This is a genomic window from Actinomadura verrucosospora, assembly GCF_039540335.1.
GTDB lineage: Bacteria > Actinomycetota > Actinomycetes > Streptosporangiales > Streptosporangiaceae > Spirillospora > Spirillospora verrucosospora.
Genome location: NZ_BAABEV010000059.1, coordinates 1 through 43,194, shown reverse-complemented (window position 1 = coordinate 43,194; position 43,194 = coordinate 1). Strand labels below are relative to the sequence as shown.

Sequence of the window (43,194 nt, the reverse complement as noted above, 5' to 3'; positions counted from 1 at the left end):
GTGCTCGCGGCGTCCGGGCCCGCCGAGGCGCGGGCGGCGGCGGGGCGCTGCGGCGATCCGGCCCTGCGCCCCTGGTGCGACGCCGCGCTCGCGCCCGACCGGCGCGCCGCGCTGCTGCTGCCGCGCAAGACGCTCGACGAGAAGATCTCGATGCTGGCGTCGGACGATCCGTTCGGCGGGCCGCTCGGCGGCTTCTCCGAGAACGCGCACGCCGACACCGCCGACGGGATCGAGCGGCTCGGCATCCCCCCGGTCCGCATGGCCGACGGCCCGGCCGGCGTCCGGCAGGGCAGGGCGACGGCGCTGCCCGCGCCGATCGCGCTCGCGGCCGCCTTCGACCCGCGGGCGGCCCGGCTGTACGGCGGGACGGTCGCGTGGGAGGCCAGGCACCGCGGGAACGACCTGGTCTTCGGCCCGACCGTGGACGTCCTGCGCACGCCCCGCAACGGCCGGACGTTCGAGGGCTTCGGCGAAGACCCCTACCTGTCGGCGACCCTCGGCGTGCCGTGGATCCAGGGTGCCCAGGCGCAGGGCGTGATGACCTCGGTCAAGCACATGGCCGTCTACACGCAGGAGACCGACCGGCTGTCGCTCGGCATGAACGTCGACCCGCGCACGCTCCGCGAGATCTACCTGCCGCCGTTCGAGGCCGCGGTGAAGGACGCGGGCGCCGCGACGGTGATGTGCGGGTTCGGCAGGCTGAACGGCCGGTGGGCCTGCCAGGACGGCGCCGTCCTCAACGGGATCCTGCGGTCGGAGTGGGGGTTCACGGGGTTCGTCCCGTCCGACCACACCGCCGCGCAGGACGCCGCCGGCGCCGCCGAAGGCGGGCTGGACATGGAACTGCCCTTCGGCATGAAGTACAACGCCTTCCTGCTGAAGGCCGCCCTCGCCCAGAAGAAGGTCTCGCCGGCCGCCGTCGACGCGCACGTGCGCAACATCCTGCGGACGATGTTCAGGTTCGGGGTGTTCGACCGGCAGGCCTACCCCAACGACCTCAGCCGCGCCGACCGGACGGCGAGCCGCGACGCCGCCCGGGTCATCGAGGAGGGCGGGATCACGCTGCTGAAGAACGACGGCGTCCTCCCGCTCCGGGCCCCGAGGTCGATCGCGCTGATCGGGCGGGCCGCCCGGCAGAGCCCGAGCGGCTTCGGCTCGGCGAAGGTCGTCCCGTTCGCGACCGTGCGCGCGCAGGACGGCCTCTCCCGCCGCGCGGGCTCCGGAACCCAGGTGACGTACCACGACGGCGACGACCACGCGGGCGCCGCCGCCACGGCCCGCGCCGCCGACCTCGCCATCGTGTTCGCGACCGACAGCCAGGGCGAGTTCTTCGACAAGTCGTGCCTGACGCTGCGCTGCGGCGAGCCGCTCAGAGGCGATCAGGACGGGCTGATCTCCGAGGTCGCCAAGGCCAACCCCAACACGGTCGTCGTGCTGAACACGGGCGGACCCGTGCTGACGCCCTGGGCCGGGCAGGTGAGGGGCATCCTCGAAGCCTGGTACCCCGGCCAGGAGGGAGGGGACGCCCTGGCGCGCGTCCTGTACGGGGACGTGGATCCCGGCGGACGGCTTCCGGTGACGTTCCCCGTCGACGAGAACGACGCGCCCGCGTCCGGGAACCCGGTGCAGTACCCCGGCCTCAACGGGAGCACCACGTTCTCCGAAGGGGTCATGGTCGGCTACCGGCATTACGACGCGAAGGGCATCGCGCCCCGTTTCCCGTTCGGGCACGGCCTGTCCTACACCACGTTCGCCTACAGCGGACTGGTCGCGACCAGCAAGTCCGTGCGGGTGACGGTCACCAACACCGGGCGCCGCGCCGGCGTGGCCGTGCCGCAGCTGTACATCGGCATGCCGTCGCCGGGCGCGGAGGTCCCGCAACCGCCCAGGCAGCTCAAGGGATACGCCAAGGTCGCCCTCGCTCCCGGGCGGAGCGCGAAGGTGACGTTCCCGCTGTCGTCGCGCTCCTTCGCCTACTGGAACCAGAAGGCGAAGGCCTGGAAGGTCGCCGACGGCTGCTACAAGATCATGGTGGGCGAGTCGTCCCGGCGGATCGCCGGCTCCACCGCGCTCGGGACGTGCCGCTGACGGCGAAGATCGCAGTTCCCCTGCCCCTCGTCCCGATTACACGGTACAAAGGGGGAGATCTTCGTCCGCCCCCGCCGAGTCGGAGTCCTCAGTGCCGCACGACACCTCCCGCGGGAGGACGGATCCCCATCCCCCGCGTTCCTCCTCGAACCGCCCCGCCCGCGCCACCCGCGCCGGGCAGCCCCACGGCGCCCACGCCGGCCGCCCGGCCAAGCCGCACCCCGGGCCGGGCCGCGTCCCGGCCCGTCCCGCGCACGGCCGCGACCACCGGTCCGGCGCCCCGCTCGGCCCCGACGACCCGCGCGGCCTCGGCGGCTACACGCTGGTGGGGCGGCTCGGCGAGGGCGGCCAGGGCGTCGTCTACCTCGGCCGCGACGGCGACGGCGAACTCGTCACCGTCAAGCTGCTGCGCGGCGGCGTGGCGGCCGGGCAGCGGGCGCGCAGCCGCTTCGCCAAGGAGGCGGACGCGGCCCTGCGGGTGTCCGGGCGGCACACCGCGCGCGTCCTGGACGCCGACATGACCGGCGACCGCCCCTACATCGTCAGCGAGTTCGTCGAGGGGCCCTCGCTCCAGCACGTCGTCGCCGACCGCGGCCCGCTCTCCGCGCCGCGGCTCCGCAAGCTCGCGCTGCGCACCGCCGCCGCGCTGGCGGCGATCCACCGCGCCGGGATCGTGCACCGCGACTTCAAGCCCGGCAACGTGCTGCTCGGCCCGGACGGCGCCAAGGTCATCGACTTCGGCATCGCCCGCACCGCCGACGCGACCCCGCTGACCACCGGCCCGGTCGGGACGCCCGCCTACATGGCGCCCGAGCAGATCGAGGACGAGCCGGTCGGGCCGCCCGCCGACGTGTTCGCGTGGGGCGCCTCGATGGTGTTCGCCGCGACGGGGCGCCCGCCGTTCGGCACGGGGCCGAGCGCGGCCGTCATGCGGCGCGTGACGTCGCGCAAGCCCGACCTCGGCGACATGGAGGGCCCGCTGCGCGACCTCGCGGCCCGCTGCCTGGACAAGAACCCCGCCGCGCGCCCGACCGCGTCGCAGATCGTCCGGGCGCTGCGCGAGGGCCAGGCCCCGGCGCCGAAGCCGCGCCCGACGCGGATCCCGCGCTACCGGTGGCGGATGATGGTCGCGCTCGGCGGCGTCGTGGCCGCCGGGTTCCTCCTCGGCGTCCTCACCTGACCCGCACCGCCGCTCACCAGTGCGGCGGGCGGTCCTCCAGCAGGCGCGCGTCGTCGTCGCCGGCGCGCCACTCGCCCCACCCGGTGTCGGTGTCGTCGGACGTCTGGTCCGGCAGGACGTCGAGGTCGTCGTCGAGGTCGACCACGCGGTCGTCGTCGGGTCCCACGTTCATGGTCTCCATTGTCGGCGACGGGACGGCGGACCGCACCGTGATCCGCGTCAAACCGCGCCGAGCGGCCGGGCCGCCAGGCGCCGCGCGAACCGCGCGGCGGCGGCGCCCGGGTCGTCGGCCTCGGTGATCGCCCGGACCACCACGACGCGTTCCGCGCCCGCCGCGAGGACCTCGTCCAGGTTGCCGAGGTCGATGCCGCCGATCGCGAACCACGGCCGCGCGACGCGCTGCGCCGCGACGTACTCCAGCAGCTTCGGGCCGGGGGCGGCCCGGCCGGGCTTGGTCGGCGTGGGCCACACCGGGCCCGCGCAGAAGTAGTCGGCGCCGGGCTCGGCGGCCGCCGCCGACGCCTGCTCGCCCGAGTGCGTCGACCGGCCGATCAGCATGTCGCCGCCCACGATCGCGCGGGCGGCGGGCACCGGCAGGTCGTCCTGGCCGAGGTGCAGCACGTCGGCGCCGACCGCGTGCGCGATGTCGGCCCGGTCGTTGACGGCCAGCAGCGCCCCGTGCCGCTCGCACGCCGCCCGGAACACCTCCAGGTAGGCGGTCTCCTGGCGGGCCTCCAGGCCCTTCTGGCGGAGCTGGACGATGTCGACTCCGCCCGCGAGCACGGCGTCGAGGAAGGCCGGCAGGTCTCCCTGGCGCTCCCGCGCGTCCGTGCAGAGGTAGAGGCGGGCGCGGCTCAGCCGGGCGCGCAGCGCGACGGCGCGCTCGGTGGGGAGGTGCCTGGACACGGCCGGGGAACGTCCTTTCCACAGATGATCACGAAATCGCGCGCGCGGTCACCCGCCGCGCGCGACCCCGCGATCGTGTCACGTGCGTCTCACGCCGCCGGCGGCGGCCTAGAAGGCGAGCGCCTGGGCGCGGCGGCGGACCTCGGTCCCCCGGTTCTCGGTGAGCGCGTCCACGGGCGTTCCCGGCAGCGTGTCGTCCGCCGTGAACAGCCACCGGATGGTCTCGGCGTCGTCGAAGCCGGCGTCCGACAGGAGCGTCAGCGTGCCGGGCAGTCCCTTGATGACCTGGCCGTCCTTGATGAAGGCCGCGGGCACCATCGGCTCCCCGCCCCGGCGCACCGCGAGGATGCGGTGCTCGTGGATGAGCTGCTTGATCCGGTTGGGCTTGATCCCGAGCCTGTCGGCGGTCTCCCGGAGGGTGAGCCACTCGCCGGCCAGGGCGTCGGTGCGGGGGTCCAGTGCGCTGTCAACGGTTGCGTGCATCTGCGTCACGCCCCCTTGCTACCACGCCTTCGGAAGACTCAAACCCGCTGCGCAGCCGTTACGTCCCCTCTGATCGCTCTGCGCGAACAGCCTGCCGCACGGGGACGTCCGGGTCGGCGATCGCCTCCGGATCCACCGGCGTCCCCGCGGCGATCACGCGCCTCGCCTGTACCAGGTCGCGGGGCCGGCCGACGGTGAGGATCGCGTCGAGGCGGTCTCCGGTCAGCCACGCCACCGCCCACCTGGGATCGGACGGGTCGCCCCTGCGCACGAGCCGCTCGGACGCGGAGTGGTCGCCCGCGTACTGGACCATGCGCCCGAACTGCTCCGACCAGAAGTACGGGGCGGCGTCGTACACGGCGTCCTGCCCGAGGAGGGCCGCGGCGGCGACCTCGGGGGCGTTCAGCGCGGCGTCCCAGTGCTCGACGAGCAGCCTGCGCCCGTAGCGGTGCGACCACCAGGCGGCGCAGTCGCCGACCGCCACGACGTCGGGCCGCAGCGCGCCCGGGGTCTCCTCTCCCATGTAGGTCCGGAAGGAGCCGTCGGTGACGACCCCGCGCTCCAGCAGCAGCCCGGAGCCCTCCAGCCACGACAGGACGGGCCGGACCCCGACGCCGACGACCACCTCGTCCGCGTCGACGCGGCCGCCCCCGGCGAGGACGAGGCCGCCGTCGCGCACCTCCGCGACCTTCACCCCGGTCCGCAGCTCGACGCCGGCCTCGGCGTACCAGGGGGCGGTGAGCGCGCCGACCTCGGGCCCGATCGCGCCCGCCAGCGGGGTGTCGGCCGCCTCCACGACGGTGACCGCGCAGCCCCGGCGGGCCGCGGCGGTGGCGACCTCGGCGCCGATCCAGCCCGCGCCGACGATCACGATCCGGGCGCCGGCGGTGAGCCGGGCGCGCAGGTCGCGGGCCTCCTCGATGGTGCGCAGCACGTGCTGCCGCCCCTCCCCGGGCAGCGTGATCGGAGCGGCGCCGGTCGCGATCACCAGCCCGTCGAAGGGCAGGTCGCCCGCCGTGGACGCCACCGTTCCGCCGCGTCCGGGCCCGTCCAGCCGCAGGCCGGTGGCGCGCTCGCCGAGCAGCAGCTCGCAGCGCAGCGCGTCCCAGTCGGCGTCGACGGTCGTGTCGTCGGACTCGCCCGCGAGGACGGCCTTCGACAGCGGCGGCCGGTCGTAGGGCCGGTGCCGCTCCGCCGACACGAGGGTCAGCGCGCCCTCGTACCCCTTGCTCCGCAGGGCCTCCACGGCGCGCACGCCGGCCAGCCCGCCACCCACGACGATGACCCTCTCCATGAAGGTCACCCTAACGGGCGGCGATCCGCGAATGGACAGGTGTCCAGGCAGTTGCCCGGTTCGCCGAGGTCGTAAGGTGGGGGCAGCGGAACGGCACAGCAGAACAGCACAGAGCGCGGGAGTCCGGTGCGACCGGGCTGAGAGGGCGGCTGAACGGGCCGCCGACCGCCACGACCTGATCCGGATCATGCCGGCGAAGGGAGCGCGCATGCAGATCGTCATCATCGGCGCCGGGGTGATCGGCCTCGCCACCGCCTGGCGCACCGCCGCCGGCGGCGCCGCCGTCACCCTCGTCGACCCCGCGCCCGCCTCCGGGGCCTCCTCCGTGGCGGCGGGCATGCTCACCCCGGTCAGCGAGCTGAGCTACGGCGAGGAGCCGCTGCTGCGGCTCGGCCTCGCCTCCCGCGACCGGTACGGCGCGTTCGTCGCCGAGCTGGAGGAGCTGACCGGCCTGGAGACCGGCTACCGCACCGAAGGGATCATCGAGGTCGCGTTCGACTCCGACGACCTGCGGCACCTGGACGACCTGCGCCGGTTCCAGGAGAGCCTGGGCATCCCCGCCGAGGCGCTCACCGGCCGCGAGTGCCGGCGGCTGGAGCCGATGCTCGCGCCCGGCGTGCGCGGCGGCCTGCTCGCCCCCGAGGACGGCTCGGTCGACCCCCGCAGGCTCGCCCCGGCGCTGCTGGCGGCGTGCGAGCGGCTGGGCGTCCGGCTCGTCCGGCGGCGGGCCGAACGGGTCGTCGTCGAGAACGACGCCGCCGCCGGCGTGGGGCTGGACGACGGCACCGTGATCCCCGCGGACCGGGTGCTGCTGGCCGCCGGGCCGTGGTCGGGCGACCTCGGCGGCCTGCCTCCCGGGACCGTTCCACCCGTCCGCCCCGTCAAGGGCCAGGTGCTCCGGCTGCGCACCCGCGCGCCGTTCCTGCGGCGGCCGACCCGCGGCCTCGTCCGGGGATCGTCGGTCTACCTGGTGCCGCGCGCCGACGGAGAGATCGTCGTCGGCGCCACGCAGGAGGAGCTGGGCTTCGACACGCGGGTCACCGCCGGCGGGCTGTGGGAGCTGCTGCGCGACGCCCGCGAGCTGCTCCCCGGCATCACCGAGCTGGAGTTCGCGGAGGTCACCGCCGGGCTGCGGCCCGGCTCGCCCGACAACGCGCCCGTGATGGGGCCGACCGCGCTGGGCGGCCTGCTGGTGGGCACCGGGCACTTCCGCAACGGCATCCTGCTCACGCCCGTGAGCGCCGACATCCTGTCCGCGATGCTGCTGGACGGGCCCGTCCCCGAGGTCGCCGGGCCGTTCGCCCCCGACCGCTTCTCCCCCGAGGTGAGCGCATGAAGGTGATCGTCAACGGTGAGCCGCGCGAGCTGCCCGACGGCGCGAGCGTGGCCGAGGTCGTCGCGTCCGTCACCGCGGCCGCGACGGGCGTGGCCGCGGCGCTGAACGACGAGGTCGTCCGGCGCGCGGAGTGGGCGGCCACGCCCCTGCGGGACGCCGACCGCGTCGAAGTGCTGACCGCCGTCCAGGGAGGATGAGGATGAACGACACCGACGGGCTGGTCATCGCGGGCGAGGAGCTGGGCTCGCGGCTGATCATGGGGACGGGCGGGGCGCCGAGCATGGCGGTGCTGCGCGAGGCGCTGACCGCGTCCGGGACGGAGCTCACCACGGTCGCGATGCGCAGGGTGGACCCGTCCGCGCGCGGCTCGGTGCTGGACGTGCTGACCGAGTGCGGCATCCGGGTGCTGCCGAACACCGCGGGCTGCTTCACCGCGGGCGAGGCCGTCCTGACGGCCAAGCTCGCCCGGGAGGCGCTCGGGACGAACTGGGTCAAGCTGGAGGTGATCGCCGACGAGCGCACGCTGCTGCCCGACCCGATCGAACTGGTCGAGGCCGCCGAGCAGCTCGTCGACGACGGCTTCGTCGTCCTGCCCTACACCAGCGACGACCCGGTCCTCGCGCACCGTCTGGAGCAGATCGGCTGCGCGGCCGTGATGCCGCTCGGCTCGCCGATCGGGTCGGGGCTCGGCATCCGCAACCCGCACAACATCGAGCTGATCGTGGAGCGCGCGACCGTCCCGGTGATCCTGGACGCGGGGCTCGGCACGGCGTCGGACGCGGCCCTGGCCATGGAGCTCGGCTGCGACGCCGTGCTCCTCGCGACGGCCGTCACCCGTGCGCAGTCCCCGGCGCGGATGGCCGCCGCGATGCGGCACGCGGTCGAGGGCGGGCGGCTCGCGCGGCTCGCCGGGCGCATCCCCAAGCGCCGCTACGCCCAGGCGTCCTCCCCGTTCGACGGGCTCGCGACTTCGTAGCGGAGCTAAAGCCACACATGTAGAAATATTCGCTGGACCTGCACATTCGCGCGCCACCAGACTGGACACACCGGGGCGCAACCGCACACATCGCTTCGGTGTCGATGGAAGCGTCCCCTCCCTAAGGTGCGTGACATGCAGCAAGACAGCGGTGCACGCGCGAACAAGCTCGCGGTGGCGGCGGCGACGGTCACGGTGGTCTTCTGGGCCTCGGCCTTCGTCGCCATCCGCAGCGCGGGCGACGAGTACAGCCCCGGCGCCCTCGCCCTCGGCCGCCTCCTGTCCGGGACGGTCGTGCTGGGAGTGATCTGGCTCGTCCGGCGCGAGGGCCTGCCGCCCAAGGCCGCCTGGCCCGGCATCGTCACCGCCGGCCTCCTGTGGTTCGGCGCCTACATGGTCGTCCTGAACTGGGGCGAGCAGCTGGTGGACGCCGGCACCGCCGCCCTCGTCGTCAACATCGGGCCGATCCTCATCGCGCTCCTCGGCGGCTGGCTGCTGAAGGAGGGCCTGTCGTCCCGGCTGCTGCTCGGCATGGCCGTGTCGTTCACCGGCGCCGCCGTCGTCGGGCTGTCGATGTCCGGCGACGGCCGCGCGTCCGTCGGCGGGGTGCTGCTCTGCCTGGCCGCCGCCGTCACCTACGCGGCGGGCGTCGTCGCCCAGAAGCCCGCGCTGAGGCACGCGTCGGCGCTGCAGTTCACCACGTTCGCCTGCGCGATCGGCGCGCTCGCCTGCCTGCCGTTCTCCGGGCAGCTCGTCTCGCAGGCCGCGCACGCCCCCGCGGGCGCCACCCTCAACATGGTCTACCTGGGCGTCTTCCCGACCGCGGTCGCCTTCACGACCTGGGGATACGCCCTCGCCCGCACGACCGCCGGGAAGATGGGCGCCACCACCTACGCCGCGCCCGCCCTGGTGGTGCTGATGTCGTGGCTGTTCCTCGACGAGGTCCCCGGCCCGGTCACCCTCGGCGGCGGCCTGCTGTGCCTCGCCGGCGTGGCCGTCTCCCGCAGCACGCGGTCGCTGCGCCGCCGCGTCCCGCCCGTCACACCGGAACCGGGCGCCCCGGGGGCGTCACCCTCCGGGCTCATCGATGCTCATACTCGCGACGGATGAGATCCACGCGGATTCGCCCGTAAACTCGCACCGATGGACGCGACGGTTGCTGATCCACTCGTCGGGCGGGTGCTCGACGGGCGGTACCGCATTGAGTCCCGTATCGCGCGCGGCGGCATGGCCACGGTCTACCTCGCGCGCGACCTCAGGCTCGACCGGGTCATCGCGATCAAGGTGATGCACGCCGGACTCGCCTCGGACGAGGACTTCGTCGCCCGCTTCATCGGCGAGGCCAAGGCCGCCGCGGCGCTGTCCCACCCGAACGTCGTCGCCGTCTACGACCAGCGCACCGACGGCGAGCACGTCTTCCTGGTGATGGAGTACGTCGCCGGCCGCACCCTGCGCGACGCGCTGAACTCCCTCGGGAGGCTCGGCCCCCGCGCCGCCCTGGAGATCATGCAGCCGGTGCTGGCCGCGCTCGGCGCCGCGCACCGGGCCGGGCTCGTGCACCGCGACGTCAAGCCCGAGAACGTGCTGATCACCGAGGACGGCCAGGTCAAGGTCGCCGACTTCGGCCTCGCGCGGGCCGAGACCGCCAGCAAGATGACCAAGACCGGCATGATCATCGGAACGGTCGGCTACCTGGCGCCCGAGCAGGTGCTGTCCGGCAACGCCGACTTCCGCTCCGACGTCTACGCCGCCGGGATCATGCTGTTCGAGCTGATGACCGGGCGGCTGCCGCACCAGGGCGACACCCCCCTCGCCGTGGCCTACAAGCACGTGAACGAGACGGTGCCGCCGCCCTCCAGCGTCGTCCCCGGCATCCCCCCGCGGGTGGACGCCCTGGTCACCGACGCCACGAGCCACGACCCGGCGCGCCGCCCGCAGGACGCGAACCAGTACCTGGCCGAGGTCGCCGAGGTGTTCGGCGGCCTCCCCCGCGACTTCGACCGCCGCGTCGAGGAGGCGTCCCGCAACGCGACGAGCGTCCTGGAGGCCCCGCCCGCCCACGGCCGCACCGCCGTCATGGACGCCGAGACCCTGGCCCCCCGGCACGACGTCCGCCCCACGAGGACCGACCGCGCCCTCGGCGCGCTGACCGGCCGCTACGTCCTGATCGCCATCGGCCTGGTCGCGGCGGTCATCCTCGGCTGGGCCGTGTGGTACCAGACGTCCGGCCAGTACGAGCACGTCCCCTCCTCGATCATCGGGATGAAGGTCGCCGAGGCCCGCGACCAGCTGGAGTCCGACGGCATGGACGTGCGCACCGCCAAGGCGGTCTACAGCGACCGCGTCCACAAGGGCGGCGTCGCCAAGTCCGACCCGCCCGCCGGGGCCCGCGTCGCCAAGGGCCAGACGGTCACCCTCACCCCGTCCCGGGGCATCACGCCCCGCGAGGTCCCCGACGTCGGAGGCAAGTCCCTCGCCGACGCCAAGAAGACCCTGGAGGACAAGGGCTTCACCGTCGGCCGGACGAGCAGCACCCCCTCGCAGACCGTCTCCAAGGGCGACGTCATCAGCACCGACCCGGACGCCGGCGAGAAGCAGTCCCCCGACGTGCCCGTCTCCATCGTCGTCTCCACGGGCATGTCGATGCCCGGCCTCCTCGGCCAGAACGGCGACTCCGCCGCCAACCAGCTGCGCTCCATGGGCCTGGACGTCACCGTCCAGAAGAAGCAGGTGAACGGCAAGGACCCCGACACGGTGGTCAGCCAGGACCCGTCCGAGGGCACCGGCGTCTCCCGCGGCGACAAGGTCACCATCGTCGTCAACAAGCGCGACTGCATCGTCGACGCGGGCCCGTTCCAGTTCGGCTGCGACGACGGCGACGGCAACCAGAACGTCCCCGTCCCCGACCTGACCGGCCGCCGGGTCAACGAGGCCAAGAAGGCGCTGGAGGACTCCGGCTTCCAGGTCAACGTGACGGGCTTCGGCGGCAACGTCGTCCGCTTCCAGTCGCCCAGCAGCGGCGAGGCCCCGCGCGGCTCCACCGTCACGATCGTCCGGGGCCCCTGACCGGCTAGTCTGAACGGGCCATGACCTCACCCATCAGCCCCGTCGGGGCCCACGTTCCCGTGTCCGGCGGCCTCGCCACCGGCGGCCTGAAGTACGCCGCCGAGATCGGCGCCGAGGCGGTCCAGGTCTTCGTCTCCAACCCTCGCGGCTGGGCCCTCCCCGAGGGCAAGCCCGCCGAGGACGCCAGGCTCCGGGACGAGGGCATCCCCGTCTACGTCCACACCCCGTACCTGGTCAACCTCGGCTCCCCCACCCCGGAGACGCTCGAGAAGTCGCTCGCGGCCGTCCGCCACTCCCTGACCCGGGGCCGCGCCATCGGCGCCCGCGGCGTCGTGGTCCACACCGGCTCCGCCGTCACCCGGACCTACGACGAAGCCATGGCCCAGGTCCGAGAGCACGTCCTCCCGCTCCTCGACGAGATCCCCGAGGACGGCCCCGACCTCCTTCTGGAGCCCATGGCGGGCCAGAACAACATGCTCTGCGCCAAGGTCCAGGAACTGGCCCCGTTCTTCGAGCGCCTCGACCACCACCCGAAGCTCGGCGTCTGCTTCGACACCTGCCACGCCTTCGCCGCCGGCCACGACCTGGCGGCCCCGGGCGGCGCCAAGGACACCCTCGACGCCCTGGTCGCCGCAGTGGGCGAGGGCCGCCTGAAGCTGGTCCACGCCAACGACTCCAAGGACGCCTGCGCCTCGGCCAAGGACCGCCACGAGAACATCGGCGCCGGCCGGATAGGCGAGTCCCCCTTCGCCGACCTCTTCCGCCACCCCGCCACGGCCGGCGTCCCCTTCATCATCGAGACCCCAGGCCGAGCCCCCGCCCCCCACGCAGAAGACATCAAAACCCTGAAGCGCCTAAGAGACGCCCCCTGACGTCACGCCCTCCGTCGCCATAAGGGCCCACGGACGCTGGCGCTGGGGCGCGATCGGGTCCGAAGGACGTTTCGAGCCTGCGAGAAACTGACACGTAGCGAGCCGCCAGGCGAGCCCTTCAAGCCGACCCGCACCCGCTACTGCGACAACCTCAGCCACCACAGCAACCCCGCGACAACCTGACGGTCGCGATCGCGTCCGAAGGCAGATTCAAGCGAAGCAAGAATCTGATCGCGCAGCGAGCCGCCAGGCGAGCCGGAGCGATGCCAGCGATCGCAAGCTTTTATCGACGATGGAGGGCCGCCAGGCCCGAAGGAGGAGAAAAAAGCAATAAAAAACGACTCGGGCGTCGCTGAACAACCCCCCGACTGTTCAGCGACGCCCGAGCCACAGGTCGCGGGATCCCACCCCCCCGGTACGGGATCCTGCGACTCACGATCCGGCGTGTGTCGCCGGATCTCCGGATTTGCTCTAGTGGGAGGGTTCGCGGCCGGGGGCCGCCCGCCCCTCCTCGGGCGGTGTGACGTGTGGTGCCACTGAGAACATTAGAGGGGGTTCGCCACCTGTGGACAGCGGGACGACGCGCCTCTCGATGAACGGTGTGTAGTCATAGTTGTACGGAGCGTAGTCGTCGGATGAGCGGTCCGTGGAGCGGGACGAGCGGTCCGGGGCGGGGGCGCGGCGGGCCGCGCGGCGCCGTAAGCGGTTCATAACGGGGCTCAACGGGCGAACACGTCCTCGGGGAGGTGCAGTTTCGTCAGGGCGCGGTCGGCGCGGCGGGGGACGCGGCGGCGGGTCAGGAGCGAGACCGCGACCATGACGGCGAACGCGGCGGGGGCGATGAGGGCCGCGGGTTCGGCCACGGCGGCGGCGGGCCAGCCCGTCAGGGGGAGCTCGTACAGGTGCAGGACGCCGGAGGCGACGGCGAGGCCGGTGCCGACGATGAGGCCGGCGGCGGCGCCGGCCGCGGTCAGGCCGCGCCACCAGATGGCGAGCAGCAGGAGCGGACACAGGGAGCACGCCGAGACGCAGAGGGCCAGGGCGACGAGGCCGGCGGCGCTCTGCGTCCCGATCCTCGGGAGCAGGGCGAGCGGGACGAGGAGCGCGAACACGGTGGCGATGCGGAAGGACGCGACGCCGCTGCGGCGGGCGCACTGCGTGACCGTGCCGGCGATGGTGACGACGAGGCCGCAGGAGGTGGAGATGAACGCGGCGAAGGCGCCGAGGGTGATGAGACCGGTGAGGAGCGCGCCGGCCGGTCCGGGGATGCGCTGGGGCAGCAGCAGGACGGTGGCGTCGGTGTCGCCGGTCATCAGCAGTTCGGGCGCGTAGAGGCGCCCCATGGACGCGTAGACGGTCGGGAAGACGTAGAAGAGCGCGAGGAGCACGGGGACCAGGGCGGCGGTTCGGCGGGCGGTGCTTCCGCTCGGGTTGGTGTAGAAGCGGATGAGGACGTGGGGCAGCCCCATGGTGCCGAGCAGGATGCCCAGGAGCGCCGAGTACGTGCGGTAGAAGCCGTGCTCCTCTCCGCGGCCGAAGGGCGTGGCCCAGGTCTCGCCGCTCTGGACGGGCAGGCGTTCGGCATGGGGCACCGGCGCCCCGGCCGGGAAGACCACCTCGGCGGCGGGGCCCATGGTGTGCCGGCCCGCGGCGAGGGTCATCGCCCCGCCGCCGTGGCGGACGCCGTCCACAGGTCCCCGGGCGGTGACGAGGACGGCGGCGGGCGCGGTGACCGCGACCTCGGTGCTCACGTGGACCCGGGTGGTGTGCGCGAACCGCGCGGGCCCGCCGCCGACGGGGTCGGGGCGGCCGTCCATCTGCCACATGACCAGCAGCGCCGCGGCGGGCACGGCGAAGGCGACCAGTTTCACCCAGAACTGGAGGCTCTGGACGGCGGTGATGCTGCACATCCCCCCGGAGGCGACGAGCAGCAGGGTGACCGCGACCACGACGGCCCAGCCCGCCCACACCGGGGCGCCGGTCATCACGCGCAGGGTCACGCCGGCGCCCTGGAACTGCGGCAGCAGGTAGAACCAGCCGATGAAGCAGACGCAGCAGGTGACGATGCGCCGCACGGCCGGGGAGCCGAGCCGCCACTCGGCGAAGTCGGAGACGGTATAGGCGCCGGAGCGGCGCAGCGGGGCGGTGACGAACGCCAGGAGCAGGACGTGCCCGGCGGTCGCCGCGACCGGCAGCCACAGCATGTCGGCGCCGTAGGCGAGCACCAGCCCGGCGGTGCCGAGGAACGCGGCGGCGGAGAGGTACTCGCCGCTGATCGCCGAGGCGTTCCGCCAGGGGGTGACGCCCCGGGAGGCGACCAGGAGGTCGGAGGCGGTGCAGGCGGAGCGGCGGTCGCAGGCGCCGAACGCGGCGGTCGCCACCAGCAGCGCCAGGAGCGCCGCCGCCACCGCCACGGCGGTCATCGTCTCTCCGCCGGTCTCGTGAGGTCGCGTTCGGCGCGCTCGGCGCGGCCGAGCTGGCGGAACGACGCGGCGACCCAGATCGGCTGGATGCCGAAGGCCAGGACGAGCCAGGGCAGCGGGACGCCGTGCACGCGGGCCCGCGCCACCGCCGGAACGATCGCCATCAGCGCCGGGAGCGCCGTCACCACGGTCATGACGAACGCGCCGGTGCCGAGGGCGGTGCGCAGCTGGGCGCGGATGAGCCGGCGGGCCTCGGCGGGTCCGATCGGGGGACCGCAGACGAGCGGGGACGGGTCGGTATCGGGCGGGTCGGGATCGGCCGGGCCCGGCGCGGGCGCCGCGGCCTCGGCGGTCTGGGCGGCGCCCGGCGTCGCACCGCCCGGCAGTGCACCGCTCGGCAGCGCACGGGAGCGGACGGCCGCCGCGCCCGCCGTCGTGTCGCGGCGTTCATCGGTCATCGCGGGCCTCCCCCGGGTCTCCGGCGCCCTCGTCCGGCTGGTGGAACTTGCGGACGAGCAGGTCCCGGACCTCGCGGGTGTGGCGGCGGCTGACCTGCAGCAGCTCGTCCCCGATCTGGACGGCGGCACGGCCGCCGTCGAAGCGCAGCTCGGTGATGTGCGCGGCCGCGACGAGGGTGCTGCGGTGGATCCGGATGAACCCCGCGCCCTCCCACCGCTTGGAGAGCGCCGACAGCGGCATGCGGACCAGGTAGCCGCCGTCGGCGGTGTGCAGCCGCACGTAGTCGCCCTTCGCCTCGACGTGGGTCACGGCCCGGCGGGACACCAGCCGCGTCCGCCCGCCGAGCTCGACGGGGATCATCTCGTCGTCGGGGTCGGGGGAGGTCTCCCCGGCGGGCGGCGACGGCCGGCGCGCGGCCGCCGCCACGCGCCGGACGGACTCGGCCAGCCGCTCCGGCCGGACGGGCTTCAGCAGGTAGTCGAGCGCGCCGAGCTCGTAGGCGGTCACGGCGCAGTCGTCGTGCGCGGTCACGAACACCACGTGCGGGGGCGCGGCGAACCCGGTCAGCAGCCGGGTGAAGTCGAGCCCGTCGAGGCCCGGCATGCGGATGTCGAGGAACACGGCGTCGAGGCGCTCGCCCTCGACGAGCATCCGGCTCAGGTCGCGGAGCGCGGCCGAGGCGTCCGCGGCCCCGGTGACCCGCCCGATCCGCGGGTCCTTGCTGAGCAGGTAGGTCAGCTCCTCCAGGGCCGGGCGTTCATCGTCGACGGCGAGGACGTGCAGCATGAGGGCGACTTTGCCGCGATTACCGTCTGTCCGCAATCGGTTCCGAAAAGTGAGTGGCGTGTCGCCCGGATCGCCCCTCAGTCGGGAAAGACGCCCGGACGGTACTTCGGGACGCGCAATTTGACCTTGGTTCCGGCGCCGAGCGCTGTCTCGACGGTGAGGCCGTACTCGTCCCCGTAGACCTGGCGCATGCGCGCGTCGACGTTCGCGAGGCCGATGCCGGGACCGCTCTCCGGCCGGTCGTGGGTGGCGACGCTCCCCCAGCCGGTGGGCCCGGGCCGGCCGAGGGGCGCCGAGAGGATCTCTTCGAGCCGCTCGGGGTCCATGCCGATCCCGTCGTCCTCGACGCTGATCGCGGCCTCGGCGCCCGAGTCGCGGGCCACGATGGAGATGTGGAACGCGCGGCGGCCCCCGGCCATGCCGTGCCGGACGGCGTTCTCGACGAGCGGTTGGAGCGCGAGGAACGGGACGGCGACCGGCAGCACCTCGGGCGCGACCTCGACGTTGCACTGGAGCCGCTCGCCGAATCTGGCGCGCTCCAGAAGCAGGTAGCGGTCGATCGAGCGCAGCTCGTCGGCGAGCGTGGTGAAGTCGCGCGGGTTGCGGAACGAGTAGCGGGCGAAGTCGGCGAAGTCCAGCAGCAGGCCGCGGGCCCGCTCGGGGTCGGTGCGGACGAACGAGGCGATCGTGGTGAGCGAGTTGTAGACGAAGTGCGGCGAGATCTGCGCGCGCAGCGCGCGCAGCTCGGCCTCGGCGAGGCGGACGCGGACCGAGTCGAGCCCGGCCAGTTCGAGCTGCCCGGTGACGAGCCGGGCCGCCTCCCCCACCGCGCGGACCCGCGCGGTGGACGGGCTCGGCCAGTACGCGCTCAGCGTGCCCTCGACGCGGCCCTCGACGGCGAGGGGGGCGATCATGGCCACCTGGACGCCGCACTGGGGGTCGCCGCAGGCGAGCGGCTCCGGCGTGACGACCCGGGGCCTGCCGGAGGTCAGGACGGGCAGCGCGTGCGCGACGGCCTCGCCCGCGTGGGCGCCGCGGCCCGCACCCTCCCAGGCCAGCAGCCGCGGCGCGGCGGAGGCGTCGTCACCGGCGCCGTCGGGGCCCTTGGGGGCGTCGGGGGCGTCGGCCCCGGTCGGGTCGCCGGGCGGGCGCACCGCGACGATCGCGACCGCCTCGGCGCCGAGCAGCGAGCGCAGCAGCCGGGTCGCCCTGCGCGCCGCGTCGCCGGTGAGCCCGGCCCGCAGCGGGGGCGCGGCGTGCGCGATCAGGTGCAGGGCGGCGAGGGCGGCCGCCTCCGCCGGATCGGCGTGCCCGCGCCGCGGCAGGAGGCACCACCGGCGCGGCGCCCAGACCCCGCTGGCCCCGGCTGCCGCGGCGTACACCACGACATCTGTGACGGACGGTAGGTCCATGGAAACTTACGGTAATGGCTATCATCGCCGCGGGTGCGCCTGTTGCCGATTTACCGAGGTCTCGAATGGGACACGTTCGGCCGACCGGAAGTCCCGCGCCGGCGGACCAATCGCGCGGATCCGATCACAGCGGGGGCGACTCGCCCTCGTCCTCCTGATACGAGTAGCGCTGCTCCCGCCACGGGTCGGCGACGTTGTGGTACCCGCGCTCCTCCCAGAAGCCCCGGCGGTCCTTCACCAGGTACTCCACGCCCCGGACCCATTTCACGCTCTTCCACGCGTACAGGTGCGGGATGACGATGCGGACGGGGAAGCCGTGGTCGGGGGTGAGGCGCTCGCCGTCGCGGTGGGTGGCGAACATCGTCCCGTCGGCGAGGAAGTCGCTCATCCGGATGTTGGCGCTGTAGCCGTACTCGGCCCAGACCATGACGTGCGTGACGTCCGGCGCGGGCGGCGCCAGCTCGGTGATCGCCGTGCCGGGGACGCCCCGCCATTCGTTGTCCGGGATGGTGAACTTGGTGACGCAGTGGAAGTCGGCGACCGAGGCGGCCTTCGGCAGCGCGTCGAACTCGTCCCAGGTCCAGCGGTGCTGCTCCCCCGACTCAGTGGCGCCGAAGACCCGGAAATCCCAGTCCTTGGGACGGAACTTCGGGACGGGGCCGTAGTGCAGGACGGGCCAGCCCCGGGGGACGTACTGCCCGGGCGGCAGTTCGCCCGGCTGCGGCGCGGGCTGTTCGGGGTGGGTCATGACGCGGCCATCCTGCCATCCGGAGTGAGCTGAGCCATATCCGGGGTCCGCGGGGGGCCGCGGGTCCCGACATCGGCTACGCTTTCCCCGTGCGCAACGTCGTGTATTTCTTTTGGCCCGACCAGCCCGGACGGCTGGTCTGCCAGACGCTGCGCTGACAGACCACGAAGGCGAAAGCCCCGGGCCGGCCGGCCCGGGGCTTTCGTCGTTCCGGGGACCGGCCGGCCTCCCGGGGCATGAACGAGAGGCAGCAACCCATGGTCGTCGTCATGGCCCCGGAGGCCAGCGAAGCGGACGTCAGAGCCGTCGTCTCACTGGTCGAGACGGCAGGAGGCGACGCCTTCGTCAGCCGCGGAGTGGAGCGGACCATCGTCGGGCTGGTGGGCGACGTCCAGCAGTTCGGCTCGCTGAACCTGCGCGGGATGCGCGGCGTCAGCGACGTCATCCGCATCTCGGCGCCCTACAAGCTGGTGAGCCGCGAGAACCACGCCGAGCGGACGGTCGTCCGGGTCGGCGGGGTGCCGATCGGCCCCGGCACCATGACGCTGATCGCCGGCCCGTGCGCGGTGGAGACCCCCGAGCAGACCCTCGGCGCGGCGCAGATGGCGCAGGCCGCGGGCGCGACGCTGCTGCGCGGCGGCGCGTTCAAGCCGCGCACGTCGCCGTACGCGTTCCAGGGCCTCGGCGAGGCCGGGCTGCGCATCCTCGCGGACGTGCGCGAGGAGACCGGCATGCCGATCGTCACCGAGGTCGTGGACGCCGCCGACGTCGAGCTCGTCGCCTCCTACGCCGACATGCTGCAGATCGGCACCCGCAACGCGCAGAACTTCGCGCTCCTGCAGGCCGCCGGCGAGTCGGGCAAGCCGGTCATGCTGAAGCGCGGCATGAACGGGACGATCGAGGAGTGGCTGATGGCCGCCGAGTACGTCGCGCAGCGCGGCAACCTCGACATCGTGCTCTGCGAGCGGGGCATCCGCACGTTCGAGCGGGCGACCCGCAACACCCTCGACATCTCCGCGGTGCCGGTGGCGCAGCGCCTCTCCCACCTGCCGGTCATCGTGGACCCGTCGCACTCGGGCGGCAGCCGCGACCTGGTCCTGCCGCTGACCCGCGCGGCGATCGCGATCGGCGCCGACGGTGTGATCATCGACGTGCACCCGCACCCGGAGACCGCCCTGTGCGACGGCCCGCAGGCCCTGGTCGACGGCGACCTGCGCGAGCTCGCCAAGCTCGTCCGCGACCTGCCCCCGATCGTCGGCCGCTCCCTCACCAGGAGCGAGGACCCCGACGCCGTGCCCGCCTGATCCGCCCGCCCCGCCCGGCCGTCCGGCGGGGACGCCGAACGGGTATCGTCCTGAACCATGGCTTACTGGGCACCTGATTGCGGACCGCCGCGCTCCTGACGGGGCGCGGCGACCGCATTCCTGCTGATCACGACACGGCCCGGCGCGACCACGCGCCCCGGCCGCGCCGTCCTGCGCCCCGAATCCGGATCCTCCCTTCCGATTCGAGCCCAGGAGCCCTTCTCCCGTGTCACAGAACACCTCTCTTCGGCGCGCGTCCGAAAAGCCCTCTCGGTCCAGTGCCCGGCGCGGCGGCGCCGACGTCCTGCTCGCGGCGTCCCTGTGGGGGACGACCGGCACCGTCCGCACGTTCGCGGACGGCGCGTCCCCGTACTCGGTCGCCGCGATCCGCATCATCATCGGCGGGCTCGTCCTGCTGGCCCTCGCCGCGTGCACGCGCCGCGGCGCGGGGCTGCGCCGCCTGCTGACGGACCGCCGCAACCTGCCGCTCGTGGCCCTCGGAGCGGCCGCCGTCACCGTCTACCAGACGGCGTTCTTCGTCGCCGCCGGGCGCACGGGCGTCGCGGTCGGCACCGTCGTCACGATCGGCAGCGCGCCGGTGTTCGCCGGCGTGATCGGGCTGCTGGCGCGCGGCGCCGCGCCCACCGGACGGTGGGCGCTCGCCACGGCGGGGGCCGTCGCGGGCTGCGCGCTGCTCGTCGGCGGCGGCCGGGACGCGGGCGCGGAGCCGCTCGGCATCGGGCTGGCCCTGCTGTCCGGGCTGTCGTACGCGGTGTACGCGACGGTGGCGTCCGTCCTCATCACCCGGGGCGAGGAGGACCGGGCCGTCGCCGCGGCGCTGTTCGGCGCGGCGGCCCTTCCGCTGGTCCCCGTGCTGCTCGCCGGGCCGACGGGCTGGCTGCTCACCGGGAGCGGCGCGCTCATCGCGCTCTACCTCGGCGTGATCACCACGGGCGGCGGCTACCTGCTGTTCGCCCGGGGCCTGCGCACCACGCCGGCGACGACGGCGACGACGCTGACGCTCGCGGAGCCGGCGGTGGCGGCGGCGCTCGGCACGGTGCTGCTGGGCGAGCGGCTCGGCGGCCCGGCGCTCGGCGGCCTCGCGCTGCTGGCGGCGAGCCTGGTGGTCCTCGTGGCGCCCGTCCGCCGGCGCGGCTCCGGCGACGGCGCACGGGGCCGCGGGGAAGGCGCACAGGGCGGTAACGAATTGGTCTGAACCATTGGCCGGGCACGGCGCGGCGAGGATGATGACCGGCATGACGACGGGAGATGGTGACGCCGGGGGGCGGCTCTTCCCGGAGAACCTGGACGGCGTCGATCCGGTCGCCGCCGTGCTGCTGGCGGACGCGCGCCGCGCCCTGGCCGCCTACCCGGAGCTCGTGGCCCTCGGCGCCGTGTTCACCGCCGCCGAGCGGGTTCCGGGCGGCTGGCAGGTCGTGTGCCCGTTCGACCCGCTGCCGCAGGGCGCGCGCGAGATCCTCGCCGACCACCTGGAGGACCGCGCCGCGGCGGACTACGGAGCCCGGGCGCGCGACCTGGCGGCCGCGGCCCGGACGCTGCGGCGCGAGCCGGCCGACGAGGTGACCGCGGGCGGGCGGCGGTTCCGCATCGCGCGGATCGAGCAGCTGGCCCGCACCGGGCCGGACGGGCCCGAGCCGCCCCGCCCGACCGACCTGGATCCGCTGCCGTCGTGCGGCCGCGTCCCGCCCGTCCGGCCGCACGAGCTGCTGCCCGACGACGGCCCGGCGTCCGACCTCGCGACCGCCGAGCTGCTGTGCCAGGTGCTGGACGCCGCGGCGGCCAGGGGGAACGAGCCGTCCGGCGCGTTCCTCACCCCGGTCGCGCTGGCGCCCGCGTTCACGGTCGCCGAGCGCGGCGAGCGGCGCTGGCGGCCCGTGGGGCGCCTGTACGACGCGCCGCAGCAGGCCCGCGACTCGCTGGCCACCTACTTCAGGCACGTGGTGCCCGCGGTGGAGAGCCCCGCCGAGGACGACGTCGCCCGGTTCGCCGAGGCGGCGGAGCTGCTGGAGGACGACAGCCGCCGCAACGGCATCGCCGTCGCGGGCCGCCGCTTCCGCATCGTCCGCATCGAGCGGATCACCCTGATGGGCCCGGACGGGCCCGAGCCGCCCCGCCCGACGGACTTCGACGCCCGCTAGCCGCGGGCCTCGGACGCCGGGCGGGCGGGTCAGACGGCCGGGTCGCCGTAGGCGGGCCGGTGCTCCTGGACGGACGCGGCGAGCTGGTCGGCGAGCTCGCCGACGTCGAGGCGCTTCTCGATCTGCCGCAGGTCGTCGATCTTGGCCCGGGTCTCGGCGCGGCGGGGCGCGAGCAGGGTGCAGCAGTCCTCGTCGGGCAGCTCGGAGATCGTCAGGGTGCGGATGCGGCGCGCCTGGTCCATGATCTCGACCTTGTCCATGCCGACGAGGGGCCGCAGGATGGGCAGCTCGACGGCGTCGTCCAGCGCGGTGATGTTGGCGAGGGTCTGGCTGGACACCTGCCCGAGCGCGTCGCCGGTGATCAGCGCGGAGCCGCGCAGCCGCCGGGCGAGGACCTCCCCGGTGCGCAGCATCAGCCGCCGCTGCGCGATCACCGCGAGCCGGTCGGCGCCGGACGACTTGATCTGCTGCTGCGCCTTGCCGAACGGCACGACGAACAGCCGGGACCCGGTCTGGAACTTGTCCAGCTCGCGGACCAGCGCGTACGCCTTGTAGATCGACTCGGGGCCGGTGAACGGCATCCCGGAGAAGTGCAGGTAGTCGACGCGCAGGCCGCGGCGCATCATCCGGTACGCGGCGACGGGCGAGTCGATGCCGCCCGACATCAGCACGAGGCCGCGGCCGCTCATCCCGACGGGCAGGCCGCCCTGCCCGGCGAGGCCGCCGGAGTAGACGAACACCTCGTCGCGGTCGACCTCGATCGACAGGGTGTGGTCGGGGTTCTTGAGCCGGACGGGCTGGCCGTAGCGGGCGGTGACGAGCGTGCCGATGTGCCGGTCGAGCTCGGTGGAGGTCATCGGGAACCGCTTGTCGCGGCGCCGGGACCGGACGGCGAACGTGCCGGTCCGCCCGTCCATGAGCTCCAGGGCGGCGCGCTCGACGCTGGCGAGGTCCTTGCCGACCCGCCAGGCGCGGTGCGCCCAGACGATGCCCATGACGTCGGTGATCCGCTGCGCGACCCGCTCCATGGTGGCCAGGTCGGCATCGTGTTTGCGGACGATGAAGACGCCGTGCCGGCGGACGACGTCCACCCGGGCGATCGGCCGGACGGCGGTGCGCACGTTGTCGGCGAGGCGGCGCTCGAACTGCTCGCGGTTCTTGCCCTTGAGGACGATCTCGCCCAGTTTGAGCAGCACGCACGGCTCACCGTCGACCGGCGACTGCTCCCGGACGTCCGCCGCCGCGGTGCCGGGCGCGGTGTCGAGCGTGGTCATGCGTGATCCTCCTGGCGGGAACAGGGTAAAGAGGGGACCTCCAGTGTGGCCCAGAGAGGCCAACACCGCGACCCGCATTCCCTGTTCCCGCCCGGGCGGGACGATCAGCCGAAGAAGACCTCGGCCTCGGAGTAGCGTTCCAGCGGGACGGTCTTGAGCTCCTTCGTCGCCTCGTCGAGGCCGACGCGGATGATGTCGGTGCCCTGGAGGGCGACCATCTTGCCGTAGTCGCCGTCCTTGACGGCGTCGATCGCCTGGAGGCCGAAGCGGGTGGCGAGGACGCGGTCGAACGCGGTGGGGGTGCCGCCGCGCTGGATGTGCCCGAGCACGGTGGCGCGGGCCTCCTTGCCGGTGCGCTTCTCGATCTCGTCGGCGAGGGCCTGCCCGATGCCGCCGAGCCGGACGTGCCCGAACGCGTCCCGCTCACCGGTCTGCAGCTGCATCTGCCCGTCGATGGGGTGCGCGCCCTCCGACACCACGATGATCGGGGCGTAGCGGGTCTTGAACCGGCTCTCCACGTACTGGCAGACCTTCTCGATGTCGAAGGGCCGCTCGGGGATGAGGATGACGTTGGCGCCGGCGGCCATGCCGACGTGCAGCGCGATCCATCCCGCGTGCCGGCCCATGACCTCGCAGATCAGCGCGCGGTGGTGGCTCTCGGCGGTGGTGTGCAGCCGGTCGACGGCCTCCATGCCGATGTTCACCGCGGTGTCGAACCCGAAGGTGTAGTCGGTCGCGTTCAGGTCGTTGTCGATCGTCTTCGGGACGCCGACGACGTTGACCCCGTTGGCGTACAGCTCGCGCGCGACGCCGAGGGTGTCCTCGCCGCCGATGGCGATCAGCGCGTCCACGCCGAGGCCCGCGAGGTTGTCCTTGATCCGCTCGACGCCGCCCTCGACCTTGACCGGGTTGGTCCGCGACGAGCCGAGGATCGTCCCGCCGCGCGGCAGGATCCCGCGCACGGCCTGGACGTCGAGGGCCACGGTGTCGCCTTCGAGGGGCCCGCGCCAGCCGGCCCGGAACCCGACGAACTCGTAGCCGTAGACCTGGACGCCCTTGCGGACGACCGCGCGGATCACCGCGTTCAGGCCGGGGCAGTCTCCGCCTCCGGTCAGCACTCCGACGCGCATGCCGTCACCTTCTCCCGCCACCGGGCTCCTCCCTCGGTCCACGTTCTCAGCCTAGTCGTCGCACGCGGCGGCGCAGGCCTCCGCCGGATGCCCCGGCGCGCCGCCAATGGTCTAGACCATAGCCCGTGGCAGGGCCCCGCGGCACTTCGTTCGCGGCGACGGCGCCCTCAGCCGGACGGGTCCCGGCCGAAGACGCGGACCCGGCCGCGGAAGGCCGCCGCCACTCCCCCGGGCACGCGCCGCGCCGCGACCCCGCGCGGGCGCGGCGGGGCCTGCCCGTCATAGGACCACCGCACCTCCGCCAGCGCGAGTTCCCGCGCCGCGTCGCCCGCGAGACGGTCCCGGTTCGCGCGCGCGAAGTCCCAGCCGTCCCGGAAGGAGCCGCGCGTCGGGCGCTCGGCGGCCCACGCCGCGAAGACCGCCTTCCAGGACGTCCCGTACGAGGCGGACAGGGCCGGCCATGCGCGGGCGACCTCGCCCGCCCGCTTCAGCAGGATCCCGTGCGCGGCGGCCCGCACCGCGCCGGCGTCGAACCCCTCCGGCATCGGCCCGCCCGCCGTCATGGCCCGGACGAGCGCCTCCTGCGCCGCCGCCAGCCCGGCGTCGAATCCGCTCGTGTCGGATCCGCTCATGTGACGGGCTCCAGTCCGGAGGCGGCGGCGACGGCGTCGAGCTCGGCGCGCAGCTCCGCGGCGGGCGGGTAGCGGCCGTCGCGCTCCAGCAGGAGGCCGGGCGGGCGGCGCCGCGCGCACAGCTCCGCGACCAGCTCCAGCACCTCGGCGGGAACGGCGGCGGCGTGCGTGTCGTGGTACCGCCCGCCCTCCTCCGAGCCGCCCGCGACGTGGCAGTAGGCGACGCGGTCCAGCGGGAGGCGGTCGAGGAGGTCCGCGGGGTCCTCGCCGCGGTTGCGCGCGTTGGCGTACACGTTGGCGACGTCCAGCAGCAGGAGTGCGCCGGTGCGCTCCAGCAGCTCGGTGAGGAAGTCGGCCTCGGAGTACTCGGCGTCCGGCCAGTCGAAGAGGGCGGCGATGGGCTCGACGGCCAGCGGGACGGGCAGCTCCGCCTGCGTCCGGCGGATGTTGGCGGTCAGCGCGTCCAGCGCGGCCCGGGTGCGCGGCACCGGCAGCAGGTGCCCGGCCTCGACGCCGCCCGCGCGGACGAACGCGACGTGCTCGCTCGCCAGCGGCGCGCCGAGCGCCTCGGCGCAGGCGGCCAGGTGCGCGACGCGCTCGGCGGCCACGGGCTCGGCGCCGCCCAGCGACAGCCGCACCCCGTGCGGGACGATCGCCGCGCCGCGGTCGCGCAGCGCGAGCAGCTCCGGGACGGGCTCCGCCGGATGCACCGACTCGGCGATCACCTCGGTGAAGCGCAGCCCCGGCAGCGCGCCGACGAACCCGGCGATCTCGGGACGCCAGCCGATCCCCACGCCCAGCCGCATCTCAGCCCCCTCCGCCGCAACCACCGCCCCCTCCGCACCTCCCGCCGCCGCCGCAGCCGCTCCCGCCCCCGCCGCAGCCGCTCCCGCCCCCGCACGAGCCGCCGCCTCCGCAGGAGGAGGACGAGCACACCAAGGCGGTCGAGGAGCAGGAGGAGCCCGAGTGGCCGCCGGAGGCGGCCGCGACCCCGGCCATCTCCAGGTACCGGCCGAGCCCCACGGTCTGGGCGAACACCGGGTCGAGCGCCAGGAGCGCGGCCGTGCCGAACAGCGCCACGCCCATGAGCGCGTCGGGCGCCGGCAGCCCGGCGTAGGACGGCTCGTTCGCCGGGTCCAGGGCGGAACGGGACTCCTTGATCCGCTCGACGGCCAGCTCGCCCTCCCGCGTCCGCTCGGCGCCCGAGGCGAGGCCGAGGGCTCCGAAGCCGAGACCGATCAGCTCGGCGATCGGCACGAGCTTCGCCGGGAACCCGCCGAAGGCGTCGGTCATGACGAAGGCGACGAAGCCCAGCATCATCCACCCGAACATGACCGCCTGGAGGTTGCGCAGCCGGCGGCGCCCGGCCGGCGCGAGCACCATCCCCTGCGCGGCGAGCCCGTCGCGGAGCCGGTCGAGCTCCGCGCGGACGCCCGGCTCGGCGGTGAGCTCGGCGAGCGTTCCGGCCCGCAGGTGCGCGACCGCCCCGAAGACCGCCGCGTCCAGCGGCGTCCCGGCCGCGCGCGGCCCCGCGGCTGACGGCTCGGTGGCCAGCAGCCTGCCGTCGGCGTAGGCGTCGACCGCGCCGTCCAGCCGCAGCGCCGTGAGCGAGGCGGCGATCGCGTGGCGCCCTCCGCCCCGCAGGTAGGCGACCTCGTAGGGATGCAGATCGCGCGCCGGAGGCCTGCCCCGCCGCATCACGGCGCGCAAATTCCGCAGGACCGCCAGCAGCACGAGCCCGACCAGGAGGTGGGCCGCGAGGAACCCCAGCGCGGGCCCCAGGATCTCGTCCGTCATGACGCGCTCCCGTCGCTCTTCGCCTTCTGGCGTTGAGACGCAGGCGCCGCCGCGGCGGTTCGCCCCGCGCTACTCCTCCTCGTCGAGGCCCTTCTCGATGGCGTAGCGGACGAGTTCGACGCGGTTGTGGAGCTGGAGCTTGCCGAGGGTGTTCTGCACGTGGTTCTGCACCGTCCGGTGGGACAGGACGAGGCGCTGCGCGATCTGCTTGTAGGTCAGCCCCTTCGCGACGAGGCGCAGCACCTCGGTCTCGCGGTCGGTCAGCCGCGGCGCGTCGTCGTCCTCGCGGGCCGGGGCGGCGGCGAGGCGGCGGTACTCGCCGAGGACGAGCCCGGCGAGCCCCGGGGTGAAGACGGCGTCGCCCTCGCCCGTCCGCCGGACGGCGTCCAGGAACTCCTCGCGGGCGGCGGACTTGAGCAGGTAGCCGGTCGCGCCCGCCTTCACCGCCTCCAGGACGTCCTGCTGCTCGCCGCTGGCCGACAGCACCAGCACGCGGACGGGCGGGTCGGCGGCGGCGAGGCGCCGGGTCACCTCGACCCCGCTGAGGTCGGGCAGCTGGAGGTCGACCACCGCCACCTGCGGGCGGGCGGCGGCGGCGATGCGGACGGCGGCGCGGCCCTCCCCGGCGGTCGCGACCACGTCGTGCCCGACCTCGCCGAGGTCGCGGGCCACCGCCTCGCGCCACATCGGATGGTCGTCCACGACCATGACCCGCAGAGGCCGGAGGGGAACGTCGCTCACGGTCACACCCTAGCCCGCGGCACGGTCATCTCGACCTCGGTCCCGTCGCCCTCCGCGGAGACGATCGACACGGTTCCGCCGAGGTCGGCGATGCGGCCGCGGATGGACTGGGCGACGCCGAGCCGCCCGTCCGCCGCGGCCCGGTCCAGCCGCCCGGGAGGCATGCCGGGGCCGTCGTCGCGGACGCTGACGGTCACCTCGCCCTCGCCGTCCTCCAGCAGGACCCACGCGCGGGCCCCCTCGCCGCAGTGCCGCCGGACGTTGTCGAGCGCCGCCGCCACCGCCGCCCCGACCTCCCCGGCGGCGTGGGCGGGCAGCCGCACCTCCGTGGCGGGCGTCGACACCGTCACGGAGGTGGAGGCGTGCCCGGTCAGCAGCGCCCGCAGGTCCGTGCCGCCGCCGGAGGCGTCCGGGGGCGGCGCCGCCGGGCCCGCGCCGACGAGGGCGCGCAGCGCCGCCTCCTGCTCGCCCGCGAGGCGGCCCAGCTCGGCCGCCTCGCCGCCGAGGCCGATGCCGCGCAGCCGCCCGATCGCCAGCACCTGCAGCACCGAGTCGTGGATGCGCCGCGCCAGCCGCTCCCGCTCCCGGGTCGCCGCCTCCAGCTCGACGGCCCGCGCCAGCCGCGCCTCCGCCTCCCGCGCGAGACGCACGACGTGCCCGACGACGAGTCCCGCGAAGAACAGCAGCACGATGCCGTTGAACGTCGTGCCGCCGATGCCGCTCGTCCCGGCGGCCGCGTGCACCAGCAGGTTCGCGGCGGCCAGGACGGCCGCGGCGGCGACGCCCGCCCGCCGCCCGCCCGCGACCGCCCACGCCAGCACCGCGGCCGCCACCCACGACACCGGCAGCGTCGGGCGCCCGGCGGAGATGTTCCCGGCCTCCTCCACCCACGCCGTCGCGAGCACGCACCCCGCCGCGACGGCGAGGTCGGCGGCCAGCAGCGGCCGGCCGCGGCGCGCCCGGCCGCTGCCGGCGAAGGCGGCGGGGCCGAAGGCGAACGACGCGTAGCCGGTCCATCCGGCCATGAGGGCGAGGACGGCCCATCCGCCGAAGGGGTGGGCGTAGCCGCCGTGGTTCATGGCGATCACGACCGCGGCGTAGCACAGGGCGAGCCCGCGGTAGACGGCCACGGCCCGCCACAGCGCGGTCTCCAGGCCCGTCCCGCGCGGCTCAGCCGCGGTCACTCAGCCCTCCGTCGTCGTCCTCGACCGGACGCACCTCCTTGCCGGCCAGCTCCGCCTTCACCTCGGCGGAGTACCGGTCGACGTACTCCTGCCCGGACAGCCGCTGGATCGCCATCATGATCTCGTCGGTGATCTCGCGGAGCACCTCGTGGTCGTCCTCGCGCCCGTAGTAGCGGGAGAAGTCCATGGGCTCGCCGAACCGCACGCCCGGCCGGATCCCGAGCCGCGGGTACGGCCGGCCGGGCGGCATCAGCTCGAACGTGTTGACCATCGCCATCGGGATCACCGGCACCCGCGACTTCAGCGCCAGCCGCGCGACCCCCGTCTTGCCGCGGTACAGCCGGTTGTCGGGCGCCCGGGTGCCCTCAGGGTAGATGCCGAGCAGCTTGCCCTCGCCGAGGATGCGCAGCCCCGTCTGCAGCGCCGCCTCGGCGGCCGAGCCGCCGGTCCGGTCGACCGGCACCACCCCGACGCCGGTGAAGAACCCCTTGCTGATCAGCCCCTTGATCCCCCGGCCGGTGAAGTACTCCTCCTTGCCGATGAAGAAGATCGGGCGCATCAGCGGCAGCGGGCCGAAGAAGTGGTCGGCGAACGACAGGTGGTTGCTCACCATCAGCGCCGGCCCGCGCTTCGGGACGTTGCGCGCCCCCCGGTTCCGCGGCCACCACAGCAGGTACATGACCGGGGAGAGGACGATCCTCAGCAGGATCCAGAACCAGAGCATCGTATGCGGGTACCTTTCCCTCGGACCGGACGCCCCCGCGCGGGCGTGCCCCGGTCCTGGCCGACGGGAGATGATGGGACATCCTCCCACTCTCCGTCCCACCGATCTACCGGCCGGTACCCGTCACCGGGACCCGGTCGCCCCGGCGGCGGGCCGGGAATAACCGTAGGCTCGAAGCGGTAAATCTCAATCGAGTGCGCCGGAGGGCTTGTCCCGGGCGGCGCAGCGAATACCGTGGGACACACGTTTCGGGGTGTCCGGGAGTGCCTCCACGCGGGGGCGACCGGGCACCACATGTCAATGGGGGGAGCGGAGGCCGCCATGCCGGTGCTGTCGGTCACGCCGGAGTCGTCGAAGGAGCCGGCCCCGTGAATCGCCGTGGCAATGGACTGTCAGCGGAGACCTACGCCCCACTGGTCGACCTCGCGCCGCATCTCGCGGACGCGATGCTGTCGGCGCTCGGCGAGGCGGGCGTCGCGGCCTACGCGGCGTCCCCGTCCGGCCTGCCGGAGATCGCCGAGGCGGCGGCGGAGCCGGTCGCCGGCGACGTCCTCGACCGGCTGTACGTGGACGTCGACATGAAGCCGGCCGCCGAGGGCATCCTGCGCGTGCACCTCGCCCGGCTCCGCGAGGCCTCGGCCCGCGGCTCCGACGGCGACCGCGACGGCTCCGAGCTCGCCGACGCCGACCTGCCGGGCCCCGAACGCGCGGACGCCGAGCGCCTCGACGCCGCGGAGCGCGCCGGGACCGGCCTCGCCGACCCGGGCGCCGGCCAGGCGGGCGCCGCCGCCGAGCGCGACGAGGACGCCATCTGGGCCGAGATCGTCGCCGGGTACGACACCGTCCCCGAGGGCGACGAGGTCCCGTGGCCCGACGAGGAGAACATCCGCGAGCCCGCCGACCCCCCGGGCGAGGGCGAGGACCGCACCGGGCGGCTGCCCCGCGCCCGCGTGATCAAGCCGGCCGAGGAGGCGGCGTTCCCGGCCGGCGACGACGATGACGACGAGGGGCACTACGTCCCGCCCCCTCCCCCGCCGCTGCCGAGCGCCGACCCGCTCACCAAGGGCGCCTGGATCGCGCTGATCGGCGGCCCCGTCTACCTGCTGGTCACCGTCATCCTCGACTGGGAGGTCCCCGGCTGGGCGGCCTTCCTCGCCGTCGCCGCGTTCATCGGGGGCTTCGTCACCCTCGTCCTGCGCATGGGCGACGAGCCCCGCGACCCCGACGACGGGGCCGTCGTCTAGGGCGGCCCCAGCTCGGCCAGCACGGGCCGGTGGTCGGTGGCCAGGGCATGGTCGCCGGCGTCGTCGGGCGGCACCCCGCACGCGGTGATCCGCACGGCGGGGTCGGCGAAGACGCCGTCGATGCGGCGCTTCGGGTCGCGCGCGGTGAAGGTGAGCTCCCCGCCCGCCGGAGCGGCCGCGTACGCGTCCTGGAACCGGTCGGCCAGCAGCGACCAGGACGGGCCGCCCGGCTCCTCGTTGACGTCGCCCGCGAGCACGACCGGGGCGCCGTGGCGCTCACGGGCGCGGTCGAGGTGGGCGAGGATCTCGTGGACGTGCCGCAGGCGCGGGCCCTCCGCCAGGTCCAGATGGGTGCTCGCGGCGATCAGGCGGGCGCCGCCGACCTCCAGGACGGCGATCGCGAGGGCGCGGCGGTGCAGGCCCGGGTCCGGCGAGAGCAGGTGGAACTCGCGGGCCACGCGGCGCACGTGCGGCGCGGCGAGGACGGCGAGCCCGCAGGCCCGCCGCCCCGCCGCGATCCGCAGGCCGCAGTCCCGCGCCAGGCGGCGGCGCCGCAGCCGCCACCCCCAGAAGCGCGGGACCTCCTGCAGGCACACCACGTCCGGGGCGTTCGCGCGGACGACGCGGGCCACGGCGGCCGGGTCGTCGCGCAGCGACCGGACGTTGTAGGAGAGCAGCCGGACGGCGGCCACGCCTAGACGATCACGTCCTGGAACGGGCGGACGCGCGCCAGGTCGGCGGCCCCGACGATGCCCGCCGCGGAGCCCAGCTCCGCGATCCGGATGTCGGGAAGCGGGCGGTGGCCGCGACCGGTCAGGGCGTCCTCGAACGCGGAGCGGATCGGGTCGAGCAGCAGGTCGCCGGCGTCCGACAGGCCGCCGCCGATGATGAAGGCGCCCGGGTCGAGGATCGCGCTGAGATCGGCCAGACCCTGGCCCGCCCAGTGCGCGATCGTCCGGAAGCACTCCAGCGCCGCCTTGTCGCCCTCCCGGGCCGCCTGCGACACCTCCGGGCCGCTGATGCCCTCGGGCCGCCCGCCGCCGAGCTCCAGCAGCCGCCCCGCCATCGCGGGCGCCACCCGGGCCAGGTCGCGCGCCTCGTGCACGAGGGCGTTGCCGCTGGCGTACTGCTCCCAGCAGCCGCGGTTGCCGCAGCCGCAGCGGCGCCCGTCCGGGACGACCCGGAAGTGCCCCATCTCCGCGCCGATGCCGAACCGGCCCCGGTACAGCTCGCCGTTGATGATGATGCCGCCGCCGATGCCGGTGCCGAGGGCCACCAGGACGAGGAAGTTCTCGCCGCGCCCGGCGCCGAACCGGGCCTCGCCCCACGCGGTGGCGTTGCCGTCGTTCTCCACGACCACCGGCAGCCCGACGAGGCTCTCCACCTTCTCCTTGATCGGCTCGTCGCGCCAGGCGAGGTTCGGCGCGAACAGCACGGTGGAGCGGGTCTCGTCGACGAAGCCCGCGGTGCCGAGCCCGACCGCCGCGACCTCCTCGTACTTGCCCTTCAGCAGGTCGACGACCTCGGCGATGGTCTCGGCGGTCTCCTTGGGGTTGGTCGAGGGAGTCGGCCGGCGGACCTTCTCCAGAATCGTCCCCCGGTCGTCGACGACCCCCGCGGCCACCTTCGTGCCGCCCACATCCACGCCGATGGTCAGGGCCATGTAACCCTTCCTCCTCCTCGCGTCGCCCCTGGCTGGAGCCACTCCCGCTCTACCCGATGTCGATGGGGCCGCCGGTGGCGGCCGACCACGGGTCGCCCGGATCGGGACGTTCCGACCGATCGGACGTACCCGCCCGCGCGCCCTCCGACGCCTCCGGCGGCCCGGTCCGGTCGGACCCGCGCGTCCGGGGGGACCCCTGCGCCCGGTCGGGCGCGCGGGTCCGGTCGAACGCCGCCGCCACGTCCAGCGCGGCGGCGACCAGGGACCGCCCGGCCTCGCGCAGGTGCCGTCCCACGTCGCCGCCGGACTCCCGCTTGATCGCGATGGCCCGGCAGACCGGGCAGTCGCGGCACTCGGGGGCGCCGGTGGCGATGTGCGGCCCGCGGGCGCGCCCGCCCGGCCCGCCCGCCGGCTCGTCGGCGATGGCACGGTCCCACACGTCCCCGGCCGGCTCGTCCCGGCCCGCGCGCTCGTCCCGGCCGCCGCCCATCCGCCTGATCAACGCGTCGACGAGCTTGGCCGCCTCGTCCAGGACGTCGCCCGGCTGGTCGCTCATGTCTCCATCTTCCATCCGTCGTCGGCGTGAACGGTATCGCCTCCGCGCCGTGTTCAGGCCACCGCCTGCGGCGGGATCAGCCCTCCACGTGGCGCCTGAGGCCCTTGAGGGCGGAGTCGATGATCCGCTTCTCGCCCTTGCGCTTCACCATGCCGATCATGGGGATGCGGACGTCCACGGCCAGCTCGTAGGTGACCTCGGTGGCGCCGCCCTCCTCCGCGAGGACGTAGGAGCCGTGCAGCCCCGTGACGACCGTGCCCGGCTCCACCAGCTCCCACGTCACCCGGTCGTCGCCCTCCCAGGTGTAGGCGAGCCCGACGGTGTCGCTGAACGGGCCGCCGTCGAACGTGAGCCGGGCGCGGGCGGCCCGGCCGTCCTCGCCCGTCTCCTGCACGGTGAACTCGCGGATGCCGCTCGCCCACCGCGGGTACGCCTCCAGATCGGCGATCACCGCCATGATCTCGGCCTTCCCGGCCTTGACCGTGATGGAGGAACTCGTGCGGTCCGCCATCTGCGTCTCCCTCCGGCTCGCCCCGAACCCCTGCGGGCCCGCTGTCCCTAGAGAAGTATGGTTCACACCGTCAGGACGTAGGGCACACCGCGCGCGCGGAAGTGCCCGACGTTCACGCATTCGGTGCGGCCGATGCGGATCCGGCTCGCGAGCGGCTGATGGACGTGCCCGAACAGCACGTACCTCGGCTGCGTGCGGTGGACGGCTTCGAGGACGGCCTCGCTCCCGCGCTCGAACCTGCGCGCCACGGTGTCGTACAGCAGCTCGGGGACGGCGGGCGGGATGTGGCAGCACAGCACGTCCACCTCGCCGACCGCCTCGACCTTGGCCGCGTAGGCCTCCTCGTCCAGCTCGTAGGGGGTGCGGTACTCGGTGCGCAGGCCGCCGCCGACGAACCCGAACCGCAATCCGCCGATCTCGGTGGTCTGGCCGTCCAGGACGTGGTGGCCGTCGCGCAGGTGCGCGTCCCACAGCCGGGGGACGTCGACGTTGCCGTAGGTCAGGTACGCCGGGGCGGGCATGGCCGCGAACAGCTCGGCGTACTGGCGGTTCACGGCCCGCTCGATGTGCGGCCGGGCGTCCCCGTCCAGCGAGGCCCACAGGCCCCGGGAGAACTCGCGGGCCTCGTCGAAGCGCTTCTCGGTGCGCAGCCCGATGAAGCGGTCGGCGTTGTCCTGGCCGAACAGGTCGGCGAAGATCCCCTGCCCGTGGTCGTGGTAGTCGATGAACAGGATCAGATCGCCCAGGCAGATGAGCGCGTCCGCGCCGTCCGCCGCGCCCGCCAGCGCGTCCGCGCGGCCGTGGACGTCGCTCACCACATGGATCCTCATGAACCGAATGTAATAGCGCCGACCGCCGGAGTGAACGGGAGGGTCATGACGTCCGGCGCGACGTGGGCCGTTCGCAAAGGCTCGGTCGGCGGAGGGCCGTCAGCCGGCGGCGGCCGCCACGAGCGTGCGCCACTCGCGGACGAGCACGGGGTCGACCGGCGCGTCCCAGTCGCCGTCGGGACGCACGGCCGTCCCCACGTGGAAGGCGGTGACGCCAGCCGCGGCGAGAACGGCGACGTGCTTGCGGCGCAGCCCGCCCCCGGCCATGATCATCTTGGCCGCGGCGGGGTCCCCGACCGCGCGCCGCACGAGGACGTCGACCCCGGCGTCCACGCCGCGGGACGAGCCCGCCGTCAGCACCGTGTCGAGGCGGCCGCCGAACGCGCGGACGACGCCCCACGCCTGGGCGGGGTCGGCGGCGTGGTCCAGCGCCCGGTGGAAGGTCCAGGGCAGCGGGTCGGTGTCGGCGGCGAGCTTGCCGGTGGCGCCCGCGTCGACGTGCCCCGAGGAGTCGAGGAAGCCGAGCACGAACCCGTCGGCGCCCGCGTCGGCGAGGCCCGCCGCGGCGCGCCGCAGCCGGTCCAGCTCGGCCCCGGTGGTGCGGAACCCCGCGTTGGCGCGCAGCATCACCCGCATCGGCACGGACGTGGCCGCCCGGATCGCCGCGACGAGATCGGGGTCGGGGGTGAGCCCGTCCGCGGCCATGTCGGCGACGACCTCGACGCGGTCGGCGCCGCCCTCCTGCGCCGCGCTCGCGTCGTCAACGGTCAGCGCGATCACTTCGAGCAGCGACATGGCGACCCCCGGAACCCGTTGGCGGTGTGCGACCGGGTCAAGGGTAGGCGACCCGGCGGCGCGCTCCGGGGGCCGCCGGGCGGTCTTTGCCGTGCCGTTAACAGCCGCCGTTCGCGGCGGTGTTGCTACTCGTGGGTATCATGCGGCAACGGAGGAGTTCACGCGCCGCCGGCCGGACGGCCCGGCGCGCCCGGGGCTCCCCGCCGTCCTCGAAGACCGACGACAGGAGTGGGCCGTGCGCGAGTTCAGCGTCCCCGCGATGGTGGAGGTCCCCGACTCCGCCACTCTGACCGACGCGCCCTTCACCCGGGCCGTCGAGGAGCCGGGCCGGATCGTGCTGCGGCGCAAGAGCGGCGACGCGTGGAGCGCCGTCACCGCGGCGGAGTTCGCCGCCGAGACGGCGGGGATCGCCAAGGGCCTGGCCGCCGCCGGCGTCGAGCCCGGCGACCGCGTGTGCCTGCTGTCGCGGACCCGCTACGAGTGGACGCTCCTGGACTACGCGATCTGGGCGGCGGGCGCGATCTCCGTCCCGATCTACGAGACGTCCTCCGCCGAGCAGATCGAGTGGATCGTCGGCGACTCCGGGGCCAGGGCCGTGTTCGCCGAGACCGACGAGCACGTGGCGACCGTCGCGGGGCTCCGGGACCGGCTCCCCGGGCTGGCGCACGTGTGGGGCATCGACGCGGGCGGCGTCGCGGAGGTCGCCCGGCTCGGCGCGGACGTCGGCGACGACGTCGTCGAGGAGCGCCGCCGCTCCCGCTCCGCCGCGGACGTCGCCACGCTCGTCTACACCTCCGGCACCACCGGGCGCCCCAAGGGCTGCGAGATCACCCACGGGAACCTGGTGTCGACCGCCCGCAACGCCGTGCAGGGGGCGATCGCCGAGGTCGCCGTCGAGGGCAGCTCCACGCTGCTGTTCCTGCCGCTGGCCCACGTGTTCGCCCGGCTGATCGAGGTCGCCACCATCGAGGGCGGCATCGTGCTCGGGCACAGCGACGTCCCGAACCTGCTGCCGGACCTGGCCTCCTTCCGGCCGACGTTCCTGCTGGCCGTCCCCCGCGTGTTCGAGAAGGTCTACAACGGCGCCGAGCAGAAGGCCGCGGCCGACGGCAAGGGCAAGATCTTCAAGAGGGCGGCCGACACCGCGGTCGCCTACAGCCGGGCGCTGGACGACGGCGGCCCCGGGCTCGGGCTGAAGGCCCGGCACAAGGTCTTCGACGTGCTCGTGTACCGCAAGCTGCGCGCCGCGGTCGGCGGACGGGTGCAGTACGCGGTGTCCGGCGGCGCCGCGCTCGGCGAGCGGCTCGGGCACTTCTTCCGCGGCGTCGGGATCACGATCCTGGAGGGCTACGGCCTCACCGAGACGACCGCGCCCGCCGCCGTCAACCGGCCCTCCGCCCTCAGGATCGGCACGGTGGGCCCGCCGATCCCCGGCGTCGACGTGCGCATCGCCGAGGACGGCGAGGTCCTCGTGCGCGGCGTCAACGTCATGCGCGGCTACTGGAACAACGAGGCCGCCACCAAGGAGGCCCTGGAGGACGGCTGGTTCCACACCGGCGACCTCGGCTCCCTCGACGAGGAGGGCTTCCTGCGGATCACCGGCCGCAAGAAGGAGATCCTCGTCACCGCCGCGGGCAAGAACGTGGCGCCCGCGCCGCTGGAGGACCGGCTCCGCGCGCACCCGCTGATCAGCCAGTGCCTCGTCGTCGGCGACGGCCGCAAGTTCATCAGCGCGCTCGTCACCCTGGACGAGGAGGCGCTCGGCCCGTGGAAGGCCCGGCACGGCAAGCCCGAGGCGATGACGGTGGACGAGCTGCGCCGCGACCCCGACCTCGTCGCCGAGATCAAGGCCGCGGTCGCCGACGCCAACAAGTCGGTCAGCCACGCTGAGGCGATCAAGAAGCACGTCGTCCTCGGCGTCGACTTCACCGAGGAGGCCGGGCACATGACGCCGAGCCTGAAGGTGAAGCGCAACGTGGTGATGAAGGACTTCGCCGACGAGATCGACGCCCTCTACACCGGCTGAGCCGGGGCGGCCCCCGCGGTCAGGCGCCCGGCGCGCCGCCGGACGCGGGGCGCAGGGCCGCGACGGCGTCCCCGATCGGGGTGGAGCCGTTGAGCAGGTCCAGCGTGAGGCGGCGGACGTCGCCGGCGTCCAGCAGCGCCGCGATGACCGCCGCCACGTCGTCGCGGGTGACCGCGCCGTGCCCGATCGGCGGCTCGGCCAGCGCCACCAGCCCGGTGGGCGGGTCGTCGGTGAGGCGGCCCGGCCGCAGGATCAGCCAGTCCAGGGCGTCGCGGCGCCGCAGGTCGTCCTCGGCCGCGCCCTTGGCCCTGATGTAGGCCTCCCAGACCTCGTCGCGCCCGGGCGCGGGCGGCTCCCCGGCGCCCATCGCGGAGATCTGCACGAAGCCGCGGACGCCCGCGCGCTCGGCCGCGTCCGCCGCCAGCACCGCGGCGCCGCGGTCGACGGTGTCCTTGCGCGCCACGCCGCTGCCCGGGCCCGCCCCGGCGGCGAACACGACGGCGTCCGCGCCGGTCAGGTGGTCGGCCACCTCGTCGAGGGTCGCCGACTCCAGGTCGCACACGACCGGTCCCGCGCCGGTGTCCCGGACGTCCCCGGCGTGGCCGGGATTGCGGATGATGCTCAGCACGGTGTCCCCCCGTGCGGCCAGCAGCCGGGACAGCCGCAGTGCGATCTGCCCGTGCCCGCCCGCGATCACGATGTTCATGCCGCGATCGTAGGACGCGGCGGGCCCGGACGCGCGGACGCGCGCCCGGGCCCCCGCGGACCGGTTCCGCTCAGCGGCGGGGCTTGATCCGCGTCCCCGCCCTGGAGCCGTTGATCGCCTTGACCGCCTTCGCCATCAGCTGGTCGTCCATCACGTTGATGAGGTCGCCGTGGTCGGTGACCGGGTCGTGGCCCGACTCGGGGAAGCTGTCCAGCGCGAACGCCAGCGGCTTGGCCGGCAGGTTGTAGGCCAGGGTCATGCGCAGCTGCGGCACGGCCTTCGTGCCCTGCGGGCACTGCCCCGTCCGCGGGTCCGCGAACCGGATGTGGTCGCGGTGGTTGGCGCTGTCGGTGTTCTGGCCGTCCCAGCAGCTCGGGAAGTTCAGCACGCGCTCCACCTTGCTGCCGCGCGGGCACAGCGGGTACTTGTCGGTGAACGCCCGGTTCTCGAACCCGCTGCACGTCCAGCTCGCGTGCGCGTTCTTCAGGCCGTTCGTCACGGCCTTGGCGTCACCGGCGACGACGCGGATGAACCGCGGCATCGCGGTCACCTTGGCGCGCGGGTTGCCGAGGTACTGGATCTTGACGCTCGACGGGGTGACGATGCTGCCGACGTTGCCGTCCGCCTGGCTCTGCTGCGCCCGGTCCGAGGTGTCCTGACCGCCGCGGAGCCGGATCACCGGCCAGAAGTAGGCCGACTTGTCGCCGTTGGTGCACGTCGTCCCGGCGGCGGCGAACGTCTCGTCGGTGGAGAACGCGTTCGTGTCGAGATTGCCGACGTAGTCGTGGATGTGGTGCGCGCCGTTCACGACGCCCGGGGCGGCGAGCACGTTGTCGGGGTTGCTGTGGGCCTGGCCCTTGTTCACGCCGCAGCTGGACGCGAACACGCCGGTCGAGGCCTGGCGGCCGCGGCGGGGCTGCCGCACGCGCGGCGCCTTGCGGATGTCGACGAACTGGTCCGCGCGCAGGCTCGGATTCGCCGGAGCCTGCCCGCCGTTCTGGCCACCGTTCTGGCCACCGTTCTGGCCGCCATTTTGGCCGCCGTTCTGCCCGCCGTTCTGGCCGCCGCCGGGCTGCTGGCCGCCCTGCGGGTCGGCAGGCGGAGTCGTCTGGCCGCCGTCGATCGGGCCGCCGTCACCCATCTGACCGCCGTCACCCATCTGACCGCCGTCGCCCATCTGGCCGCCGTCGCCCATCTGGCCACCGTTCTGCTGGCCGCCCTGGGGGTCGGTCGGCTGCGCGGCGGGGTCGGTCGGCTGGGCGGTCGGGTCCGCCGCCGCGGCGGGGATCCCCTGGTAGACCGTCGCGACCAGGGTCAGCGCCGGGATCAACGCGGCGAAGGCTTTCTTCTTTCGTCCCATCGAAAAACTGCTCCCTTTGCGGGGTCTCCGTCAGTGCAGAGCGCGCCTGGGAACCAGGCCCGTGCTCTCCAGCAGCGACATGTGCGTGTTGACGAATTTCAGGCACCGTTCGGCGAACGCGCGGATCTCGGTGTTCTCGGTCGCGGCGCGCACCTTGGCGATGACCGTGAAGACCTGCCCGTGGGCGGCACGCAACCGCAGCACGAACGTCTTGTCATAGTCGGCGCCGTATTTTCCCGACATCTCCCTCAGCCAGCTCTTCTGGCTGCCGTTGGGCTCGTTGGGAAGCAGCACGCCCAGTTTCTGCGCCTCGGCGCGGGTGTCGGCGTCCAGCTGCATGTGCTGGCGCATGATGATCTCGCCGACCTCCTTCACCCGGGGGCTGGAGGCGCGCTGCGCGGCCTGCTGCCCCGCGGGCATCTCCCAGAGGCCGGCCTGCCGGACCTTCACCAGGAGCTGCCTGTCCAGAGTGCTGAGCCGGCCCCAGCGGGTGTTGACGGTGCCACCGAGGTTCGCCGCGCCGCTCGCGGGCGTGCCGACCGGGCTCATGACGACCGCGAAGGCCGCCACGACGGCGGCCGCGGCCGCCAGCACCAGCAGCAGGCGCCCCTTGCCGAGGCGCGGGAGCGTGCGCTTTCCGGCGATTCCGTAGGATTTCCTCAAGGGCTCTCGTCCCTCCTTCCAAGGATCTCTCGACGGACCCGGCGCGGGTTCGTCCGGAGATACGCAGCGGAACGCCCCGGGGGTTCAACGATGTCCACCTGTTGTCATTTCTTTCTGCGCCCGGAATTCAACGCCGCGAGGGTGCCCCGGGGACTCCGCCGACGACGCGAAGCGCCAATGCGGGGCACATCGCGACCGCCTTCTGAACGTCCTTCTCCATCCACGACGGAATGTCGGTGCCGAGCACGACGGGAAAGCCGTACCGGTCGAGCTGGATCAGCTCGGGCACGAGGTAGGCGCACAGGCCGTGCCCGTCGCACCGGCTCCAGTCGATCGCGACCCGCCCCTCCGTGCCGTCCGGCACCGGCAGCGGCAGCACCCCGTAGGTCGACTGGCCGCACCCGCCTCCCCACCGGTGCGCGTCGATGTCGGCGGTGAAGGCCTCCATCGCCGACAGGACGAACCTGGCCGTCCCGTCGGGGTGGGTGCAGGCGCCGCGGCCCCGGCCGACGCCGGCGGCGCGGCGCACGCCGTCCACCGTCCCGGCCCCCTCGGTGAGCGCCATCAGGGACCGGACGACGTCGGGCAGCCCGAGCCGGCACGGCCCGCACTGCCCGGCGGACTGCGCCGCGAGGTAGGAGGCGATCCGGGTCACCTCTCCGAGGGGGCAGGTGCCCTGGGTGAGCGGCAGGATGATCCCCGCGCCCACCGTCCCGCCGACGCGGCGCATCCCCGCGCGCGACAGGACCGCCCGCGACACCGCGGCCGGGTCGAGCCACATCCCGTGGTAGCCGCCGACGAGCACGCCCGGCGACGCCGGCACCCCGCAGTGGTCGAGGACGGCCCGCAGCGGCGTGCCGAGCGGCGCCTCCACGACCTGCGTCCCGCCGATCGTCAGCAGCGTGGTGCCCGGCTCGTCCTCCGTTCCGGCCGAGGCGTACAGGTCGGGGCCGAGGGAGACGAGCACCGCGAGCTGCGCGAACGTCTCGGTGTTGGACAGCAGGGTCGGGAAGCCGTCCACCCCCGAGTCGGACGCGCGGACCTTGACGCCCGGCGGGATCGGCGTCTCCCCGTTGATCGCGCGGATCACCGCGCCGCTCTCCCCGGAGATGAACCGCTCGGTAAGCCGCACCACCCGGGCCGGCATCCGCCGCTCGCTGATCGCGGCGCGGACCGACCGGGCGGCCTCGTCGCTCTCGACGGCCAGCACGATCCGCTGGGTCCCGAGCGCGCTCGCCGCGATCTGCGCGCCGTCGAGCACCAGGTGCGGCGCCCTGCCGAGCAGCACCTTGTCCTTGGCGCTGCCGGGCTCGCCCTCGGCGCCGTTGACCACCACGACGACGTCCTCGCTGGACCCGCGCTCGTCGCCCCTCTCGCCGGGCAGCAGCGCGGTCCGGTCGGCGGTCGGGTGGTCGACCCGCGCCGCGACCGCCATCAGCTTGCGGGCGAACGGGAACCCCGCCCCGCCGCGTCCCCTCAGGTCGACCTGCTCGGCCATGCGCACCAGGTCGTCCAGCGCCGGCGCGCGGAGCCTGCCGTGCACCGCGAGGTGCCGGTCGAGGTCCAGCCGGTCGAACCGGTCGAACCCGAGCGTCAGCCGCGGCCCGCCGATATTGGAGACGGTGACGGTCGAGGTCATCGGAGGACCTCGGTGTCGCGGTCCGGTCCGGTGACGGGCATGCCGCGCGGGTCCGCGACGGTCTGCCGGGAGTCCGCGAAGTCGCGCGGGTCGCCGAGGTCGCGCGGATCGTCGAACGGGTCCTCCGCCGCCCGGGCGCGGGCCCTCGCGGCGGCGCGCCCCTCCTCGTGCTCGCGCGCCGCCATGGCGCGCCGGTCGCGGCGGCGGCCCGCGCCGTCCGGCAGCGAGAACGCCTCGACGTCCTCGCCGGCCCGGTGGACGTCCCGCGGCCTGATCACCACGACCATGCGGGTGACCAGGGCGAGGACGACGAACACCACGCTCATCACGTAGCTCAGCACGACCCACGGCGCCGCGGCCCGTCCGGTGATCAGGCCGTGCACGATCGCGAGCGGCCAGGACACGTAGGCGACGGCGTGCATCGACCGCCACACCCAGGCCTTGCCGCGGAACGCGAACCGCGCCCGCAGCAGCCCCGTGACCACGATGAGGAGCATCAGGTCGGAGGCGAGGGTGCCGAGGCCGATCGCGCCGGCGTCCGGCACCACGACCTGCACCGGCAGCGCGAGGCCGCTCATCACCTTCACCGTGACGTGCGCGACCAGCATCGCCGTCGCGACGACGGCGGAGGCGCGGTGCACCGCCTGGGCGAGCACCCGGTGCCGGATCTTCAGGATGAGGCGCTCGGTGGCCAGCAGCCCGCTCATCACCGCGGTGGTCAGCGCGACCAGCGCGAAGACGCCGGCGTAGAAGCTGAGGAAGTACTGCACGTTCGCGACCGCGACGGCACCCTGCGGGGTCGCCGCGCCGACCAGCACCAGCACCGCGCCGGCGAGCACCACGCGCAGCGCCCAGGTGGGCACCGCGGGATCATCACTGTTGCGAATTCGCACCGCTCGGACTCCTGTTCTAGGTGGCGGCCGGCGCCGGGGCGCCGGCCGGTCCGGCGCCGTCCTTCTCCGGCTTCTTGCCGGGGGACGGCGTTGACGACGGAGAGTCGTCCGCGGCGGGGACCGGGCCGAGGTTGGCCAGCAGGCCCCCGGGAAGCACCTGGAGGACGCCGCGTTCGGCGAAGCCGAGGAGCGGCTTGGCGCGCTCGCGGAACGTCCAGCCGCCGATCTCGGCGCCGTCGAGCGGGACCGCACCGCCGCCGCGGCGCAGCCCGAACGCGACCTCGGCGCGGGGCGCGGCCGCCCCGCCGCAGGGCCGCCCGGAGCCGGTGCGGCCGAGCGCGTCGCCCTGCTCGACGACGCTGCCGTCGCGCAGCTCGGTCACGCCCCGCATCCCGTAGTAGGTGGACGCGAGGCCGCTCGGGTGGATCACCATGACCACCGCGCCGGCCTGGCTGGAGCAGAACCGGTAGAGGCGCCCGCCGCCGGCGGCGAGGACACGGCCGTCGCCGCCGGAGAACGCCAGCGACGCCAGCGGGCGCGCCGCCACGGCGTCGTCGGAGGTCGTCATCGACCACGCCTGGCCGGTCTTCCACGGCAGCATCAGCCGGTCGCCCGCCCGCGTCCCGTTGACGAGCGTGGCGGCCTGCGCGGCGCTCAGCGCGCCGTACCTGCGCAGGAGCCTCGACTCCGCCGGCGACATGAGGTCCGCGGGGGCGGCTCCGAGGAGCGAGGCGAACGCCGTCGCGCCGGACAGCCCGACCTGCCACTGGCGGCCCGTCCAGTGGGCGGCGTAGAAGGCGAGCTCGGGACCGGCCGCGCTGGCCTCGGGAACCGGGATCGCACTGGTGCCGAAGACCCAGGTGCGGTCGGCGCTCTGGCGGGTGGCGCCCACGAACGGCTGCCGTGTCAGCGCCGCCCCGTAGGCCTGCCGCGCCGCGGCGCCCCGCTGCGCCAGCGTCAGCCGGCGGACCTGCGTGGCGAGGACCCCGAGGTCGGGCCCCGCCGGAGCGGTGGCCGTGCCGCCGCCGGCCACCGGCCGCCGCTGCGGCTGCTGGGGCCGCGCGGGCGTGCCGGCGCCGGGCCTGGACGGCTTGATCGCGCGCTCCGAGCCGACCGGGCCGGAGGACCCGCCGACGGGGCCGCCGTCGAGCAGGGCCCGCTCGGCGATGCCCAGCAGGGACAGCCCGACCGCGGTGGACAGGACGATCGCGCCGATGCTCAGCCGGTCGGCGGGCCGCCTGCCGCGGCGCGGCGTCGCCTTCGGCCCGGGACGCGGCGGCGCCTGGCGCCGCCGCTCCTGCCGAGGGGGGCGCCGCGGGGGGCCGCCCCGCCCG

Annotated in this window: 42 protein-coding genes and 1 riboswitch; of the genes, 13 read left to right on the top strand and 29 right to left on the bottom strand. The window is 74.6% G+C overall.

Annotated elements, in window-relative coordinates:
- Together ABD944_RS38305 and ABD944_RS38300 are read left to right on the top strand one after the other, a co-directional pair.
- Positions 1-2,088: beta-glucosidase family protein (locus ABD944_RS38305; RefSeq protein ID WP_345185952.1), on the top strand; the 2,088-nt coding region annotated here is incomplete at its 5' end.
- 91 nt (positions 2,089-2,179) lie between these two features.
- On the top strand, positions 2,180-3,268 hold the full coding sequence (locus ABD944_RS38300; RefSeq protein WP_345185948.1) for a serine/threonine-protein kinase: 1,089 nt from the start codon (positions 2,180-2,182) through the stop codon (positions 3,266-3,268).
- Positions 3,269-3,281: 13 nt separating this feature from the next.
- Here ABD944_RS38300 and ABD944_RS38295 read toward each other — a convergent pair whose 3' ends face one another.
- The 4 genes from ABD944_RS38295 to ABD944_RS38280 all read right to left on the bottom strand — a co-directional run bounded on the left by ABD944_RS38295 (position 3,282) and on the right by ABD944_RS38280 (position 5,951).
- Entirely contained in the window at positions 3,282-3,440 is a 159-nt protein-coding gene (locus ABD944_RS38295; protein WP_345185945.1) for a hypothetical protein, read from the bottom strand.
- Positions 3,441-3,487: 47 nt separating this feature from the next.
- Complete coding sequence (thiE, locus tag ABD944_RS38290) at positions 3,488-4,174, bottom strand: thiamine phosphate synthase (RefSeq protein ID WP_345185941.1); 687 nt, start codon at positions 4,172-4,174, stop codon at positions 3,488-3,490.
- Positions 4,175-4,282: 108 nt separating this feature from the next.
- A complete protein-coding gene (locus tag ABD944_RS38285; protein WP_185023485.1) occupies positions 4,283-4,657 on the bottom strand; it encodes a helix-turn-helix domain-containing protein in 375 nt (124 codons plus the stop codon).
- A gap of 58 nt (positions 4,658-4,715) precedes the next feature.
- Positions 4,716-5,951, bottom strand: coding sequence for an NAD(P)/FAD-dependent oxidoreductase (locus tag ABD944_RS38280; protein WP_345185936.1), 1,236 nt, complete (start codon positions 5,949-5,951; stop codon positions 4,716-4,718).
- Between the two features lie 105 nt (positions 5,952-6,056).
- A riboswitch (TPP riboswitch) is annotated at positions 6,057-6,170 on the top strand.
- Here ABD944_RS38280 and thiO point away from each other — a divergent pair.
- The 6 genes from thiO (at position 6,160) to ABD944_RS38250 (ending at position 12,201) form a co-directional block, all read left to right on the top strand.
- Positions 6,160-7,287 (top strand): glycine oxidase ThiO, encoded by a 1,128-nt coding sequence (thiO, locus tag ABD944_RS38275; RefSeq protein ID WP_345185934.1) that lies wholly within the window; start codon positions 6,160-6,162, stop codon positions 7,285-7,287. (Overlaps the previous riboswitch by 11 nt.)
- Positions 7,284-7,484 carry a sulfur carrier protein ThiS gene (gene thiS, locus ABD944_RS38270; RefSeq protein WP_345185930.1) on the top strand — a complete coding sequence of 67 codons (201 nt, stop codon included), beginning with the start codon at positions 7,284-7,286 and terminating at the stop codon, positions 7,482-7,484. The genes thiO and thiS overlap by 4 nt, the downstream gene beginning before the upstream one ends.
- Before the next feature lie 2 nt (positions 7,485-7,486).
- Complete coding sequence (locus tag ABD944_RS38265; protein WP_345185926.1) at positions 7,487-8,263, top strand: thiazole synthase; 777 nt, start codon at positions 7,487-7,489, stop codon at positions 8,261-8,263.
- Positions 8,264-8,398: 135 nt separating this feature from the next.
- Positions 8,399-9,373 carry a DMT family transporter gene (locus ABD944_RS38260; RefSeq protein ID WP_345185923.1) on the top strand — a complete coding sequence of 325 codons (975 nt, stop codon included), beginning with the start codon at positions 8,399-8,401 and terminating at the stop codon, positions 9,371-9,373.
- A 33-nt stretch (positions 9,374-9,406) separates the two neighbouring features.
- On the top strand, positions 9,407-11,329 hold the full coding sequence (gene pknB, locus ABD944_RS38255) for a Stk1 family PASTA domain-containing Ser/Thr kinase (protein ID WP_345185920.1): 1,923 nt from the start codon (positions 9,407-9,409) through the stop codon (positions 11,327-11,329).
- A gap of 20 nt (positions 11,330-11,349) precedes the next feature.
- On the top strand, positions 11,350-12,201 hold the full coding sequence (locus tag ABD944_RS38250) for a deoxyribonuclease IV (protein WP_345185917.1): 852 nt from the start codon (positions 11,350-11,352) through the stop codon (positions 12,199-12,201).
- 719 nt (positions 12,202-12,920) lie between these two features.
- Here the strand turns inward: ABD944_RS38250 and ABD944_RS38245 are convergent.
- From ABD944_RS38245 to ABD944_RS38225, 5 genes are all read right to left on the bottom strand, one after another.
- Positions 12,921-14,624 (bottom strand): sodium:solute symporter family transporter, encoded by a 1,704-nt coding sequence (locus tag ABD944_RS38245; RefSeq protein ID WP_345185914.1) that lies wholly within the window; start codon positions 14,622-14,624, stop codon positions 12,921-12,923.
- Complete coding sequence (locus tag ABD944_RS38240) at positions 14,621-15,082, bottom strand: hypothetical protein (protein WP_345185912.1); 462 nt, start codon at positions 15,080-15,082, stop codon at positions 14,621-14,623. Before ABD944_RS38240 ends, ABD944_RS38245 begins: the two co-directional genes overlap by 4 nt.
- Positions 15,072-15,869, bottom strand: a complete 798-nt coding sequence (locus ABD944_RS38235; protein ID WP_345185909.1) for a LytR/AlgR family response regulator transcription factor — start codon at positions 15,867-15,869, stop codon at positions 15,072-15,074. Before ABD944_RS38235 ends, ABD944_RS38240 begins: the two co-directional genes overlap by 11 nt.
- Before the next feature lie 77 nt (positions 15,870-15,946).
- A complete protein-coding gene (locus ABD944_RS38230) occupies positions 15,947-17,281 on the bottom strand; it encodes a histidine kinase (protein ID WP_345185905.1) in 1,335 nt (444 codons plus the stop codon).
- A 124-nt stretch (positions 17,282-17,405) separates the two neighbouring features.
- Positions 17,406-18,029 carry a sulfite oxidase-like oxidoreductase gene (locus ABD944_RS38225; RefSeq protein ID WP_345185903.1) on the bottom strand — a complete coding sequence of 208 codons (624 nt, stop codon included), beginning with the start codon at positions 18,027-18,029 and terminating at the stop codon, positions 17,406-17,408.
- Positions 18,030-18,286: 257 nt separating this feature from the next.
- Between ABD944_RS38225 and aroF the strand changes: the two genes are divergently transcribed.
- From aroF to ABD944_RS38210, 3 genes are all read left to right on the top strand, one after another.
- Positions 18,287-19,333: a 3-deoxy-7-phosphoheptulonate synthase gene (gene aroF / locus ABD944_RS38220; RefSeq protein ID WP_345185957.1), complete on the top strand. Its 1,047-nt coding sequence runs from the start codon at positions 18,287-18,289 to the stop codon at positions 19,331-19,333.
- Between the two features lie 226 nt (positions 19,334-19,559).
- Positions 19,560-20,549 (top strand): DMT family transporter, encoded by a 990-nt coding sequence (locus ABD944_RS38215; RefSeq protein ID WP_345185899.1) that lies wholly within the window; start codon positions 19,560-19,562, stop codon positions 20,547-20,549.
- 40 nt (positions 20,550-20,589) lie between these two features.
- On the top strand, positions 20,590-21,492 hold the full coding sequence (locus tag ABD944_RS38210; protein WP_345185896.1) for a DUF5954 family protein: 903 nt from the start codon (positions 20,590-20,592) through the stop codon (positions 21,490-21,492).
- Positions 21,493-21,521: 29 nt separating this feature from the next.
- Here ABD944_RS38210 and thiI read toward each other — a convergent pair whose 3' ends face one another.
- The 8 genes from thiI to ABD944_RS38170 form a co-directional block, all read right to left on the bottom strand.
- Positions 21,522-22,766 (bottom strand): tRNA uracil 4-sulfurtransferase ThiI, encoded by a 1,245-nt coding sequence (thiI, locus tag ABD944_RS38205; protein ID WP_345185894.1) that lies wholly within the window; start codon positions 22,764-22,766, stop codon positions 21,522-21,524.
- A 104-nt stretch (positions 22,767-22,870) separates the two neighbouring features.
- Entirely contained in the window at positions 22,871-23,896 is a 1,026-nt protein-coding gene (locus tag ABD944_RS38200) for a 6-phosphofructokinase (RefSeq protein ID WP_345185891.1), read from the bottom strand.
- Positions 23,897-24,063: 167 nt separating this feature from the next.
- Entirely contained in the window at positions 24,064-24,528 is a 465-nt protein-coding gene (locus ABD944_RS38195) for an SCO6045 C-terminal-like domain-containing protein (RefSeq protein ID WP_345185887.1), read from the bottom strand.
- Positions 24,525-25,334: an MbnB/TglH/ChrH family RiPP precursor modification enzyme gene (locus tag ABD944_RS38190; protein ID WP_345185883.1), complete on the bottom strand. Its 810-nt coding sequence runs from the start codon at positions 25,332-25,334 to the stop codon at positions 24,525-24,527. Before ABD944_RS38190 ends, ABD944_RS38195 begins: the two co-directional genes overlap by 4 nt.
- A gap of 1 nt (position 25,335) precedes the next feature.
- Positions 25,336-26,325 carry a TIGR04222 domain-containing membrane protein gene (locus ABD944_RS38185; RefSeq protein WP_345185881.1) on the bottom strand — a complete coding sequence of 330 codons (990 nt, stop codon included), beginning with the start codon at positions 26,323-26,325 and terminating at the stop codon, positions 25,336-25,338.
- A gap of 69 nt (positions 26,326-26,394) precedes the next feature.
- A complete protein-coding gene (locus tag ABD944_RS38180; RefSeq protein WP_345185954.1) occupies positions 26,395-27,033 on the bottom strand; it encodes a response regulator in 639 nt (212 codons plus the stop codon).
- Between the two features lie 35 nt (positions 27,034-27,068).
- A complete protein-coding gene (gene macS / locus ABD944_RS38175) occupies positions 27,069-28,250 on the bottom strand; it encodes a MacS family sensor histidine kinase (RefSeq protein WP_345185879.1) in 1,182 nt (393 codons plus the stop codon).
- Positions 28,237-28,974: a lysophospholipid acyltransferase family protein gene (locus ABD944_RS38170; RefSeq protein WP_345185877.1), complete on the bottom strand. Its 738-nt coding sequence runs from the start codon at positions 28,972-28,974 to the stop codon at positions 28,237-28,239. Before ABD944_RS38170 ends, macS begins: the two co-directional genes overlap by 14 nt.
- A 368-nt stretch (positions 28,975-29,342) precedes the next feature.
- Between ABD944_RS38170 and ABD944_RS38165 the strand changes: the two genes are divergently transcribed.
- Complete coding sequence (locus ABD944_RS38165) at positions 29,343-30,218, top strand: hypothetical protein (RefSeq protein ID WP_345185876.1); 876 nt, start codon at positions 29,343-29,345, stop codon at positions 30,216-30,218.
- Here the strand turns inward: ABD944_RS38165 and ABD944_RS38160 are convergent.
- The 6 genes from ABD944_RS38160 to ABD944_RS38135 all read right to left on the bottom strand — a co-directional run bounded on the left by ABD944_RS38160 (position 30,215) and on the right by ABD944_RS38135 (position 34,573).
- Positions 30,215-30,910, bottom strand: coding sequence for an endonuclease/exonuclease/phosphatase family protein (locus ABD944_RS38160; protein ID WP_345185875.1), 696 nt, complete (start codon positions 30,908-30,910; stop codon positions 30,215-30,217). The genes ABD944_RS38165 and ABD944_RS38160 overlap by 4 nt on opposite strands.
- Positions 30,911-30,912: 2 nt before the next feature.
- Positions 30,913-31,881: an ROK family glucokinase gene (locus tag ABD944_RS38155; protein ID WP_179842911.1), complete on the bottom strand. Its 969-nt coding sequence runs from the start codon at positions 31,879-31,881 to the stop codon at positions 30,913-30,915.
- 49 nt (positions 31,882-31,930) lie between these two features.
- Positions 31,931-32,437 (bottom strand): hypothetical protein, encoded by a 507-nt coding sequence (locus tag ABD944_RS38150; protein ID WP_345185872.1) that lies wholly within the window; start codon positions 32,435-32,437, stop codon positions 31,931-31,933.
- Positions 32,438-32,513: 76 nt separating this feature from the next.
- A complete protein-coding gene (locus ABD944_RS38145; protein ID WP_345185869.1) occupies positions 32,514-32,948 on the bottom strand; it encodes an SRPBCC family protein in 435 nt (144 codons plus the stop codon).
- Positions 32,949-33,010: 62 nt separating this feature from the next.
- Positions 33,011-33,778, bottom strand: coding sequence for a metallophosphoesterase family protein (locus ABD944_RS38140; RefSeq protein ID WP_345185865.1), 768 nt, complete (start codon positions 33,776-33,778; stop codon positions 33,011-33,013).
- A gap of 99 nt (positions 33,779-33,877) precedes the next feature.
- On the bottom strand, positions 33,878-34,573 hold the full coding sequence (locus tag ABD944_RS38135) for a copper homeostasis protein CutC (RefSeq protein ID WP_345185861.1): 696 nt from the start codon (positions 34,571-34,573) through the stop codon (positions 33,878-33,880).
- Positions 34,574-34,808: 235 nt separating this feature from the next.
- Between ABD944_RS38135 and ABD944_RS38130 the strand changes: the two genes are divergently transcribed.
- On the top strand, positions 34,809-36,599 hold the full coding sequence (locus tag ABD944_RS38130; RefSeq protein WP_345185848.1) for an AMP-dependent synthetase/ligase: 1,791 nt from the start codon (positions 34,809-34,811) through the stop codon (positions 36,597-36,599).
- 19 nt (positions 36,600-36,618) lie between these two features.
- On the opposite strand, the gene ABD944_RS38125 is transcribed toward ABD944_RS38130, so the two are convergent.
- From ABD944_RS38125 to ABD944_RS38100, 6 genes are all read right to left on the bottom strand, one after another.
- Positions 36,619-37,305 carry an NAD(P)H-binding protein gene (locus ABD944_RS38125; protein ID WP_345185844.1) on the bottom strand — a complete coding sequence of 229 codons (687 nt, stop codon included), beginning with the start codon at positions 37,303-37,305 and terminating at the stop codon, positions 36,619-36,621.
- Positions 37,306-37,375: 70 nt separating this feature from the next.
- A complete protein-coding gene (locus tag ABD944_RS38120) occupies positions 37,376-38,665 on the bottom strand; it encodes a DUF1996 domain-containing protein (protein WP_345185841.1) in 1,290 nt (429 codons plus the stop codon).
- A 30-nt stretch (positions 38,666-38,695) separates the two neighbouring features.
- Positions 38,696-39,328 carry a DUF4142 domain-containing protein gene (locus ABD944_RS38115; protein WP_345185837.1) on the bottom strand — a complete coding sequence of 211 codons (633 nt, stop codon included), beginning with the start codon at positions 39,326-39,328 and terminating at the stop codon, positions 38,696-38,698.
- A 127-nt stretch (positions 39,329-39,455) separates the two neighbouring features.
- Complete coding sequence (locus ABD944_RS38110; RefSeq protein WP_345185834.1) at positions 39,456-40,967, bottom strand: NADH-quinone oxidoreductase subunit NuoF family protein; 1,512 nt, start codon at positions 40,965-40,967, stop codon at positions 39,456-39,458.
- A complete protein-coding gene (locus tag ABD944_RS38105; RefSeq protein ID WP_345185831.1) occupies positions 40,964-41,860 on the bottom strand; it encodes a ferric reductase-like transmembrane domain-containing protein in 897 nt (298 codons plus the stop codon). Before ABD944_RS38105 ends, ABD944_RS38110 begins: the two co-directional genes overlap by 4 nt.
- 16 nt (positions 41,861-41,876) lie before the next feature.
- Positions 41,877-43,194 (bottom strand): hypothetical protein (locus ABD944_RS38100; protein WP_345185828.1); only part of this gene is annotated, 1,318 nt, incomplete at its 5' end.

What these genes read in the sequence shown, in the direction of transcription:
- ABD944_RS38295 (WP_345185945.1), bottom strand. Translation starts at nt 3,440, where the DNA reads ATGAACGTGGGACCCGACGACGACCGCGTGGTCGACCTCGACGACGAC.
- ABD944_RS38285 (WP_185023485.1), bottom strand. Translation starts at nt 4,657, where the DNA reads ATGCACGCAACCGTTGACAGCGCACTGGACCCCCGCACCGACGCCCTG.
- ABD944_RS38280 (WP_345185936.1), bottom strand. Translation starts at nt 5,951, where the DNA reads ATGGAGAGGGTCATCGTCGTGGGTGGCGGGCTGGCCGGCGTGCGCGCC.
- thiO (WP_345185934.1), top strand. Translation starts at nt 6,160, where the DNA reads ATGCAGATCGTCATCATCGGCGCCGGGGTGATCGGCCTCGCCACCGCC.
- thiS (WP_345185930.1), top strand. Translation starts at nt 7,284, where the DNA reads ATGAAGGTGATCGTCAACGGTGAGCCGCGCGAGCTGCCCGACGGCGCG.
- ABD944_RS38265 (WP_345185926.1), top strand. Translation starts at nt 7,487, where the DNA reads ATGAACGACACCGACGGGCTGGTCATCGCGGGCGAGGAGCTGGGCTCG.
- ABD944_RS38260 (WP_345185923.1), top strand. Translation starts at nt 8,399, where the DNA reads ATGCAGCAAGACAGCGGTGCACGCGCGAACAAGCTCGCGGTGGCGGCG.
- pknB (WP_345185920.1), top strand. Translation starts at nt 9,407, where the DNA reads ATGGACGCGACGGTTGCTGATCCACTCGTCGGGCGGGTGCTCGACGGG.
- ABD944_RS38250 (WP_345185917.1), top strand. Translation starts at nt 11,350, where the DNA reads ATGACCTCACCCATCAGCCCCGTCGGGGCCCACGTTCCCGTGTCCGGC.
- ABD944_RS38245 (WP_345185914.1), bottom strand. Translation starts at nt 14,624, where the DNA reads ATGACCGCCGTGGCGGTGGCGGCGGCGCTCCTGGCGCTGCTGGTGGCG.
- ABD944_RS38240 (WP_345185912.1), bottom strand. Translation starts at nt 15,082, where the DNA reads ATGACCGATGAACGCCGCGACACGACGGCGGGCGCGGCGGCCGTCCGC.
- ABD944_RS38235 (WP_345185909.1), bottom strand. Translation starts at nt 15,869, where the DNA reads ATGCTGCACGTCCTCGCCGTCGACGATGAACGCCCGGCCCTGGAGGAG.
- ABD944_RS38230 (WP_345185905.1), bottom strand. Translation starts at nt 17,281, where the DNA reads ATGGACCTACCGTCCGTCACAGATGTCGTGGTGTACGCCGCGGCAGCC.
- ABD944_RS38225 (WP_345185903.1), bottom strand. Translation starts at nt 18,029, where the DNA reads ATGACCCACCCCGAACAGCCCGCGCCGCAGCCGGGCGAACTGCCGCCC.
- aroF (WP_345185957.1), top strand. Translation starts at nt 18,287, where the DNA reads ATGGTCGTCGTCATGGCCCCGGAGGCCAGCGAAGCGGACGTCAGAGCC.
- ABD944_RS38210 (WP_345185896.1), top strand. Translation starts at nt 20,590, where the DNA reads ATGACGACGGGAGATGGTGACGCCGGGGGGCGGCTCTTCCCGGAGAAC.
- thiI (WP_345185894.1), bottom strand. Translation starts at nt 22,766, where the DNA reads ATGACCACGCTCGACACCGCGCCCGGCACCGCGGCGGCGGACGTCCGG.
- ABD944_RS38200 (WP_345185891.1), bottom strand. Translation starts at nt 23,896, where the DNA reads ATGCGCGTCGGAGTGCTGACCGGAGGCGGAGACTGCCCCGGCCTGAAC.
- ABD944_RS38195 (WP_345185887.1), bottom strand. Translation starts at nt 24,528, where the DNA reads ATGAGCGGATCCGACACGAGCGGATTCGACGCCGGGCTGGCGGCGGCG.
- ABD944_RS38190 (WP_345185883.1), bottom strand. Translation starts at nt 25,334, where the DNA reads ATGCGGCTGGGCGTGGGGATCGGCTGGCGTCCCGAGATCGCCGGGTTC.
- ABD944_RS38185 (WP_345185881.1), bottom strand. Translation starts at nt 26,325, where the DNA reads ATGACGGACGAGATCCTGGGGCCCGCGCTGGGGTTCCTCGCGGCCCAC.
- ABD944_RS38180 (WP_345185954.1), bottom strand. Translation starts at nt 27,033, where the DNA reads ATGGTCGTGGACGACCATCCGATGTGGCGCGAGGCGGTGGCCCGCGAC.
- ABD944_RS38170 (WP_345185877.1), bottom strand. Translation starts at nt 28,974, where the DNA reads ATGCTCTGGTTCTGGATCCTGCTGAGGATCGTCCTCTCCCCGGTCATG.
- ABD944_RS38155 (WP_179842911.1), bottom strand. Translation starts at nt 31,881, where the DNA reads ATGGCCCTGACCATCGGCGTGGATGTGGGCGGCACGAAGGTGGCCGCG.
- ABD944_RS38150 (WP_345185872.1), bottom strand. Translation starts at nt 32,437, where the DNA reads ATGAGCGACCAGCCGGGCGACGTCCTGGACGAGGCGGCCAAGCTCGTC.
- ABD944_RS38145 (WP_345185869.1), bottom strand. Translation starts at nt 32,948, where the DNA reads ATGGCGGACCGCACGAGTTCCTCCATCACGGTCAAGGCCGGGAAGGCC.
- ABD944_RS38140 (WP_345185865.1), bottom strand. Translation starts at nt 33,778, where the DNA reads ATGAGGATCCATGTGGTGAGCGACGTCCACGGCCGCGCGGACGCGCTG.
- ABD944_RS38135 (WP_345185861.1), bottom strand. Translation starts at nt 34,573, where the DNA reads ATGTCGCTGCTCGAAGTGATCGCGCTGACCGTTGACGACGCGAGCGCG.
- ABD944_RS38125 (WP_345185844.1), bottom strand. Translation starts at nt 37,305, where the DNA reads ATGAACATCGTGATCGCGGGCGGGCACGGGCAGATCGCACTGCGGCTG.
- ABD944_RS38120 (WP_345185841.1), bottom strand. Translation starts at nt 38,665, where the DNA reads ATGGGACGAAAGAAGAAAGCCTTCGCCGCGTTGATCCCGGCGCTGACC.
- ABD944_RS38110 (WP_345185834.1), bottom strand. Translation starts at nt 40,967, where the DNA reads ATGACCTCGACCGTCACCGTCTCCAATATCGGCGGGCCGCGGCTGACG.